Origin of the sequence: Eubacterium barkeri (assembly GCF_900107125.1) — a bacterium.
In the GTDB taxonomy this organism is placed as follows: domain Bacteria; phylum Bacillota; class Clostridia; order Eubacteriales; family Eubacteriaceae; genus Eubacterium_O; species Eubacterium_O barkeri.
Genome location: NZ_FNOU01000016.1, coordinates 1 through 57,671 on the forward strand (window position 1 = coordinate 1; position 57,671 = coordinate 57,671).

48 protein-coding genes, 4 tRNA genes and 1 rRNA gene (1 of these 53 running past the window's edge) are annotated in these 57,671 nt (G+C 49.2%); 42 read left to right on the forward strand and 11 right to left on the reverse strand.

What is annotated here, in order from left to right:
• Positions 1 to 23 precede the first annotated feature (23 nt).
• From rrf to BLU30_RS09605, 4 genes are all read left to right on the forward strand, one after another.
• Positions 24 to 140 (forward strand): 5S ribosomal RNA (rrf, locus tag BLU30_RS09590).
• A 240-nt stretch (positions 141 to 380) separates the two neighbouring features.
• Positions 381 to 704 carry a thioredoxin family protein gene (locus tag BLU30_RS09595; protein ID WP_090245871.1) on the forward strand — a complete coding sequence of 108 codons (324 nt, stop codon included), beginning with the start codon at positions 381 to 383 and terminating at the stop codon, positions 702 to 704.
• Positions 705 to 713: 9 nt separating this feature from the next.
• Entirely contained in the window at positions 714 to 1,640 is a 927-nt protein-coding gene (gene trxB / locus BLU30_RS09600; RefSeq protein ID WP_090245873.1) for a thioredoxin-disulfide reductase, read from the forward strand.
• A 311-nt stretch (positions 1,641 to 1,951) separates the two neighbouring features.
• Positions 1,952 to 2,152 carry a cold-shock protein gene (locus BLU30_RS09605; protein WP_090245875.1) on the forward strand — a complete coding sequence of 67 codons (201 nt, stop codon included), beginning with the start codon at positions 1,952 to 1,954 and terminating at the stop codon, positions 2,150 to 2,152.
• 163 nt (positions 2,153 to 2,315) lie between these two features.
• On the opposite strand, the gene BLU30_RS09610 is transcribed toward BLU30_RS09605, so the two are convergent.
• Positions 2,316 to 3,314 (reverse strand): GGGtGRT protein, encoded by a 999-nt coding sequence (locus BLU30_RS09610; protein ID WP_090245876.1) that lies wholly within the window; start codon positions 3,312 to 3,314, stop codon positions 2,316 to 2,318.
• 11 nt (positions 3,315 to 3,325) lie between these two features.
• Positions 3,326 to 4,018, reverse strand: a complete 693-nt coding sequence (locus BLU30_RS09615; protein WP_090245877.1) for an iron-sulfur cluster assembly scaffold protein — start codon at positions 4,016 to 4,018, stop codon at positions 3,326 to 3,328.
• A gap of 270 nt (positions 4,019 to 4,288) precedes the next feature.
• Between BLU30_RS09615 and BLU30_RS09620 the strand changes: the two genes are divergently transcribed.
• From BLU30_RS09620 to BLU30_RS14535, 5 genes are read left to right on the forward strand one after another with little or no spacing between them, the layout of a single operon-like run.
• The gene (locus tag BLU30_RS09620; protein ID WP_176770894.1) at positions 4,289 to 6,046 is read left to right on the forward strand and encodes a DUF2284 domain-containing protein; all 1,758 of its coding nucleotides are present in this window, start codon (positions 4,289 to 4,291) and stop codon (positions 6,044 to 6,046) included.
• Complete coding sequence (locus BLU30_RS09625) at positions 6,047 to 6,613, forward strand: cysteine hydrolase family protein (protein ID WP_090245881.1); 567 nt, start codon at positions 6,047 to 6,049, stop codon at positions 6,611 to 6,613. It abuts the gene before it with no gap.
• Positions 6,613 to 7,371 (forward strand): MTAP family purine nucleoside phosphorylase, encoded by a 759-nt coding sequence (locus BLU30_RS09630; RefSeq protein ID WP_090245883.1) that lies wholly within the window; start codon positions 6,613 to 6,615, stop codon positions 7,369 to 7,371. Before BLU30_RS09625 ends, BLU30_RS09630 begins: the two co-directional genes overlap by 1 nt.
• Positions 7,372 to 8,409, forward strand: a complete 1,038-nt coding sequence (gene mtnA / locus BLU30_RS09635; RefSeq protein ID WP_090245885.1) for an S-methyl-5-thioribose-1-phosphate isomerase — start codon at positions 7,372 to 7,374, stop codon at positions 8,407 to 8,409.
• Positions 8,399 to 9,577, forward strand: a complete 1,179-nt coding sequence (locus tag BLU30_RS14535) for an NUDIX domain-containing protein (protein ID WP_242873560.1) — start codon at positions 8,399 to 8,401, stop codon at positions 9,575 to 9,577. The genes mtnA and BLU30_RS14535 overlap by 11 nt, the downstream gene beginning before the upstream one ends.
• 760 nt (positions 9,578 to 10,337) lie before the next feature.
• Here BLU30_RS14535 and BLU30_RS09645 read toward each other — a convergent pair.
• From BLU30_RS09645 to BLU30_RS09655, 3 genes are all read right to left on the reverse strand, one after another.
• Positions 10,338 to 11,438 carry a glycerol dehydrogenase gene (locus BLU30_RS09645; protein WP_090245887.1) on the reverse strand — a complete coding sequence of 367 codons (1,101 nt, stop codon included), beginning with the start codon at positions 11,436 to 11,438 and terminating at the stop codon, positions 10,338 to 10,340.
• Positions 11,439 to 11,523: 85 nt separating this feature from the next.
• Positions 11,524 to 12,408 (reverse strand): LysR family transcriptional regulator, encoded by an 885-nt coding sequence (locus BLU30_RS09650; RefSeq protein ID WP_090245889.1) that lies wholly within the window; start codon positions 12,406 to 12,408, stop codon positions 11,524 to 11,526.
• 145 nt (positions 12,409 to 12,553) lie between these two features.
• Positions 12,554 to 13,303 (reverse strand): MIP/aquaporin family protein, encoded by a 750-nt coding sequence (locus tag BLU30_RS09655; RefSeq protein WP_090245890.1) that lies wholly within the window; start codon positions 13,301 to 13,303, stop codon positions 12,554 to 12,556.
• Between the two features lie 211 nt (positions 13,304 to 13,514).
• Here BLU30_RS09655 and BLU30_RS09660 point away from each other — a divergent pair, with 211 nt between their 5' ends.
• From BLU30_RS09660 to addA, 3 genes are all read left to right on the forward strand, one after another.
• Complete coding sequence (locus BLU30_RS09660) at positions 13,515 to 14,249, forward strand: HAD family hydrolase (protein WP_242873561.1); 735 nt, start codon at positions 13,515 to 13,517, stop codon at positions 14,247 to 14,249.
• An 80-nt stretch (positions 14,250 to 14,329) separates the two neighbouring features.
• The gene (locus tag BLU30_RS09665; protein WP_090245893.1) at positions 14,330 to 17,659 is read left to right on the forward strand and encodes a PD-(D/E)XK nuclease family protein; all 3,330 of its coding nucleotides are present in this window, start codon (positions 14,330 to 14,332) and stop codon (positions 17,657 to 17,659) included.
• Positions 17,646 to 21,188 (forward strand): helicase-exonuclease AddAB subunit AddA, encoded by a 3,543-nt coding sequence (gene addA / locus BLU30_RS09670; protein WP_090245895.1) that lies wholly within the window; start codon positions 17,646 to 17,648, stop codon positions 21,186 to 21,188. Before BLU30_RS09665 ends, addA begins: the two co-directional genes overlap by 14 nt.
• 12 nt (positions 21,189 to 21,200) lie before the next feature.
• On the opposite strand, the gene BLU30_RS09675 is transcribed toward addA, so the two are convergent.
• From BLU30_RS09675 to murC, 4 genes are read right to left on the reverse strand one after another with little or no spacing between them, the layout of a single operon-like run.
• Positions 21,201 to 22,541, reverse strand: a complete 1,341-nt coding sequence (locus BLU30_RS09675) for a patatin-like phospholipase family protein (protein ID WP_090245896.1) — start codon at positions 22,539 to 22,541, stop codon at positions 21,201 to 21,203.
• An 11-nt stretch (positions 22,542 to 22,552) separates the two neighbouring features.
• Positions 22,553 to 23,440 (reverse strand): hypothetical protein, encoded by an 888-nt coding sequence (locus tag BLU30_RS09680; protein ID WP_090245898.1) that lies wholly within the window; start codon positions 23,438 to 23,440, stop codon positions 22,553 to 22,555.
• Positions 23,441 to 23,452: 12 nt separating this feature from the next.
• Complete coding sequence (locus tag BLU30_RS09685; protein WP_090245899.1) at positions 23,453 to 23,938, reverse strand: hypothetical protein; 486 nt, start codon at positions 23,936 to 23,938, stop codon at positions 23,453 to 23,455.
• Between the two features lie 19 nt (positions 23,939 to 23,957).
• Positions 23,958 to 25,382, reverse strand: a complete 1,425-nt coding sequence (gene murC / locus BLU30_RS09690; RefSeq protein WP_090245901.1) for a UDP-N-acetylmuramate--L-alanine ligase — start codon at positions 25,380 to 25,382, stop codon at positions 23,958 to 23,960.
• A 419-nt stretch (positions 25,383 to 25,801) separates the two neighbouring features.
• Between murC and spoVG the strand changes: the two genes are divergently transcribed.
• The 26 genes from spoVG to BLU30_RS09820 all read left to right on the forward strand — a co-directional run bounded on the left by spoVG (position 25,802) and on the right by BLU30_RS09820 (position 48,938).
• A complete protein-coding gene (gene spoVG / locus BLU30_RS09695) occupies positions 25,802 to 26,122 on the forward strand; it encodes a septation regulator SpoVG (protein ID WP_090245903.1) in 321 nt (106 codons plus the stop codon).
• 149 nt (positions 26,123 to 26,271) lie between these two features.
• On the forward strand, positions 26,272 to 27,657 hold the full coding sequence (glmU, locus tag BLU30_RS09700) for a bifunctional UDP-N-acetylglucosamine diphosphorylase/glucosamine-1-phosphate N-acetyltransferase GlmU (protein ID WP_090245904.1): 1,386 nt from the start codon (positions 26,272 to 26,274) through the stop codon (positions 27,655 to 27,657).
• Between the two features lie 23 nt (positions 27,658 to 27,680).
• Positions 27,681 to 28,643 carry a ribose-phosphate diphosphokinase gene (locus BLU30_RS09705; RefSeq protein ID WP_090245906.1) on the forward strand — a complete coding sequence of 321 codons (963 nt, stop codon included), beginning with the start codon at positions 27,681 to 27,683 and terminating at the stop codon, positions 28,641 to 28,643.
• Positions 28,643 to 29,272 carry an aminoacyl-tRNA hydrolase gene (gene pth / locus BLU30_RS09710; protein ID WP_090245907.1) on the forward strand — a complete coding sequence of 210 codons (630 nt, stop codon included), beginning with the start codon at positions 28,643 to 28,645 and terminating at the stop codon, positions 29,270 to 29,272. The genes BLU30_RS09705 and pth overlap by 1 nt, the downstream gene beginning before the upstream one ends.
• Positions 29,262 to 32,684 (forward strand): transcription-repair coupling factor, encoded by a 3,423-nt coding sequence (gene mfd / locus BLU30_RS09715; protein WP_242873562.1) that lies wholly within the window; start codon positions 29,262 to 29,264, stop codon positions 32,682 to 32,684. The genes pth and mfd overlap by 11 nt, the downstream gene beginning before the upstream one ends.
• 66 nt (positions 32,685 to 32,750) lie before the next feature.
• Complete coding sequence (locus tag BLU30_RS09720; protein ID WP_090245909.1) at positions 32,751 to 34,241, forward strand: SurA N-terminal domain-containing protein; 1,491 nt, start codon at positions 32,751 to 32,753, stop codon at positions 34,239 to 34,241.
• 107 nt (positions 34,242 to 34,348) lie between these two features.
• Positions 34,349 to 35,977, forward strand: coding sequence for a putative polysaccharide biosynthesis protein (locus tag BLU30_RS09725; RefSeq protein ID WP_090245910.1), 1,629 nt, complete (start codon positions 34,349 to 34,351; stop codon positions 35,975 to 35,977).
• 68 nt (positions 35,978 to 36,045) lie between these two features.
• Positions 36,046 to 37,494, forward strand: a complete 1,449-nt coding sequence (gene yabN, locus BLU30_RS09730) for a bifunctional methyltransferase/pyrophosphohydrolase YabN (protein ID WP_090245912.1) — start codon at positions 36,046 to 36,048, stop codon at positions 37,492 to 37,494.
• A 106-nt stretch (positions 37,495 to 37,600) separates the two neighbouring features.
• Positions 37,601 to 37,873: an HU family DNA-binding protein gene (locus tag BLU30_RS09735; protein ID WP_090245914.1), complete on the forward strand. Its 273-nt coding sequence runs from the start codon at positions 37,601 to 37,603 to the stop codon at positions 37,871 to 37,873.
• 73 nt (positions 37,874 to 37,946) lie between these two features.
• Positions 37,947 to 38,186, forward strand: a complete 240-nt coding sequence (locus BLU30_RS09740; RefSeq protein ID WP_090245915.1) for an RNA-binding S4 domain-containing protein — start codon at positions 37,947 to 37,949, stop codon at positions 38,184 to 38,186.
• A gap of 3 nt (positions 38,187 to 38,189) precedes the next feature.
• Positions 38,190 to 38,564 (forward strand): FtsB family cell division protein, encoded by a 375-nt coding sequence (locus BLU30_RS09745; RefSeq protein WP_090245918.1) that lies wholly within the window; start codon positions 38,190 to 38,192, stop codon positions 38,562 to 38,564.
• Positions 38,561 to 39,511 (forward strand): Ppx/GppA phosphatase family protein, encoded by a 951-nt coding sequence (locus BLU30_RS09750; RefSeq protein ID WP_090245919.1) that lies wholly within the window; start codon positions 38,561 to 38,563, stop codon positions 39,509 to 39,511. The genes BLU30_RS09745 and BLU30_RS09750 overlap by 4 nt, the downstream gene beginning before the upstream one ends.
• A 155-nt stretch (positions 39,512 to 39,666) precedes the next feature.
• Positions 39,667 to 39,755: transfer RNA gene (locus tag BLU30_RS09755), tRNA-Leu, on the forward strand.
• 23 nt (positions 39,756 to 39,778) lie between these two features.
• A tRNA-Met gene (locus BLU30_RS09760) sits at positions 39,779 to 39,855 on the forward strand.
• A gap of 11 nt (positions 39,856 to 39,866) precedes the next feature.
• Positions 39,867 to 39,943: transfer RNA gene (locus BLU30_RS09765), tRNA-Met, on the forward strand.
• 13 nt (positions 39,944 to 39,956) lie between these two features.
• A tRNA-Glu gene (locus tag BLU30_RS09770) sits at positions 39,957 to 40,031 on the forward strand.
• Between the two features lie 101 nt (positions 40,032 to 40,132).
• Positions 40,133 to 41,527: a tRNA lysidine(34) synthetase TilS gene (gene tilS, locus BLU30_RS09775; protein WP_176770895.1), complete on the forward strand. Its 1,395-nt coding sequence runs from the start codon at positions 40,133 to 40,135 to the stop codon at positions 41,525 to 41,527.
• Entirely contained in the window at positions 41,527 to 42,063 is a 537-nt protein-coding gene (gene hpt, locus BLU30_RS09780) for a hypoxanthine phosphoribosyltransferase (RefSeq protein WP_090245923.1), read from the forward strand. The genes tilS and hpt overlap by 1 nt, the downstream gene beginning before the upstream one ends.
• A gap of 60 nt (positions 42,064 to 42,123) precedes the next feature.
• Positions 42,124 to 43,977, forward strand: coding sequence for an ATP-dependent zinc metalloprotease FtsH (gene ftsH / locus BLU30_RS09785; RefSeq protein ID WP_207648001.1), 1,854 nt, complete (start codon positions 42,124 to 42,126; stop codon positions 43,975 to 43,977).
• A gap of 21 nt (positions 43,978 to 43,998) precedes the next feature.
• Complete coding sequence (locus BLU30_RS09790; RefSeq protein WP_090245924.1) at positions 43,999 to 44,430, forward strand: thioesterase family protein; 432 nt, start codon at positions 43,999 to 44,001, stop codon at positions 44,428 to 44,430.
• Positions 44,431 to 44,450: 20 nt separating this feature from the next.
• The gene (locus BLU30_RS09795) at positions 44,451 to 45,236 is read left to right on the forward strand and encodes a type III pantothenate kinase (RefSeq protein ID WP_090245926.1); all 786 of its coding nucleotides are present in this window, start codon (positions 44,451 to 44,453) and stop codon (positions 45,234 to 45,236) included.
• The gene (dusB, locus tag BLU30_RS09800) at positions 45,233 to 46,213 is read left to right on the forward strand and encodes a tRNA dihydrouridine synthase DusB (RefSeq protein WP_090245928.1); all 981 of its coding nucleotides are present in this window, start codon (positions 45,233 to 45,235) and stop codon (positions 46,211 to 46,213) included. Before BLU30_RS09795 ends, dusB begins: the two co-directional genes overlap by 4 nt.
• On the forward strand, positions 46,206 to 46,934 hold the full coding sequence (locus BLU30_RS09805) for a UPF0489 family protein (RefSeq protein WP_090245929.1): 729 nt from the start codon (positions 46,206 to 46,208) through the stop codon (positions 46,932 to 46,934). Before dusB ends, BLU30_RS09805 begins: the two co-directional genes overlap by 8 nt.
• 134 nt (positions 46,935 to 47,068) lie before the next feature.
• Positions 47,069 to 47,434, forward strand: coding sequence for a GntR family transcriptional regulator (locus tag BLU30_RS09810; protein ID WP_090245931.1), 366 nt, complete (start codon positions 47,069 to 47,071; stop codon positions 47,432 to 47,434).
• Positions 47,434 to 48,135 (forward strand): ABC transporter ATP-binding protein, encoded by a 702-nt coding sequence (locus BLU30_RS09815; protein WP_090245933.1) that lies wholly within the window; start codon positions 47,434 to 47,436, stop codon positions 48,133 to 48,135. Before BLU30_RS09810 ends, BLU30_RS09815 begins: the two co-directional genes overlap by 1 nt.
• Positions 48,129 to 48,938: a hypothetical protein gene (locus tag BLU30_RS09820; RefSeq protein WP_090245935.1), complete on the forward strand. Its 810-nt coding sequence runs from the start codon at positions 48,129 to 48,131 to the stop codon at positions 48,936 to 48,938. The genes BLU30_RS09815 and BLU30_RS09820 overlap by 7 nt, the downstream gene beginning before the upstream one ends.
• Positions 48,939 to 49,132: 194 nt before the next feature.
• Here BLU30_RS09820 and BLU30_RS09825 read toward each other — a convergent pair whose 3' ends face one another.
• The gene (locus BLU30_RS09825) at positions 49,133 to 49,579 is read right to left on the reverse strand and encodes an RrF2 family transcriptional regulator (protein ID WP_090245937.1); all 447 of its coding nucleotides are present in this window, start codon (positions 49,577 to 49,579) and stop codon (positions 49,133 to 49,135) included.
• A gap of 141 nt (positions 49,580 to 49,720) precedes the next feature.
• On the opposite strand from BLU30_RS09825, the gene BLU30_RS09830 reads away from it, so the two are divergent.
• Positions 49,721 to 52,969, forward strand: coding sequence for an FtsX-like permease family protein (locus tag BLU30_RS09830; RefSeq protein ID WP_176770896.1), 3,249 nt, complete (start codon positions 49,721 to 49,723; stop codon positions 52,967 to 52,969).
• A gap of 43 nt (positions 52,970 to 53,012) precedes the next feature.
• On the opposite strand, the gene BLU30_RS09835 is transcribed toward BLU30_RS09830, so the two are convergent.
• Complete coding sequence (locus tag BLU30_RS09835; RefSeq protein ID WP_090245941.1) at positions 53,013 to 53,906, reverse strand: DegV family protein; 894 nt, start codon at positions 53,904 to 53,906, stop codon at positions 53,013 to 53,015.
• A 145-nt stretch (positions 53,907 to 54,051) separates the two neighbouring features.
• On the opposite strand from BLU30_RS09835, the gene BLU30_RS09840 reads away from it, so the two are divergent.
• From BLU30_RS09840 to BLU30_RS09850, 3 genes are all read left to right on the forward strand, one after another.
• Entirely contained in the window at positions 54,052 to 56,202 is a 2,151-nt protein-coding gene (locus BLU30_RS09840; protein ID WP_090245989.1) for a Tex family protein, read from the forward strand.
• A 124-nt stretch (positions 56,203 to 56,326) separates the two neighbouring features.
• Positions 56,327 to 56,806 carry a CarD family transcriptional regulator gene (locus BLU30_RS09845; protein WP_090245943.1) on the forward strand — a complete coding sequence of 160 codons (480 nt, stop codon included), beginning with the start codon at positions 56,327 to 56,329 and terminating at the stop codon, positions 56,804 to 56,806.
• A 116-nt stretch (positions 56,807 to 56,922) separates the two neighbouring features.
• Positions 56,923 to 57,671, forward strand: the 5' portion of a protein-coding gene (locus BLU30_RS09850) for a PIN/TRAM domain-containing protein (protein ID WP_090245945.1). It continues 358 nt past the right edge of the window; only the first 749 of its 1,107 coding nucleotides appear in the window; its start codon is at positions 56,923 to 56,925; the stop codon falls past the right edge of the window.

The window sequence follows — 57,671 nt, forward strand, 5'->3', positions numbered from 1 at the left end:
GAAGCGAATAAAGAGCACTTAGATTGCGTGACGATAGCAAGAGGGGTACACCTGTTCCCATACCGAACACAGAAGTTAAGCCTTTTAGCGTCGAAAGTACTTGGTGGGTGACTGCCTGGGAGGATAGAACGTCGCGCAATCTAATGGCTTTTTTTTATTTTTTGGAAAAATAAGGGAAGGGATAAAAAGGGAAACCGCTCATTCGTCAGTGCGCAAAACTTTCGGTTTTGATAAGGTTTAAGGCGGGTTTACTTCCTTTCCTTGAATTGTACTTTAAAAAAATACAATTAGGTTGACAAAATCCCTGGAGGGTTTATAATGGAAGTAATCAGAATACGTTGTTTTTTTTGAACAGTACAGCAGTAGAAAGGAAGCTTATTATGGAAATTATTGAAGTGCGAGGCGATAGTTTTGAGGCCGCAGTATTGGAATCCGGTATTCCTGTTTTAGTAGATTTTTGGGCCCCTTGGTGCGGCTATTGTCGACGCTTAAGTCCCGTCATTGATGTTGTGGCCAAACAGCTGGGAGAAAAGGTTCAGGTGGTAAAGGTCAATATCGATGATGCTCCAGAGTTGAAGGCGGAATATGGTGTTAAGATGATTCCTTCCCTGATTTTATTCGTGGATGGAAGGCCCGGACCAGTATCAGAAGCTCCGAAATCGAAAGCTGATGTGGATGCCTGGCTTGCGTCCCAGGGAATTTAGGAGGCTGTTATGGTAGAAAAAATTTATGATGTCATCATCATCGGAGGTGGCCCTGGCGGCTATACCGCCGCTTTATATTGTGCAAGAGCCTGTATGTCAACCTTAGTCCTTGAAAAGCTTTCGGCAGGTGGACAGATGGCAACAACAAGTCAGGTGGATAATTATCCTGGATTCGAAGACGGGGTAGATGGCTTTGATCTAGGTGAGAAAATGAAATTATCCGCCGAACGCTTTGGGGCCGAAACCGTTTTGGGTGAAGTCCGATCCCTTGACTTAGAAGGAAATATCAAAACGGTGGTCAGTAGTGAAGGGAACTTTAAGAGCAAAACCGTCATCATTGCCACTGGGGCATCTCCCAGACAGATGGGGGTGGAAGGCGAAGAAGGCCTCATTGGTCGGGGGGTTGCTTATTGTGCTACCTGTGATGGGATGTTTTATAAGGATCGTAATGTACTCGTAGTAGGTGGGGGGAACTCCGCTGTCGCCGATGCATTATTCCTCTCTAAAATTTGTAAGAGTGTTACCATCGTCCATCGTCGGGATACCCTTCGGGCGACGAAAACCTACTTAAAACCCTTAGAGAGAGCAGAAAACATTAAAATTTTGTGGGATTCTAAAATTTCCCATATCGATTATGGTGATGTGGTCAATGGTGCAGAAATTGAAAATATAAAAACCGGGATTAAAAGTTATTTACCCTGTGATGGGATCTTCGTTGCGGTGGGACGCATCCCCAATACCGATTTGGTCAAAGGTCAGATCGATTTGGACCCCCAGGGTTACATTGTAGCAGACGAGTCCACAAAGACCAATTTGTCTGGCGTCTATGCGGTGGGGGATGTCCGAACCAAGGCCCTTAGACAGATTATTACGGCTGCTGCTGACGGCGCAACCGCATCAAAATATATTGAAGATTATTTGGTTACCTTTGAGTAAAGGATAAAACTTCTTCACGGGGATAAATAGTCTTACTGTTTTAAAAAAGCTTTGTACCTGGGGGTACAGAGCTTTTTTAATGAATGAAAAAGCGGGAATTTTCAGGAGAGCTCTTAAAAATAAAAAGCTTGACAACGACGCAAAATCGGGCTATAATAAGAATGTATTTAAGAGAGTATCAATTGATTTCACATATTTTTGTAAATCTTTTTATTTGCTTAAGTCAACCAACTAAGCAGAGAAGCTTTACAAAAATATGTGTTTTTTATTTTACGATTGAGGATATAAATTTTTTATAGGAGGTACCAACAATGAATAATGGTACAGTAAAATGGTTTAATGGCGACAAGGGTTTTGGTTTTATTTCTAGAGAAGATGGCGAAGATGTATTCGTACATTTTTCCGCAATCACTGGTAGTGGCTTTAAGACCCTGAACGAAGGGGAAGCTGTTACCTTCGATATCGAAAAGGGACCACGTGGTCTGCAGGCGACTAACGTTTCCCGCGCATAGTCTATCGAGAAATGGGAAAGGTCAGAGAAATCTGGCCTTTTTTTTATGGAGACCGTTTTATCTAAGATTATTCACGAATAAAAAATAGAAGTAGCGAAAAGTTATCCGCTACTTCTATTTTCTTTGTTAAAAGATTGTTGAAGATAAAATTTATGGAAGGCTCTTACTTACCAGCTTCTTCCACAGCAACGGCGACCGAAACAGTGGCGCCAACCATAGGGTTGTTCCCCATGCCGATGAGTCCCATCATTTCAACATGGGCGGGCACAGAGGAGGAACCGGCAAATTGAGCGTCGGAGTGCATCCGGCCCATGGTATCGGTCATTCCGTAGGAAGCCGGACCGGCAGCCATGTTATCGGGATGGAGGGTGCGGCCGGTACCACCGCCAGAAGCAACTGAGAAATACTTCTTATCCTGTTCGATACATTCCTTCTTATAGGTACCGGCAACAGGGTGCTGGAAGCGGGTGGGATTGGTGGAATTCCCGGTGATGGAGACATTGACCCCTTCCTTATGCATGATGGCGACACCTTCACGCACATCGTTGGCACCGTAGCAGTTAACCGCAGCACGTTCACCATCAGAATAAGCGGTACGGCTGACTTCCTTTAATTCTCCGGTGTAGTAGTCATAGTCTGTTTTCACATAGGTAAAGCCATTGATCCGGGAGATAATTAAAGCGGCATCTTTGCCCAGGCCATTTAAGATAACCCGAAGGGGCTTTTGACGGACCTTGTTGGCAGAACGGGCGATTCCGATGGCTCCTTCAGCGGCGGCAAAGGATTCGTGACCTGCCAGGAAGGCGAAACATTCGGTTTCTTCAGACAGCAGCATTGACCCAAGGTTCCCGTGGCCTAAGCCGACCTTCCGTTGTTCTGCAACGGAGCCAGGGATGGTGAAGGCCTGTAAGCCCTCCCCGATGATGGCAGCAGCTTCAGCGGCACTTTTAGCGCCTCTTTTGAAGGCTAGGGCTGCACCCAAGGTGTAAGCCCAACAGGCGTTTTCGAAGCAGATGGGCTGGATGCTCTTGACAATTTCAGCCACATCGACACCCTTATCATCACAAATCTGCTTCGCTTCTTCCAGGGAAGCAATGCCGTTTTCGGCAAGGACCGTGTTAATTTTATCGATTCTTCTTTCGTAACTTTCAAATAATGCCATTGGTTAACCTCCTATTGTTCCCGTGGATCGATGTACTTGGCAGCACCATCGAATTGTCCGTATTGGCCAGAAGCGGCTTCGTAGGCTTCCTTGGGATCAACGCCCTTTTTGATGTTTTCCATCATTTTGCCCAGATGGACGAAGGAGTAACCGACGATTTCGTCATGGTCATTGAGGGCCAGCTGTTTGATATAGCCTTCTGCCACTTCCAGGTAACGGGGTCCCTTATCCAGGGTTCCATAGGTGGTCCCGGTTTGGCTTCTTAAGCCCTTGCCCAGATCCTCTAAGCCAGCGCCGACGGGCAGGCCATTTTCGGAGAAGGCAGTCTGAGTACGGCCATAGGCAATCTGCAGGAATAATTCACGCATAGCACCATTGATGGCATCACAGACTAAGTCTGTATTTAAAGCTTCTAAAATGGTTTTACCCGGCAGGATTTCAGCGGCCATGGCAGCTGAGTGGGTCATACCGGAGCAGCCGATGGTTTCAATCAGCGCTTCCTGGATGATGCCTTCTTTGACATTCAAGGTCAGCTTACAGGTTCCCTGCTGTGGTGCACAGCCGCAGGTACCATGGGTAAGACCAGAGATATCGGATACTTCCTTCGACTGAACCCACTGACCCTCTTCGGGGATTGGGGCGGCACCGTGATTCGCATTACTGGCGACACAGCACATGTTTTTTACTTCCTGAGAATATTCCATTCACAAAACTCCCTTCAAAATTTAACGATTATTGGTTGAATTTTTCTTCGCCCTCATTATAATATGAATCAAAGGAAAATAGAATGGTAATTTTTTGTGATTTCGAGTTTTTTGTCCCGCTGGGACAAAAATGAAGCAAGGCAAAGGGAAACCCATGCTGAAATCTTATCTGTGCAGGTCAAAAACTTCGGTTGATGTCCCTGAAAAGATAGAGTAAAATATAGAATATATTAGTATGCAATCAATCAATGAATGATGAGTCGAGGTGTTATGATGGAGTATACCCATAAATTCAGTTCCGGTGCCGTCCCCATGGAAAAGATGCTGGACGAATACCATACCTTAAGAAAAACCCGGGGGTATTGCAAGCGCTGCCCCAATTATGGGCAGTATTGGTCCTGCCCGGAATATGGCTTTAGTGAAACAATTTTTTTGAATGAGTTTAAATATATGATGCTCATTGGCCGGGAATATACCATTCCCAAAAGCGATCGTCAGAAAATCATTGGCATCAAAGCCTGTGGGGATTATTGCACGGAAGTCAATCATGTTATGAAGGTGGAATCCTGGAAGAGTCTGCTGGAGTTGGAAGAAAAAATCCCGGGGACCCTGACCCTGATGCCGGGGAACTGCCATATCTGTGATTTGTCGGGAGAAGGCTGTGCCCGTCCCAAGGGCCAAAAATGCCGACATCCGGAGTTAATGCGTTTTTCCCTGGAATCCCTGGGCTTTGATGTCGATGCCATTTGCAAATTTGAAATTGGCTTACTGCTCCAATGGCCCAGAGAAGGACATTTGCCGGAAAAACTCTCCACGGTCATGGCGGTGCTGACCAACAATAAGATTCCCCTGGATGTCATAAAAAGTCACTTTCCCGATGCCAAGCGTAGCTATTTAAAAGCTGGGGAGACCATCCTGGGTGGGGAAGATAAGCCCAAAGCCAAGCGGCTGGAAAGCTGGCTGGATAATCAGGCCAATGAGCTGATGCAGCAGGAAATCCAGTCAGAGGATGCTAAAAAGCAAAGCTGGATTGGTTTTAAAAGTGAAGCCTTAGACAGTGGGGATTATGTGAAGGATCGTCCCTGGGCTGAGGGCGATGATGAATATCCTGATCCGCCAGCAGAGGCGGCACCAGAAACGGAGGTGGCATCGGAAGAGCCGCCCACCCCTAAACGGGAGGTATCCCACCCGGTATTCGATCCTACTGATGGGCCCTTAGTGGCCCCGGATGAAGAGGATGACAGTCAGTTCAAATGGCTGGGATTTAAGCGCTCGGCTGATGAAGCCGATGAGATGATGTATGCCCGGCCCATTCCAAAGTTCAGCCTGTCAGAAGAGGAAAAGGCCGCCCAGGAGGCTGCAGAGCAAGGTGCCGATGCCAATATCCCAGAGGAATTGGTAGGGGGGCCATCAACAACGGAGCAAGCCCAGGTGGAGCAGGCCCTCAAGGATTTTCAGAGTGAGGGGATACAGACAAAGACCCCAGGAGGGGCACCTTCTGGAGCGATGGATAAAAAGGCCCAGATTCGGGATGAATTCGAGCGGGCACTTCGTGCCCAAATGGCAGATATGAGTGAGGCTGAAGCAGAAGCCTTTTTGGCCGCTAAGCTGGGTATTAGCATTGAACCGGAGAAATCGGTCCAAGCTGTCCCGGTACCACCTAAGCCAGCCCCTGATCTGCCGGATGCATCGCCAGCACCAGAGGTAAAAACACCAGTAGTATCACAGCTGCAGCCCGAGCCGGAACCCATCGAGTTTTTAGATGCATCCAGTGTTAAGGATGTCCTGGGGGCGGCTTTAAGCATTGCCCAGGCCGTGGTGGCAGATGAGCCCCCTGCGCCGGAGATCGTAGCCCCGTCAGAGCCAGAAGCCCAAGCCTTGGCGGCTCATCCAGAGCCAGAAGCTCAGGCAGAGGAGGTTGCCCCGGAGGAAGAGGATGATTCGAAATATAAATGGCTGGGCTTTAAGGCAGATTTGCAGGAAGAAAGCGAGTCCCCCGAAAAGGGAGGCTGGAAGAAGGCTTACTAAATGAAAGCGCTCATTATCACTGATTATACCTATGATTTTGTGGCTGAGGATGGGTGTCTGACCGCTGGGGCGCCAGCCCAGGCCATCGATGGTGCCATCGCCCAGGCAGTAAGAGAAACCCTGGCAGAGGGTGGGTTGGTTTTTGTGGTCAATGATCTCCACCTGGAAGGGGATCATACCCATCCGGAATCCCGACTCTTTCCGCCTCACAATATAAAGGGGAGTCCTGGGCGGATGGTCTATGGCCAAACCGGAGCCCTTTTAGAGGCTAATGAAGAGCTTGTGGACCGACAGATTTTCTGGCTGGATAAGTTTCGGTATTCCTGTTTTGAGGGAACGCCTTTAGATCAGCTGCTGCGCCAGTATGGGGTGGATAGCCTGGAAATTACCGGGGTGTGCACAGATATCTGTGTGCTGCACACCGCCATCAGTGCTTATAATCTAGGTTACCCTGTCACTGTACATGACAATCGGGTGGCCAGCTTTAACGCCCTGGGGCACACCTGGGCACTGGCACATTTTAAAGAAACATTGGGATTCAACGTGGTAAACGAGGAGGAAGTGTGATGTATTATTCGGCAGATATTGGTGTCATTGGTGGTTCTGGTTTGTACGAGCTGGGTGGTGATGTCCGCCGCATCGATGTCGATACACCCTACGGGAAGCCTTCGGATGCGGTGAGCCTGGTGAGTGTGGGGGGGAAGACGGTTGCCTTCCTGCCACGCCATGGGAAGGGGCATACCCTAAGCCCCAGTGAGATTAACTATCGGGCTAATATCGATGTCTTTTCACAGCTTGGGGTCAAGGCATTGATTTCACCCTGCTGTGTGGGCTCCCTTCGGGAGGACTTTAAACCTGGCGATTTTGTGGTGACGGATCAATACATCAATATGACCTCTGGCCGGAAGGATACCTTTTTCCAAAGCCCTAAGGTGGTCCATCTCAGCTCGGCGGACCCCTACGATCAAAGACTTCGGAGCTATGCCATTGAGGAGGCCCAGAAGTTGGGAATCACTGTCCACGATGGCGGAACCACCGTGGTGGTGAACGGCCCTCGGTTTTCGACTCGGGCAGAAAGCCGGATGTACGCCGGCTTTGGGGCGGATATTATTAATATGACCCAGTATCCCGAGGCTTATCTTTGCATGGAAAAGGCAATTCCAGTGGTCAATGTGGCCCTTGTTACCGATTATGATGCGGGCTTAAAGGACAAGCCCGGAATTCCTCCTGTGACGGAGGAACAGGTCCTTAAGGTACTGGCGGAGAACAATGAAAGGGTGAAAGCCCTCATCTTCCGTATGATTGAACGAATCGGGAGGAAGTAAATGCGGCCCGTTTATTTTGAAGATGGTGCACTTAAACTGATTGATCAAACCCTTCTGCCAACGGAGGAGGTCATCCGAAGCTACACCGATTATCGGGCGGTGGGGGAGGCTATTGTCACCATGGTCGTTCGTGGGGCGCCAGCCATTGGCGTCACCGCTGGATACGCCGTTGCCCTGGCGGCTAGGGAGTTCGCTCCCCGGTCCATGGACGTATTTTTATCCAAAATGGATGGCGCCATGGCTTATCTCCGGGGGACCCGTCCAACGGCAGTCAATCTCTTTTGGGCCATTGATCGGATGGATGCAGCTTTAAAGGCTTGTGGGGATGGGACAACAGAGGCGATGGCAAAAGCCCTTATGGCAGAGGCTGACGCCATCTGCGCCGAAGACATTGCCATGTGTCGGGCCATGGGAGCCCATGGTGCTAAGCTGATCCATCGGGGAGATACCATTTTGACCCATTGCAATGCGGGTGCTTTGGCCACCGCCGATTATGGAACCGCTCTGGGTGTCATTCGGGCGGCCTGGGAAGACGGAAAGAACATCTCCGTTTATGCTGATGAGACACGTCCTCTGCTCCAGGGGGCCCGGCTCACTGCCTACGAGCTCCATAAGGATGGGATTCCCGTCACCCTGATTACCGATAATATGGCAGGCTGGATGATGAAGCAGGACAAAATCGACTGTGTCATCGTCGGGGCGGACCGTATCGCCCGCAATGGTGATGTGGCTAATAAAATCGGAACTTACTCGGTGTCGGTGCTGGCCAAGGCCCATGGTATTCCTATGTATGTGGCAGCGCCGACCTCCACCATCGATTTTGACATGTGGAGTGGGGAGGACATCGTCATTGAAAATCGAGCCCCCGAGGAAATCAGCGTCATTAAAGGACAACGCATTGCGCCAAAGGGAGTGGTCCGGGAGAATCCTGCCTTCGATGTAACCCCCCATCAAAATGTGACCGCCATTATCACCGAAAAGGGCGTGGTGTATCCCCCCTATGATATCCATATTCCGGAGCTAAACCATGAGGTATAGCATCTTTTCATGGTTCGGATATTTTCAGCCCCTTCAGGAGCGTCTGGATATTATTAAAGCGGCCGGATTTGATGCGGTGATGCTCTCCTGGGAGGATGAATTTGAACCAGTCCATATTCCAAAGGAGGCGATGCCTGATATGGCCAGACGGATGGGATTGGAGATTACTAATTTCCATGCCCCCTTTATGGGATATAATGGGATATGGGAAAAGAATGCCCGTGAATCGAAGCCTCTCTTAGACCGGCTTTGTGGCTTTGTGGCAGACTGCAGGCGTTTTAATGTCCCCGCTTTAGTCGTCCACACCAATGATTTGGATTTAGGTCCCTTTGAAATGGAAAATGGCCTCCGCTTCTTTAGTGTTTTGGCTGAGGCGGGCGAAAAATATGGGGTGGATATTGCAGTAGAAAATGTATCCCGCCAGTATTTGCTCTCCTGGCTGCTGGAGCGCATCCAGTCTGACCATTTTGGCATGTGCTACGACTCCTCCCACGACTATATGCTTCACTGTGGCCGTGGGCATCTGCTGGATACCTTTGGAGAGCGTATGAAGGCTATGCATCTATCGGATAATGATGGACACCTGGATCGTCATTGGATCCCTGGGGAAGGGAATATCCCCTTTCATGAGATTATCCCTAAGATTCAAGACTTGGGGATGGAGACCCTATCCTTCGAAGTGAATGCCGATTGGTATTGGCGGCGTCAAAGCCCCCTTGCCTTTTGTCAACGGGTTCGGCACAGCCTGGACCCCATTGTGGAAGAAAAATCCGGAAGCCTTCAGAATACCGTATCCGTCGCAGCAGCCATCATCCAGGATGGGGATGGACATATTTTAATCTGTCAGCGGGGGCCAGGCGGAAGCTGTGGAAATCTCTGGGAATTTCCAGGAGGGAAAATGGAGCCTGGAGAAACACCCAGAGAATGTCTGGTCCGGGAATGTCAAGAAGAGCTGGACATTAAAATCTGTTGTGAAGAGGTATATGACCATGCCAGTTATACTTATCCCGATCAAAGGGTATTCCTCACTTTTATTACTGCAAAAATTGTCAGTGGAACGCCATGTATGAAGGTTCACCAGGAGATGCGCTGGGTCAGACCCGAGGAAATGCTCAACTACTCCTTTTGCCCAGGAGACGAAGCCGTAATCCGACACATGATATCTTAAAATTCCTTAAAATAAAAGATTTAGCACCAAAAACCTTGCTTTTTGAGCGGGAGGGGTATATCATATAGATGTCAATCGTTTGGGGTTTTTCCCGAACATTTTCATTTCTTTTCCTTATTTTAGCCGGTAGCAGAGATGTTGCCGGCCCTTTTTTTATGCAAAAACGAACAGAAATACAGAAACGGAACCGATGGGTATTTCCCGAATCCAAATAGACTTCTTAATAAAAACTGAAATTATGACAAAGTGAATAAAAATGTCTGAAAGAGCTTGTTTTTTGTCTGAAAGTGTCCTATAATAATAATTGTCAATCGTTTGGGGACAAATTTCCTGAACATTTTCATTTCTTTTCCTTATTTTAGCCGGTAGCAGAGATGTTGCCGGCCCTTTTTTTATGCGGAGGAGAAACAGAACCCTTTAAAAACCAAGGCTTAAAATAAAAAAACCACCGCCCCGTTTTAGGGCGGTGATTAGACTGTCGACAAACCCAGGGAAGGGTGATGATAAAAATACGAGAACCCCGGTTGCCCCTGCGGGCTGGCGTTTTGGACTTTCATCAAATTAAGAGAGCAAACCCGCCTTAAACCTGATCAAAACCGAAGGTTTTGCGCACTGACGATTGAGGACTTTCTCTTCGTTCATCAGCGCCTGGGGTCCGAGGTGAATCTTTTTTATCCTCTCCCTGACCGCGCGACACCACTTTGTCGATGCTTTGACCACCGCCCCGTTTTAGGGCGGTGGTTTTTGAATCTTCAGTTACTTATTCTTCCCCAAGATACCAAGTCCCCAAAGCATCAGCAGCCATAATGGCGGCATAGACGCTGTCGGCGGTTACTTCGGTCGGCATGTTATAGATGGTTTCACCTTCAGCGGTAGAAGCTTCGGCAACAGCCATAATCTTTTCTGGGGTGACATCCGTGCAGCCCAGTTCCTTTAAGGTTACCGGCAGACCCAGGGACACACAGAATTCCAGAACCTCTTCCAGGTCTTCGTCAGAGCGATTTTCCATGATCATCTGAGCTAAGGTCCCAAAGGCAACTTTTTCGCCATGGTACATTTCATGACACTCCGGTAAAACGGTCAAACCATTGTGAATGGCGTGGGCCGCGGCCAGTCCGCCACTTTCAAAACCAACACCGCTTAAGTAGGTATTGGCTTCAATAACATTTTCCACTGCAGCGCTACAAACACCGCGTTCCAGGGCAAGTTTAGCTTTTAGTCCATCAGCGATAAGAATATCATAGCATAGACGGGCCAGTTTAAGGGCTGAATTCGTGACATGGCCACCGGACATTACCAGAGAATTGGAATCATAGGTCGCCTGAGCTTCAAAATAAGTTGCCAGGGCATCCCCCATACCGGCGACAAAGAGACGGGCAGGAGCAGCCTTGATAATATCCGTATCCATAATGACGATTTCTGGATTTTTCGGTAGAACTAAATAGGATTCAAAGACACCATCATCGGTGTAGATCACTGAAAGGGCAGAACAAGGCGCATCAGTGGATGCGATAGACGGGGCAATGATAACGGGGAGACCTTCATAATGAGCAACTGCTTTTGCAGTATCTAAGGTTTTTCCGCCACCGACGCCGACAACGACCTTCAAATCATTTTCTTGTACCAGTTTACGCAGACGATTAATTTCGGTTTGGGAGCATTCGCCACCAAATTTTTCTGAGATGTATTTGACACCAGCTGCCTCGAAATCTGCCTTTAACCCATCGTTACGGGTGCGCATCATCGTGCCGCTGAGAACGACTAGGGCAGCATCACCAAAGTTCTTAACCCGTTGGGGCAGCTTTGCAATTTCGCCAGCACCTTGGATGTACATACCGGGAGATTGAATGATTTTTTCCATGAGAAGCCTCCTAATATTTTATATCTTTATTATATAACTTTTTGAAAAGGAAAGATAGGCTTTAATTGATATTTAACAAACACATTTAACAAAAGAAGGTGTTTAAAAAATCCGTGATCAAAGCGGTGTGTTTTTCGTGCTTGCGTAAAATTATAGCCCGTTCAATGGGAGGGAGCTGGAAGGAGGTCATAAGGGAGATCAGAGACTTCTGTTCCAATTTTTCAGTGACAAGGTGGTGTAAAGTAATCCCGATACCACAGCCATGGAGTACATAGTCCTCCACAAGATCGGTGGTTCCGACTTCCATCAAAGAGCATGGCTCAATATTTTGTTGACCCATCAGTGTATAGAGATAATGAGCGGCAGAGGTGTTATTATAAGAATAAATAATGGGGTGTTCAATCAAATCGGCAAGATCAAAAGTGGTTGAGTTGGGATGAATATATTCCGGACTAGCGATGAAAACGCCGTTGTAGGAGCCAAGGGATACAGTATCGAGATCTGGAAAATACGCCTCAGGGAAAATAGTAAAGCCCAAATCGACGGTTCCCTGGCGGACCATTTCAGTCACTTGGTCAGGTGTTCCTTGCTTAAGGGTCAGGGGGTGCGTGGGGAATTTCCGAATAAAATGATGGATTTCTGGCCCCAAAAGATATCGAATGGCCAAGTCATCTGCAGCAATGCGCAGCATATCCGATTTGGGAAAACGTAAACTTTGCAGCTGGCTTTCTCCTAACGCAATTTCTTCATAAGCAATGGCAATATGGGAGTAAAGTAATTCACCCTCTTGGGTAAGGGTCATACCCGTAGAATGTCGAATAAATAAGGGACAACCCAACTCCTTTTCAAGCTGTGCAATGGATTTGCTGACCGCAGGCTGAGAAATATAGAGCTTATGGGCGGCCATGGTAATACTACCTTGTTTGGCAACATTGTAGAAAACTTTATAATGTTCATAATTAATATTCATTTCAACTGACCTCACTAACTTAATAGAATATACGAAATGAATGAAAAATGCAATATTGAATCAAAAGATAAAAAAGCCGTTGTCCAGTGGACAACGGCTCAAGGATGGAAGGTCGCGGTTTTAAATTATTATAAAAGTTAAATCTCTATCCAAGTAAAGTTGCTAAAGCAGGAAGAGCAGTGGTGTAAGATGCCAGTAATGCACCTATGATCCCACCGATTAAAGAACCAACGATTGGCACCCAGGCATAACCCCAGTCAGCGTCGCCATGGAATAACACAGCATAAGCCAGACGAGGAGAAGTATCACGGGCAGGGTTCATGGCGAAACCTGTAGTTGAACCTAAGGAGAAACCGCAGCTCATGATGATACCATAAACAAAGAAGTAGTTGAGTCCAACATCACCAACTAATTTAGCACCAGTGCCGATGCTGACGATGAAGAAGACCAGAGCGAAGGTTGCAAATGCTTCACCAACAACGTTCATGGGCAGGTTACGAATGGCAGGACCAGTACAGAAGATACCACGAAGGTCTTCTTTGGCTGCGCCATTGTCTAAGGTCAGCTTGAACTGATCGTGGAAGACCACATAGACTAAGCAAGCACCAACGAAGCCACCCAGCATCTGAGCAACGATGTAACCAAGGACGCCGGACCATGGGAATGCACCGATGACGGCCAAGGAAATGGTCAGAGCAGGATTAAAGTGGGCAGCGGATTGAGTGCCGAATGCCATAGCAGGCAGCATAACTGCCAAACCACATCCAAGCATCGTGTAGATTGGACCAGCACCTTTAAATAAGGAACCATCCAAGGATAAACTGGCGCAAACGCCATCCCCTAAAAGAACGAGCAGCATTGTGCCGATAAATTCGGCAATATAAGCAGTAAACATTTTTCATCCCCCTTTGAATGAATAATATTAAGTAGAATTGCATTTAGATTGCGATTCCTTCCATAGTTAATAGTTTACAGCTCAGGAAAGCCTTTGTAAATTGAAAAATTGTGATAGGGCAATAACCAGAGGTTATATCTGAAAATGGATGTTTAGAGGGACTTTTTGTGCTATAATATTATCATTAAAATGAGTAACAGGAGGTCTGAGGATGGCGGAAGAATTATATACACCAAAGTACGATGGCATCATTTTTGATTTGGATGGGACCCTCATCGATTCCCTGGAGGACCTGATTGACGCATGCAATAGCATGCTTGGACATTATGGATTACCGCCGAAGAGCTATGAAGAGGGTAAGGGTCTCATCGGCCGGGGGATACGGAATCTTGTTAAACGAGCTTTGCCAGAGGAAATGGGAAGGGATGAAAGTCTTTTGGATGAGGCTGAGGCTTTTATGAAAGCGGATTATGCCACCCGATACATCCGTAAAACCCGACCCTATGACGGGATTAAGGAATTGATTCGCTATCTCCATGTCAAGCGGATTCCCTTTGGAATTTGTACCAATAAGCCCATTGAGGCTGCCCGGGAAATCGTGGATGGGCTCTTCGATATTAAGGAGTTTGTGGATGTTATCGGCCAGCAGGTGGGACAGCCTCGGAAACCCGATCCTACCCAAACCCTGGCTTTAGCAGAAAAGATGGGGGTTGCTCCGGAACGCTGTATCTACATGGGGGACAGCAAGGTGGATTATGAAACGGCAAAAAACGCCGGGATGCTGCCGGTGCTGTGTACCTGGGGATTTACGGCACCCAGGGAGTTAGAAGTCTTTAAGGACGCCATCTGGATTAAGAAACCCCATCGTGCCATCGATGCCTTTAAATATGGCTTTGATATGTATTCAATCTTTGGAGAGTGTAAAGACGACGAGCTCAAGGGATAAAACAAAGAACCTGTGGCATCACAGGTTCTTTGTTTTATCCAGAGACGAAAGCTGTTTGGTTTTTAAAAAGGAGGCACAAAATGACAATGCGAATCATCCTCGGGCGACCAGGCCTGGATGGTGTGTCCCCCAGGACCCGGGTGTACGATGATATCAAGGAAGCCACCTTGGCTGGGAAGGAGCGGCTGATTCTATTAGTCCCGGAACAATATACCCTGGGGGCGGAACAGACCCTCATGGCACATCTGAACAAGCCGGGCCTGATGGGGTTAGAGGTGCTGAGCTTAGGCCGTCTGGCTACCCGGGTATTTCAGGAGGTTGGGGGCATTACCCGCACGGTGGTGGACGACCATGGGCGGCGAATGCTTTTGGCTAAAAGTCTGGGGAAGGTGAAGTCCGGGTTGACCCTTTATCGGAAAAGTGCCAATCGTCCAGGATTTTTGGGGGAGCTGGCGGCCTTTATCGGAGAGCTTAAGCAAAACCGAATTGATGGAGAAGCCTTGGAACAGGCGGCTTTGGGATTGGCAGAGAATAGTCTGCTCAGACAAAAGTTAAGGGACATGGCGACCCTTTATGAGAGCTATGAAGGTGAGTTGGGAACGGAACGTTGGGATGAAGATACCCGGGCGGCCATGCTCTGTGAGCGGATACCTCAAAGCGACCAGCTCCGGGGGGCGACAGTGTGGATCGATGGTTTTTTCACTTTTTCCACCAGCGATTTCGCCATTGTTGAGGCCTTAGCTGGCCAGGTCGAGGAGCTGACCATGTCCCTGGAGGGGGATATTGATCCCCTGGTACCGGATGCCAGCATTTTTAGCATTTGCCGGGCAACCTGTGATACCATGGCGGCTATTGCTAAACGAAGTGGCCAGGCGTTTCAGGTGATCTCCTTATCAAAGGAAGTGCCCAAAACACCGCTGTCCTATTTAGAGGGACAGCTCTACGCCTATTGTCCCAAACCCTGGACTGGTCCGGTAAGGGGCATTAAAATCCTTCAGGCAGCCAATCCCTGGGAGGAAGCGCGAAGGGCGGCCCAGGAGATTTTGACCCTTGTCCGGGATTGTGGGTATTCTTACAAGGATATTGCCATTCTTTGCGGTGACCCTGGAACCCAGGGGGGGATGATCGCCCGGGCATTGTCGGCCTATGGCATTCCCAGCTTTCGGGATGAGTCTGTGGCGGTTTCGGAGAACCCCCTGATTGAAGGGTTATTGTCTGCCTTGGAGGCAGTGGAACGGCGTTATTACGGCGACAGCCTCATGGCCTATGCAAAATCCGGTTTTGCCGGAGTTGATCCAGTGGCGTGTAACCTTCTGGAAAATTACGCCCTGGCCTGGGGCATAAAGGGCGGAAAATGGTGTGTCCCCTTTACGCAGGGTGGGGAGTCCTGGAATCTGGAGGATCTGAATCGAGGGCGGGAGGCCCTTATGGGACCTCTTAGGAACCTACAGGAAGCTATGGCTGGAGTGGAAACCTACCGCAGCCGTCTGACGGCCACTGTCGCTTTTTTAGAGGAAATACAGGCCCCCCAGACCTTATCGACCCTGGGGGAAGCCCTGGCAGAACGGGGAAATTACGAGGCTCAAAGCCATTTCCATCAGATCTGGAATGTGTTGATGGAGGTTCTTGGGCAGATCGAAGAGGCCATGGGGGATGAGACCGGCAGCCTTCAGGAATACCGCAGGATTCTGGAAAGCGGCCTCTCTACCTATACTATCGGGGTACTGCCCACCAGGCGGGATGTGGTTACCATTACCGATGCCTTCAGAAGCCGGGGCGGGAAGGTAAAGGCTCTTCTGGTCCTGGGGGCTAACGAAGGGATTCTGCCTGCAGAGGATAACCATTATACCCTTCTGACGGAGTCTGACCGCAGACGGCTGGCACAGGCAGGAATTACCCTCCAGGACAACCCCGGTTATCGCAGAAGTCGGGAGGATTATGCCATCTACACCCAGCTGACCCGGGCCACGGAGTCTTTATACCTGTCCTACACCCTGTGCGATGAAGAGGGCCAGAGCCAATTGCCCTCCAGCCTGGTAGTGGGCCTTCGAAGCGTCTTTCCATCCCTGCCGGTTATGAGCGGGACCCAGGGGGAGGATGATCTCCAGTGGCTGGCAGGCAGCCAGGGAACCCTGGAGGAACTAGGGCGTCGTTTGGCAGAAGGTCGAACCCCAGCCCTGTGTGCCCTGGCCAAGGGATATTATCGGGAGGATTCCCACTGGAATGCCGCCTATAAGCAGATGGAGAAGGCTTTAGAATATAGGGGTGTGGGGGATACCCTGCCTCCAGAGCTGGTATCGGCAGTGTATGGCACTCCGGTTAAAACCAGTATTTCCAGACTGGAACAATATCGCTCCTGTCCCTTTGCCCACTTTATCCATTATGGCCTTAAGCCCCGGCCCCGGGAGGAATATATTGTTACACCGCCGGATATTGGGACCCTGCTCCACAGTGTCATTGATGGGGTGTTCAAGCGGGCGGCCGGTGCAGGGATGGCTCTGTCAGAACTGGATGGAGACACAAGAAACCACTGGGTGGAGGAAGAACTGGAAAACCAGATTCCCCAAATGGCGGGCCAGGTATTTGAAAGCACCGGGGCTTACCGATTTCTGGGGAAAAAGCTTAAGCGTGTGGGGGTACAGACCCTTCGGATGTTGGCGGAGCACCTGGGACAGGGGGACTTTACTTTTAAGTATAGCGAGCATCATTTTACCCAGCCCGTAAACGCTCCGGCCCTCCCCAGGGGGACCAGTATCCGGGGGGTGGTGGACCGCATTGATACCTACACCAAGGATGGGGAAACCTTTATCAAGGTAATCGACTATAAAACCGGGGCTAAAGCCATTAATCTGGCGGAGGTGTATTATGGCATCTCCCTCCAGCTTTTGGTCTATATGGACGCCGGCATGGCCCTGGCCTCCAAGGAAGAGGGAGGGACCTTATGTCTGCCCGGGGGCACCTTCTATTTCCATGTGGATGATCCCATGGTCAGTGGTGAGGGCCTGACAGGGGAAGACCTGCAACGGGAGCTGGATAAGAAGTTTAAAATGAAGGGAATCTTTTTGGACGATCCCCGGGTGATTGCCGCTCTGGATGTGGAAAATGCCAAAAGCTCGGCCATTTTTGAGAAGGGCTCGGCCCTTTCACGGTTCAATATCGAAGAATTTGAGGACCTGCTCCGATATGTTGAAGCTATTATTGAAGAAAGTCTGGTCAACATATTAGGGGGAGATATCACCATCGCCCCCTATAAAATGGGGAACCAAACGGCCTGTGATTATTGTGAATATAAAAGTATCTGCCAATTTGACGAAAGCCTGGAGCGCTGTGCCTATCGGGTGCTTCGGGAGAAAATCAGCAAGGAGCTGCTCTTAGAGGAAGTGAGGGAGGATCGCGATGAAGTGGACTGAGGATCAGTCCCGGGCCATTACCACCCGGGATACAAATCTGCTGGTGTCAGCAGCCGCCGGATCGGGAAAGACCGCCCTGCTCATCGAGCGTATTCGGCGGATGATTATGGAGGAGGGAGTCCCGGTTTCAGGGCTTCTGGTCCTCACCTTTACCCGGTCAGCCGCAGCAGAAATGAAGGATCGCCTGAAGCGGACCCTTCAGGAGGCCCTTTTAGAGTCCCAGGCAGATCATGCCGCTATTTTGGAGGCCCTGTCTGCCCTGCCTACGGCCTCCATTTCCACCCTCCATGCCTTTTGCCAGGGAATACTCCGGGAGTATTTCCAGGAGGCGGGCATTGATCCGGAATTCATTCTCGGAGGGGAGGGGGAGCTGACCATTATGCGCAAGGCCGCCATGGAGTCCCTCTTTGAGGAAAAATATCAGGCCATTCCCCCGGGGGAAACCGATGCCTTTGCCCAGCTGGTGGAAATGTACACCGGCAACCGGGATGACCAGGGCTTAAAGGAGCTGGTGGAAAAATTCTATAATTTCCTCATGACCCTCCCCGATGCCCAGAGCTGGTGTATCAGTGCCCTTCAGAATTTTGACATGACCCCCCAGAATTTTTGGGAGAGCTTTTGGGGACAGACCATGCGCCAGGATATGGCCGTGGATTTAAGGGCAGCCGAGGAGATTTTAGAGACGTGCCTGGTGATGGTGGAGGATAGCGAAATCTTTGCCAAAACCCAGGAACAGCTGGTCGGGGATGCCCGGGGTGTGACCCGGGCCCTGGAAGCCTTAGAGGAAGGACCCGAGGTGTATAGTGCCGCCCTCCAGGCCATTGCCTTTCCAAGATACAAGGGCAGCCGGGAGGACAAAGAGACCAGCGATGCCATTAAGGATCAGCGCAATATGGCCAAGGAGATCGTGAAGGCTATCCAGAAAAAAATGGCCGGGGGTCTGGATGCCGCCCTGGAGGCGCTGTCCCAAATGAAAGGACCCATGGAAGCCCTGGTGGCCCTGACCATGGATTTCTGGGGAGCCTTTAGAAAGCTAAAAGAAGAAAAAGCCATGCTGGATTTCAATGATTTGGAGCAGTATACCCTAAAGGTCCTGGAAAACCCAGCCATCGCCTCTGAGCTCCAGGCCAAATATCAGCATGTCTTTTTGGATGAATACCAGGATACCAACGGCATGCAGGAGGCCATCATTCAGTGTATCTTAAGAGGGGATAACTATTTTATGGTGGGGGATGTCAAACAGAGCATTTATCGCTTTCGGTTGGCAGATCCGGGAATCTTCATTGAAAAGTACAACCGATTTAAAGAATCGGATACCCCAGAGGAAACGCTCATCACCCTGAGTCAGAATTTTAGAAGCTGCCAGGGGGTAGTCGATGGTGTCAACGGGGTCTTTGAGAAAATCATGACGCCGGAGCTGGGAGAGGTGGACTACGATGACCGGGCCAGACTGTATAAAGGGATGTCCGGGGACGGGCCCTACACCCGCACCCAGGTCCATATTCTGGAAACGGGACGAGATGAAGAGGATGCCAGTGCCGACAGTTCACCTGTGGTTTGTGAGGCCGCCTTTATTGCAAGGAAAATCCAGGAGATGGTAGGAAAGCCCATTTACATCACCAAATCCGGGGAGACCCGGACCCTGACCTACCGGGATATTGGGGTATTGATGCGGGCGGTGGCAGCCACCGGGGATACTTATGCCCGGGTCTTTTCAGAAGCCGGGATCCCCGTTTATTTTGAAGGGGGACGGACCTATTACGAATCCCTGGAAATTATTCTCGTCCTTAACCTCCTTAAAATTATCGATAATGGGGATCAGGACATTCCCCTGGTATCTGTGATGCTCTCACCCATGGGGGGCTTTACCGTGGAGGAATGCACTAAAATTCGACTGGGGGCAGAGGCACCTTGGTTTCATCAAAGCCTAAGGGTCTATGCCCAAGGCAAGGAGGATGATCTGGCCCGTAAGGCTAGGGCATTCCTGGAGCAGTTAGGGGAATGGGCCCTGGATGCCCAGATTCTCAGTGTCGAGGATTTTCTGTGGAAGCTTTATCAGGATACCGGCTATTACGCCTTTGTGGGAGCCTTACCCGGAGGGGCTCAGCGTCAGAGTAATCTGCGGGTGCTGTTAAAGCGAGCCGGGGATTATAAGCGCTCGACCCTCAAGGGGATTTTTCACTTCATCGGTTTTATCGAAGAGATGAAGAAGCATAAATTTGATACATCCCCGCCGGTTACCCTGGGGGAAAATGAGGATGTGGTGCGGATTATGAGTATCCATAAAAGTAAGGGCCTGGAATTCCCTGTGGTTTTTGTGGCGGGAATGGGCCGACGCTTCAACACTAAGAGTCACAGTGGACGGGTTCTTTTTCACAAGGATCTGGGGATTTGTCCAGATAAGGTGGACCCGGAAAGCCGGTTGATTGAGCCCACCATCGCCAAAGCCCTCTGTGGAGACCGGGTACGGGTGGAGTCCTTATCTGAGGAAATGCGTCTCCTTTATGTGGCCATGACCCGGGCCATGGAATCCCTTATTTTAGTAGGGGGCGTGAAGGATTTTAAAGGGAGCATGGACCGATGGCAGTATCCTGCCAGCCTGTTTTATTTAAAGAAAGCCCAGTGCTTTTTAGATTGGGTCATGCTGTCTGCTGTGGATGGTGGTCCAGTGGTGCCTGCCCTGCCAGAGGATGGGGGGGAGGCCATGACATCCATGGGCTGTTATGATATCACCCTTCATCCCTGGGGAAGTGGGGAAAGTGCCGTCATGGGGAAAGAGGCGGAAACCCTGGCCTTGGAAAAATCGGGAGATCTTGAACTGGCTGATGAAGTCCGGCGGCGGCTGGCCTGGCGATACCCTTTCCAAGGAGCGGTGGAACCTCCCGAGAAAATGACCGTTACCGAAATTGCAAAGGTTCGGGCGGGGAACCTGGAAAACGGGGGAGATGCTCCGGAGCTGGTGATACGGCCGGCCTTTTTGCAACAGAGTGCCGATGGCTTCGCTCCGGCAGAGTTGGGTACCGGTATCCACACCATCCTCCAGGGGTTAGACCTAAAGAAAATTCGAGGCTGTGGCCAGGATTGGAAAGCCCTGGGGGACACCATCGAAAAGCAAGCCGCCGATATGGCCGCCCGGGAACGCATTGCCCCAGCGCTTTTGGCAGCCCTTAACTTAGAGCCCATCCAGCGCTTTTTCACAACAGAAACAGGGCAACGGCTCCTGGCTGCAAAAACCCTCCAGCGGGAATTACCCTTTAACTACCAGGTGGAGGCTGCCCGCATCCGACCCGAATGGGCCGGGAAAGGGCAGACCATCACCGTCCAGGGGATGATTGACTGCTGCTTTTTAGAGGATGGTGCCTGGGTCCTGTTAGATTATAAAACCGACCGCTTTTTTGGTGCCAAAGAAAAAGAACGGCTGGTGGCCCGGTATCAGACCCAGCTGGGTCTGTACGCCGAGGCACTGGCCGCCCTCACCGGCATTCCCGTGAAGGAACAACGGCTATGTTTTTTAATGGAAAATGTATAGGACGGGGACTGCTCACTTTTTGCGCAATAGCTGATGCAGATAAATCAGGAGCAAAATGGAGAGTGCAAACTCCGGAGTAAACTTCTTAATCAAGGTCCTGATGGTGGGAATGGGTAAATCCTTGGAGGATCCTACAAAAAGCACATAAAAGGAAATAAAATCGAAGAGGCTTCCGGGGCGATAATTATTATCGGCATCGAAGGCCTTTTTGATGGTATCATCCCGTTTAATAAAGGCGAGGTTGGTCCGGGTAAGGGTCTCCAGGGCGGTGAGAATCGCCAGTAAAAACCGGTCCGGGGTGTAGGCTGCCATTCGTTCCACCCCAAGGCTGCGCCCAGCCATTTCCAGGAGGACCAGCAAGGGCGCCTCATCCTTGGGGTAGTTCGTCCGCCGCAGAACATTGGCAATGGCCATCACAATGGTGTCCTTTTTAGAATTTTCCGGGATACCAAGAAGCATGGCAACCTCCTGGCGGGCATTGACATCCTCCAGGGGAGAACCCATGAATTCTGCCAGTTTTTCATAAAACTGTGTCCCAGAAGCCGTATTGAAATAATAGTATTTCCCCAAAAGCTGGCCGAAGGTTTTTTTACAGTCCAAATCCCCCATTTCAATATTATTGCGAATGGTTTCCTGGTCAAATTCCAGGGTCATCCCCAGGTATTCAGAATTCTCAACCACCGTTAAATGGATATCATTGTGATCCACTCGTTGTTTAAAGCCAATGGCGGGAAACTCCACAGAAATAATATTTTTGTAGCCGCTGCTGGCCATAAAATTAATGGGGACATTATCATAAAACCCCCCATCTAAATAGGTTTTCCCGTCGATTTCCTGGCGTTGAAAAACCGGGAGGGCAGCACTGGCTAACAAATAATCCAAAAGCTTTCCCTCTGGGATTTCTTCAATCATGAGCTGGGTGGGGCTGAGTGTGTTTAGCTCCACCGTGACAAGCCCCAGACGAATGGATGATTTTCGTATCTTCTCTTCATCAATCAGTCGAGACAAATTTGCCCGCAGAGGGCTAATATCCAGTCCTCCTCGAAACAAATCATTAATAAAGGCAAGGCGAAACAAATCAAAGCTGGCTCCAGACCAGTGGTTGAGATATTTATTGACCATGGTGGTATTGAGATTCAGCACCTGGTTAATGGTTAAATTTGTCCAAAAATCATAGGCTGCATCAAAATCATTCTGGGCGATCAAGGCAGCATTCAGGGCTCCGATGGAGGTCCCAATAACACAGGAAATGGGGGTATCCATCTCCTGAAGGGCCTTCCAAACCCCAATTTCAAAGGCACCCTTAGTACCACCGCCGCTGAGGACTAATCCGTATTCTTTTTTTTCATCCATAAGGAGACCTCCTAAATATAATGCCCATCCATGATGTCAAACAAATCGGAGTGATGGGGCGTGTAATTATCGTACTGATTCAAAAAAGGTGAAAAAACAGTGCTGTCCATAAAAGTCGAAAACAGTGCCGGCAGAATAAAATTCAGCAGAATACCCAGGATTCCAAAGATTAAGCCAAGGAGTGCCAGGGTATGGGGGCGATGGGTCACCCTCAGCTCCTGGAAAGCCAGAATGGCGAAAAGAATGGCCAGGACACCAATCCAAAATGCATTGCCATAGGGAGCGGTAAACAGGGTCAGAATACCGCTGGCCAGGGCCAGAATATCGTAGCTACCCCAGGGCTTTGCCTTGGGCGGATCAACACGTATCTGGGAAAAATCCGCTGGATTGTTCCGAATGGCAAAGAGGAAGAAGGGAGCGGCAATGGCCGTGACCGGAACGATGGACAACACGGTGTAGAGCACGGCATTGTGCCCTGCATAGATTTTATACAAACGGTATAGCCCACAATAATCGTAAACCAATACGGCGATATTCACCAGAATAAGTAAAAACCAGCCCATAGGCGGAATGGCCCCTAAAGCAGAATTTAGAAAAATAAGGGCTAACCCTAAAAGGGGCAGAAATAGACTAGCCCAGGGAATATACCAGGAACCGATAAGGACGCCATCTCCGATCAGACCGCCTTGGATATAGCGCCTTGCCCCAGGAACCCAGGCCAGCCAGGAATGCTTGAAATGGCGATTTTTCGCCATGGTGTAAAGGGAAAGGCTTAAAAAAATGTAGGACAGTATGGCCAATGACAGCAAAAAGAACAGGAAAAAGATGGCTAGAATACTCAGGACCATGAAAAATGGCAGTAGATCATAGACCGAGGAAAAGAAATAATCAGGATACATAGAAGGACCTCCTTATAAATACTCGGTCCATACCCGATGACGCAGGATAAAAGGGTACAGACTCAACAGGAATGGGAGGACGATAGAAAGCAGCAGCAACGTGGTGGCGTGGGCATTATTGTACAGTCGAAGGAGCCGATAGGTCAGGGTGTAGGATACCAGAAGATAGAGTGCGGCCAGGATCGGTCCGATCCATGAAAGGCAAAGGAAAAGAAATGAGACCACTGCCAAAACAGGTGCAATAACCTGAATATAATGGATGGTCCAGCGGATAAAGACCATCTTCTCACCAACGATTTCACCAAGAAGATAGAGCCGCAGAACCGGCAGCCAGGCGAGCCAGGGATATTCAATCCCCCTGGCCTTCGCCATGGTCTGGTAGCCGATGGATGAAAAAACATAGAATACCATGGGTAGGATACCCACTAAAATAACGAAGGAAAGCCCCAAAAATCCGAGGTTTCCCCAAAAGATGGAAGGGGATAAAAATGGGAACATGGGGTATTCCTCCTGTTCTTTATTGGCCCTGGGGATATTTCTCTTTCAGGGCATCCACCAGCAGATAGGCGACCTTATTAATGGTCTGGGAACCGGCCACCAGCACCAAATCGCCGGATTCCAGATTATCCGTGAGATATTTAACAATATCTTCAAAATCAGTCATAACGACCGTTGGGGTTTGATGCTTCAATTTGATAATCTTGGCTAAATCCTCGGAATAAATATCCCAATCATTGTCCTCCCGGTCAGAATAGATATCGTTGAGGATAATTTTGTCCGCACCTTCAAAGGCATCCACAAAATCGTCAAACAAATAATAGGTACGGGAATAGGTGTGGGGCTGGAAAATAACCCATAACCGCTTATGGGCATGATTTAAACAGGCCTGGACCACCACCTTCAGCTCGGTGGGATGATGGGCGTAGTCCTCGTAGACATTAATCCCTTCCACTTCACCCCGGAATTCAAAACGGCGCTTCGCCCCACCGAAGTTCTGAAGGGTACGGGTCAGAACATCCTTTTCAATGTCAAGAAAATCGGCAGCAGCAATGCAGGACATGGCGTTTAAAACATTGTGCTCACCGGGAATCCTTAAGGAAAAATGTCCAACAAAGGTACCATGATGGGTGGCGTCAAAGGATGGATTTCCCTGTTCATTATAGGTAATGTTTTTAGCGACCCAGTCGTTATCCTCTGAAAGGCCATAGGTCACCACCGGGCAGCGCAGGTCCGCCACGGCGTCGAGGACATCCTGGGAATCCCCATAGGCCACCATAAGCCCATCCTTTGGCAGAATTGCGCCAAATTGGTGGAAGGATTCCTTAATCTGGGATAAACCACCTTTGAAATAATCCAGGTGGTCCTCCTCAATGTTGGTGATGATCCCCAGGTAATGCTGGGTTTTTAAAAAGGAATCCACATATTCACAGGATTCGATGACCAAATAGTCACTGTGGCCCAGACAGGCATTCCCGCCGATTTCGTCCAGCTTGCCGCCGATGCTCACACTGGGGTCTCGTCCATCATAATGGAGCAGGGCCGCCATCATGGAGGAGGTGGTGGTTTTTCCATGGGTACCGGCAACACCGATGGTCTTGGGAAAGACGTGGGAGAGGAGGCCGAGATAATCCGAACGCTCCACCTTTGGTAAGCCCAAATCGGTGGCTCTCACCATATCCGGGTTATCGTCATGGATGGCCGCAGAGTATACGACTAAATCTGTGTCCTCGGGAATATTTTGATAATTATGGCCGATATGAATGATGACATCCCGTTCCTTCAGCTTACCAGTATATGAGGATTCCACCATATCCGAGCCTTCGACAGACAGGCCCTGGTCTAAAGCCATGCCCGCCAATCCGCTCATGCTGCTCCCACCAATCCCGATGAAAAAGAGCTTATTAATTGGTTTATGAAATGTTTTTTCGAGTTCTTTTTTCAAAATCTTACTCCTTGCTACTCTAGCATTGCTATAATTATAAGCCATCGCGTCCAGCTTTGCAAGCAACAGCGCAGCAAAGCTGTAGGCTGCTGCTATATGAGCGTGAGCGAATAGCAGCCGGTGACCGATGGTTCGCAAGGGAGACAGGTTTTTTCCGAAGGAAAAATAAGAAAACCTGTTGAGCTTGTGTATCCGATATCGCGTCCAGCTTTGCAAGCAACAGCGCAGCAGTAGCTGGTAGCCAATCGCTTTTTAAGCTCTTGGACCAGCCTTGCATGGTTGCTCACAGTCACCGAGAGTAAAAAATTGTCAACTCCTAAAAAATCATTGAAAAGTATTTCATTTTTGATGGAAATATGATAACATATACAACAACCAGGCTTACATAATTATTTTTCAAAAGGGGGAAGACCTGAACCATGGAAATTACAGACGTAAGAGTAAGGAAATTGTACCCAACCGGTAAAATGAGGGGCATTGTTTCTGTAACCTTTGATGACACCTTCGTAATCCACGATATTAAAGTCATTGAGGGGCAAAGCGGATTCTTTATCGCCATGCCCAGCCGGAAGACGCCGGACGGCGAGTTTAAGGACATTTGTCACCCCATAACCTCCAGTATGCGCAGGGAAATGCAGTCGGTGGTGCTGGAAGCCTATGACAAGGCGGTTTTTGAAAAAGGAGAGGAAGACCAGGGAAATCAGCATATCGAACTCGTCGAAGATTTCGAAGAAGAATGAGGATACAAATCACAAAAAGGAGACGGCGTTCTCCTTTTTTTCGTTTACAGGAATGAATTAGTCATGGACAGGGGAGCGAATTAAAGGTATCATCAATATTGATTGAAAAAAATCAAAAATATTTATAAACCATTGGGAAAAGAGGCAGTATGAAAGCAACAAAAACCATCATCCTGGCAGCCGGACAGGGCACCCGGATGGTTTCTAAGAATCCGAAGGTCCTTCATCGGGCCTGTGGCGAAACCCTTCTGGGGCATGTCATTCGGGCCAACCAGGCAGCGGGGGTATCGGATATCGCCGTTATTGTGGGCTTCCAGGCAGAGGCGGTGAAAAACAGCCTGCCTGAGGGGGTTCAAACCTTTCTCCAGGCCGAACAGCTGGGTACCGGTCATGCCGTCATGCAGGCGTCCGCTTTTTTAGAGGACTTTGAGGGCAATGTACTGGTCTTAGTGGGGGATGCCCCCCTGATCCGGCCAGAAACCTTAATGGAGATGATTGCCGCCCACGAAGCCGGCAGCTATGGGGCAACTGTACTCACCGCGGTGTTCGACGATCCCACGGGTTACGGGCGCATGGTCAAAGAGGGGGATGCTCTCATTAAAATTGTGGAGCATAAGGATGCTACGGCAGAGGAACGAGCCATCCAGGAGATCAACTCCGGGATGTACTGCTTTGATGCCGCCTGTCTGCGGGAAGCCCTGGCAAAGATTGTGCCTGAGAACGTCCAGGGTGAATATTACCTGACGGATACCATTGAAATTCTGCGCACCATGGGTAAAAAGGTGGGAACATATGCCACCCCGGATGTGGAGGATATCGCTGCAGTGAACTCCAAGGGTCAGTTGGCCCAGGTTGAGGCCATTATGCGACGACGGATTAACGCTCGCTTGATGGCACAGGGGGTCATCCTCATCGATCCCACCGCCACTTATATCAGCGCAGACACCACCATTGGCCAGGATACCGTGGTATACCCCGGGGTGATTACCGAGGGGTGTGTGGATATCGGTGCTGACTGCATCATCGGTCAGAATTGCCGGATTGTGGATTCAACCATTGCCGATAATGTTGAGGTCCAGATTTCAACCATATTAAACAGTACGGTGGATAGTGGTTCCCATATTGGACCCTACGCTTACCTGCGGCCGAACAGCCGCATCGGAAAGGATGTGAAGGTTGGGGATTTTGTCGAGGTAAAGAACGCGGTCATGAAGGATGGGGCTAAGGCCTCACACCTGACCTATATTGGGGATGCCGAGGTTGGCCGAAATGTTAATTTGGGCTGCGGCACGGTGTTTGTCAATTACGATGGGGTCAATAAGTTTAAAACCGTGGTTGAAGATAATTGCTTTATCGGATGTAACAGCAATTTGATTTCACCTGTGACGGTGCGGGAGGGCTCCTATGTGGCAGCTGGCTCCACCATTACCCAGGAAGTACCTGAGGATAGCCTGGCTATTGCCAGGGCTCGTCAAGTTAATAAAGTCGGTTATGCGGAAAAAATGACGCAGATGCATGGTAAAAAAGAGAAATAGATTTTAGGAGGCTCACAACACAAATGGATGGAAAATTCGGAGGAATCAAGCTGATTGCCGGGAATTCAAACCGGAAGCTGGCCCAGGATATCGCAGATTATTTAGAGGTCCCCCTGGCCAACGCCGAGGTGGTACATTTCAGCGATGGTGAAATCGCCTTGAATGTGTATGAATCGGTTCGTGGTGCGGATGTCTATGTCATTCAGTCCACGGGCTATCCCTGCAACGATAACCTGATGGAACTGCTGATCATTATCGATGCCATGAAGCGGGCATCGGCAGGTCGGATTAATGCAGTCATTCCCTATTATGGTTATGCCCGTCAGGATCGCAAGGCGAAATCCCGGGATCCCATTACCGCGAAGCTGGTGGCGAATCTGCTGACAACGGCCGGAGCGGATCGGGTTATCTGTATGGACTTACATTCCAACCAGATTCAGGGCTTTTTCGATATCCCCCTGGACCACCTTACCGGCGGTGGGATCATTGCGGATTACTTCTCGCGCTTGAAGCTTGATGATATGTGTGTCGTGGCACCAGATGCCGGCAGCGTGAAACGAACCAGAAAGCTTGCCCGCACCCTGGGTGTTCCCTTTGCCCTGATTGATAAAGAACGTCCCCGCCCCAATGAAACGGCGGTGATGAATGTCATCGGGAATATCGAAGGAAAAAACTGTATCATGGTAGATGATATGATCGATACGGCGGGAACCATTACCAGTGGTGCGGATGCACTCATTAAGCTGGGGGCCAAATCGGTGCGGGCTGGCTGTACCCATGCCGTTCTCTCCGGACCAGCCATCGAGCGCCTTCAGGATTCTGCCTTAACGGAGCTGGTCACCCTGGATACCCTGGTGATTCCGGAGGAAAAGCAGATTGACAAAATCAAGGTTTTGAATACGGGCTATCTTTTTGGCCGGGCCATCGACTATATCCACTTCGGCCGCTCCTTGAGCAAGTTGTTCGATACCCCTGCTTATAACTAATGATTCTCATTATTGGACTGGGCAATCCTGGTATTGAGTACGCCAGAACCCGGCATAACGTCGGGTTTCTGGCCATTGATGCCATTGCAAAAGAAAAGCATGTCCAGCTGACAAAAAATGAACATCATGGACTCACCGGAACTTTTTTTGAAAATGGCCAGAAGGTCATGCTGGTCAAGCCCCAAACCTACATGAATTTAAGCGGTCGCTGTGTTCGGGAATTGGCGGATTATTACGATGTTCCCCTGGAGGATATTCTCGTGATTTACGATGATATCGACCTGGAGCTGGGGCAGCTGCGTATCCGGAAAAAAGGAAGTGCAGGCACCCATAACGGGATGCGCTCCATTTTAGAGGAGCTGGGGGACGGTGGATTTCCCCGGGTCCGGATGGGTATTGGTAAAAAGCCAGCACATTGGGATTTGGCGGATTTCGTCCTGGCAAAGCTTGATGAGGAGGCCATGAAAAGTGTGGAGGATATGTGCGCTAAGGTGGCCCAAGGGGTCAATTTTTACCTGGAGCAGGATATTGATGTGGCCATGAACCGCATCAACCGAAAACCGAAGAAGCCTGCGGTGGAAAAACCGGTGGAAGAGCCCGACGTTGTGGAGGCACCCCGTGAAGCATGAATATGAAAAAATGATAAAGGCTGCCCCAATCCAGGATGCCATGACGGCACTGGAGCAGGAAGGCATCATCAACCTTTCAAACGTTAAAACTGGTTTGAAAGGTTTTTTGGCGTTGGCCATGTGGCAGTCCGGAAGTGGGAACCTGTTGGTGGTGACGGCGACGGAGCGGGAGGCCGCTCGCCAGGAGCAGGTACTGCATCAGTTTTTAGGAGAAGTGGTGGTGGGTTACCCGGTGGAGCCGGTACACACGTATTTTTCCGATGCCCATAGCCAGGAGATTACCCAAAGTCAAATGACCACCATCGCCCGCCTTCTTTCAGGGAAACGGTCCCTGGTGGTGACCTCGGCAGATGCCCTTTTGCGGGAAATGCTGCCTGCCGCTACACAAGCGGCGCGTTTTTTGACCATCCGTCCCGGGGATACGGTGGACCCCATGGACTTAGTAGGAAGGCTGGTGGACCGGGGATATGTCCGGGAGGACGCTGTGGAGGCCCGGGGACAGTTTGCCCTCCGGGGTGGGATTGTTGATATTTACCCCATTACGGCAACGGCCCCCTGCCGCATTGATTTCTTTGACGACGAGGTGGAATCCATCCGGTCCTTTGATCCCGAGACCCAGCGCTCCGAGGGGAATTTGGAAATGGCGGTCATTGCGCCGGCCAGACGGACGACCCTGAGCCCGGAGGAACGGGAAGCCGCATGGAAGGCCTTGGCAAAGGTCCATGGCCAGGATGCGGGGCGCACCTATCTGTTAGCGGATATGAAGGCAGACCTGTCTTCCTTTGACGAAACCCTGTTGGCCTTCATGCCAGAGCGGGTGACCCTCTTAGATTACCTGGGGGAAGGGGCCATCCTTTGGGATGAGCCGGAACGGGCCCAGGAAACCTGCGACATCTTTCTGGGAAGAGCCTGGGCAGATTTAGAGGGACTCATTGAAGCCAATGAAATTTTACCAGAGGAAAAAAACACCTTTTTGACCCTGGACGCCTTTATGGCCAAGGCCGCGGGCAGACCCCAGCTTCGGGCTTCCCTTTTTATGGATGGAACAGCCGATGGCAAGGTGATGGACATTGGGTCCAGGGATCTGGAAAGCTTTGCTGGACGCATTGATGTTTTTGTGGATTACCTGAGCCGTCGGATCAGCCAAGGCTTTACCCTGGGAATTTGCTGCAAAAGTGAGCAGACCAAGAAAAATGTTAAAGCTTTTTTGGTGGAGCAGGGCTTTGAAGGGGAGTTGACCGGGGATAACCCAGGCATTACCCTCCTTACCGGAGAGCTTGTCGAGGGCTTTGAACTGCCTGCTGCAGGATTAGCCTTTATCAATGAATCGGAGCTCTTTAAGGAACGACGTCGGGCTAAGCGCCGGCATCGCCTGAAGGGGCGAAAAATCGATTCCTTTGCCCAGCTGAAGGTTGGGGATTATGTGGTCCACGATATCCATGGCATCGGGATTTACCGAGGGGTGGAGCAGATGACCATCGATGGACTGACCAAGGACCTCATGGTTATTGAGTACCAGGGGGATGCTCGGTTTTATTTATCCATCGAGCAAATGGATGCGGTTCAGGCCTATATTGGCACCGGGGGAGACCGGGTGCCCAAGCTGAATAAACTGGGGCATCCGGAGTGGGCCAGGGCAAAATCCCGGGCCCGTAAAGCCGTGGAGGACATGGCCGAAGAGCTCATCGCCCTGTATGCCAAGCGCCGATCCATAAAGGGCTATGCCTATAGCCCGGATACCACCTGGCAGCAGGAATTTGAAGATGCCTTTCCCTATGAGGAAACGGACGATCAGCTGCGCAGCGCCGAAGAGATTAAGGGGGACATGGAAAAGGCTATCCCCATGGACCGCTTGCTCTGCGGTGATGTGGGCTATGGTAAGACCGAGGTCGCTCTGCGGGCGGCCTTTAAGGCCATCATGGAGGGAAAACAGGTGGCCATTTTAGTGCCCACCACGATCCTGGCCCAGCAGCATTACAACACCATCAAAAAACGGTTCTCCCATTATCCGGTGGCAGTGGACATCATCAGCCGGTTCCGAACGCTAAAGCAGCAAAAAGCAACCCTTCTGGATGTGTCCGAGGGGAAGGTAGACCTCATTGTCGGCACCCATCGGCTGTTATCCAAGGATATTAAATTTAAGGATTTAGGTCTTCTCATTGTGGATGAGGAGCAGCGTTTTGGGGTCCGGGCCAAGGAAAAGCTCAAAACCCTCCGGGAAAATGTGGATGTCCTTACCCTCAGTGCGACCCCTATTCCCAGGACCCTTCATATGTCCATGACCGGGGTGCGGGATATGAGCGTCATTGAGGAGCCGCCCCAGGGAAGACGCCCGGTGCAGACCTATGTGATGCGCTACAACCCCGTGATCCTGGGGGATGCCATGGAGCGGGAGCTGGCCCGGGGAGGCCAGGTTTATTTTGTCCACAATCGGGTCCACGACATTATGGACGTAGCGGGAAAGGTCCAGCAGATGGTTCCGGACGCCCGGATCATCGTGGCCCACGGACAAATGAGTGGCCCGGAGCTGGAGGATGTCATGCTGGCCTTTGAAAATAAGGAGTACGATATTCTAGTGACCACCACCATTGTGGAATCGGGGATGGATGTGAGTAATGCCAATACCATGATTGTGGATAATGGGGATACCTTCGGATTATCCCAGTTGTATCAACTCAGGGGACGGGTGGGCCGCTCAGATGTCCAGGCCTATTGCTATGTGACCCATCACAAGCAGGTCCTCAGCGAAATCGCCCAAAAACGACTTAAGGCCATTAAGGATTTTACGGCCTTTGGCTCAGGCTTCAAGGTCGCCATGCGGGATTTGGAAATCCGGGGGGCGGGGAACCTTTTAGGGGCGGAGCAATCCGGACATCTGTTCAATATAGGGTATGAGATGTATTGCCGGATATTGGAAGAAACCATGGAAAGCCGTCTGGAAGGAAAAGAATCCGCTAAGCTGGAAAATCCGCTGAAAATCAATTTGGATGTAGATGGCTATGTACCGGAAAGCTATATTGACAGTGAGGAGCTGAAGTACGAGGTGTACAAAAAGCTTTCCTATATAAGAAGCGAGAAGGAGTATGCCGATTTGACCGAAGAGCTCATCGATCGCTTTGGGCCAGTGCCCCAGGGGGTACAAAACCTTATGCATATTGCCATTATCAAGCACCTGGCCAAAAGGCTGGGAATGGAGGAAATCCGCCAAAGGGGAACCGTTATCCGCTTTTACTTTGACGCGGAGCGGGAGGTCCCCATTCCTAATCCGGAACGAATTCCCCTTTTATTCAGCCGTTATGGTGTAAAATTTAAGGCACTTCCCAATAAAGATAATGTATGGAGTATTACTCTCAGGCGTGAGGCCGGGCCAGAGCAACTACAGGAAATCATCAATTTTCTAAAGGAATTGTAAATTGGAGCCCATTTTTGCATAATATATGCTAAAATAGTCCATATTTGATAATGACAGGAGAGAAATATGAAAAAAACAACAATACGAAAGATGGTACTGGGAGTGACCGTTACCCTCGGCTTGGGGATGCTTTTTTCCGGGTGTAGCCTGGTATCGGTTAATCCTGAGCGCGATAGCGCCCAGACGATGATGACCATCGACGGCACGGATGTCACAAAATCCAATTATAATAATGCATTGGCTTATGCCGAAATGTATTATGCAGCTAATGGGACCAGCCTTCCCACCGGATCAGATTTAAAGACCATGAAAAAACAGGTTTTTGACGGGGTGGTGCAGACTCAGGTTTTGGCAGCTAAGGCCAAAAAAGATGGCCTGAAGGTAGATGAAGCTGCTGCGAAGAAAACCGGGAAGTCCTCTTACGACAGCATAAAAAAAGAAGTGGATAAAAAATACAACAGTATCTTGAGTAATAATAATACAAATGATGAATCCTTTGGGGCATATATGGAAGATAATGCCGTTACCAGCGCTTATGCGGATAAATGTTTGACGGCTTATACCGACAGTGTGGAAAAAAATCCCGAGGATTATCTTAAAACATCTCTAGGTACGGTGGATGGTACAGAGGTCACCCGGGGTGAATACAATTATCATTACATTGGGCAAACCCTGATGGCTTATTATACCACCGGAGCGGCCCTGCAAACCGATGATGCCACCATGAAGACCACCAATGAGACCATCTTTAAGAATATTGGGACAGCCAATGAGATGATTAAATATTGTGAAGACAATAATATTGAAATCAGCGATGATGCCATTAAAACGGCCCAGAAAACCCTGCAGTCAACGGTGGATATGTTTTTTAGCGATGAAAGTGCTTTATCGGATTTCCTGAAAAACTATGATCTGACGGTCGCCAAGTATAAAGAATATCAAAAGCAGGAAGCCAAGGGGAATGCGGCAGAAACGGCCATTAAGCAAAAGATGATTGACGATATTACCGTTACCGATGCCCAGATCAAAAGCTATTACGAAAAGAATAAAAACACCTACGATACCAGCACGGTATCAGCCTGCCATATCCTCACAAAGAATAAAGATTTGTCCGATGAAATCTATCAAAAGGCCAAGGACTGTAAAACCAAGGACGAATTTAAGAAGGTTATGGATGAGTATAAAAACAACAGCGAGGTCACCGAAGACACGGATTTAGGCAGCTTCAACCGTACAAAGATGGTTGAAGCCTTCTCCAATAAAGCCTTCAGCATGGATGTCAATACCGTGGGGGGACCAGTCAAGACCGATTATGGCTACCATGTTATTTTCGTTTATGACAAGAAGGACGGCACCACTACCTGGGAGGATAACAAGGATGCCATTACCCAGGCCATCAAGGATGAAAAGGGTGGAGCAGCCTTCGATAAGTACAAGAAAAAACTGACCGATGGTCTGAAGGTTGATATCGGTGAGATTAAAACCATTAGCGAAGAATATGTGGATACCCTTAAATCAGAACTGAATGTAAAAGTGAATGAAAAGGTCATGGATTAAGGGCACAAAACAAAAAAATAATCGGGCTGCCGCATTCTGTGTTTCTATGCGGCAGCCCCTTTTAACGGATTTAAGGGAATCGACGTGTCGAATATGGGAGGTATTGAGTGAGTAATAGTAAAAGTAAAGCCAGTGGGTATCTAAAGGGCGCAACGATCCTGGCTGCGGCGGGAATCCTGTCCCGGATGTTGGGGTTGTTTTATAAAGTACCGCTGTACCACCTGGTGGGCAGCTATGGCAACGGGATTTACGGCAATGTTACCAGTATCTACAATACCCTGCTGATGGTCTCCACTGTGGGGCTCCCTGTGGCCATCTCCATTATGATTTCTGAGAGTGTGGCCATTGGTGACTTTCGGGGAGCCCGAAGTATTTTTCGGGTGTCTACCCTGGCACTTTGCCTTCTAGGGGCAGTATCAACGCTGTTTTTATTCATTGGGGCAGATTTCCTCATCGGAGTGTCCCATTGGCCCCAGGAAAGCTATCCGTCCATTATGGCCATTGCCCTGGCGCCTTTTATCATCTCCGTTTGCTCGGCCTTTAGGGGCTATTTCCAGGGGTATCAGATTATGACCCCTACAGCCATCTCCCAGATCATTGAGCAGATCATCCGGGTGGGCCTCGGTGTATTTTTAGCCTGGTTCTGTATCCATAATGGCTACGGCGTGGGCATGGCCGTGGGAGGTGCCGTTATGGGGGCCACCGTTGGAGGGTTTTTTGCCGCCATCTTCCTGGGCTACACCTTCTGGACCTTTACCTCTGCCAATAAGGATAGGTTTTCCCATCAGCTGGTCAAATCCCGGATGGACACCGGGGAGATTTTAAAGCGGCTGCTGGTTATTTCCATTCCCGTTACCCTGACCAGCTCCATTGTCTCCCTTTTTGCAACCGTCGATTCCATGATTTATATTCCGAGGTTGCTGCTGGCTGGCATTGATAGTTATACTGCCACCACTATGTTTGGGGATTATACCAATGTGGATACCCTCATTAATGTTCCCTTGGTCATTTCCGGTAATCTGGCAGTGGCCATGATCCCTGCCATTTCTGAATCCTTCGCCCTGGGGGATAAGAAAACCATGAATGCCAAAATCGATATTGCCATCCGCTTGGTGGTGATGGTCGCCTTACCCTGCTGCATTGGCTTATCGGTATTATCCTATGGCATTTTCGATTTGCTGTTCCCTGGCTCAGAGTACGGCGGTGGGATGATGCAGGTTTTTGCCTATGCCACTATTTTTATGATGCTGTCCAATATTTTCCAGAGTATCCTTCAGTCCATTAACCGAATGCGGGTTCCGCTCATTAACCTGGCCCTGGCCGCCATCATCCGTATTGGGAGCTGCTGGATCTTCCTGGCCATTCCAGCCATCAATATCTACGGTATTGGTCTTTCCTCTTTGATTACCTTTGTGCTTCTCACCGTGGCCAATTACCTCTTTGTCAAGCGTTTTACCGGGGTGCGCATCCATTGGGAGCAAACAGTCATTAAGCCATTGGTGTCCTCGGCGGTTATGGGGTTAGTCACCTGGGGAACCTACACCGCGATCCGTGCCCTCCTGGGCAATGTCGCCGGCCTGCTGGTTTCCATGGTGGCATCCATCGCTGTTTATGCCTTTGTGATGCTGCTCACTGGGGGCATTGGGGCAGAGGAGCTCTCGGCCCTCCCGGGTCAGAAATTCATTAGGCCCGTTTATAAGAAGGTGGAGGGACTGAAACGGCGACTGCGGTCGTAAAGTGAGGGGAGGAATCCCTTCCCCTTTCTATGGCCCCCTGAAAGAGTATTTTTTGAAAGGAACCCATAATGATACATATCCTAGGCCTTGGCCCGGGGAATCCGGACCAATTGACCAATGAAACCATTGACGTATTAGGCAGCGGCCGACCCGTTTATTTGCGCACGGCCATCCATCCCACAGTCGCCTGGTTAGATGCCCGGCAAATCCCATACACGGCCTTTGATGATTTCTACGACACCCTGCCGACCTTTGAGGCGGTGTATGGGGCCATTGTATCCGCCGTAATGGCGGCTGGCACCGAGGATATCGTCTATGCTGTACCCGGCAATCCACTGTGTGGCGAGTCCACCGTAATGATGTTGCTTAAGAAATGTCAGGAAGCAGGTGTGGGGACGCGCCTGTACAGTGGGGTCAGCTTTATCGATGCCTGTATGGTAGCCGTGGCCCATGATCCGGTGGCCGGACTAGCCATTTTGGATGCCTACGCCGTGGTGGCGGGGAGCCAAAAACCGGGCCCCTCTTCTGCTGCCCTGATTACTCAGGTTCACAGTGCTCATATGGCATCGGAAACGAAGCTGGCCTTAATGGATATTTATGGGGATCAGGTTGAGGTAGCCTTGATCCAGTCGGCGGGGACCCCCGATGAAGCCATCCGTTGGATACCCCTTTACCAGATGGATCGGGAGTTTGTGGACCATCTGACAACATTGTATATTCCTGCCCAGACCAAGAGTCTAAGGGATTATACCAAGCTTTTATCCATTATGGAGACGCTGCGTGCCCCTGGTGGGTGTCCCTGGGACCGGGAGCAGACCCATGAATCCCTCAAGCAGTATTTGTTAGAAGAAACCTATGAGGTGATCGATGCCATCGAAGCCGGGGATTTGGACAATTTGGTAGAGGAGCTGGGAGACCTGCTGCTCCAGATCGTTTTCCACGCCCAATTAGGGAAGGAAGATGGTCTCTTCACCATGAATGATGTCATTGAGGGCATCAATGAAAAGATGGTACGGCGTCATGTGCATATCTTTGGGGATGCCCAGGCAGAAACCGGCGAAGATGTGGAGAAGATTTGGGCAGCGGTGAAGCAGCGTGAAAAGGGGTATGACAGCCTTTCCGAGGAAATGTCCAGGATTCCAAGGGCTTTTCCCGCCTTGTTGAGAGCCTATAAAATTCAGTCCAAGGCAGGAAAAGTCGGCTTTGATTGGGGAAATCCCCAGGATGCGCTGCCTAAGGTGGCCGAGGAGATGGCTGAGGTTGAGGAAGCCTTGGCAGCAGGAGAGGAATCTCATATCATCGAAGAAATTGGAGACCTTCTCTTTGCCGCGGTTAATGTCGCCCGTTTAGCTGGCGTTCAGCCCGAACTGGCCCTAAATGCCGCAGGCACAAAATTCATTCATCGCTTTAAAGGCATGGAGAAAATGGCAAAGGCGGAGGGTCAGAATTTGGAAAATTATGATCTGGCTGGCCTGGATATCCTATGGGAACAGGCAAAAGCCTTAAAAAGGGAATAAAAAAGGGCGAGAATGGCCAAAAAACCCAGAAAAAGCTTGTTTTTTGTGTTCTGGTGGGCTTATAATTAGTAGCATAATATTTCTGTGATAATTTGGAGGGATAGTAATGAACAAATCAGAGTTAGTATCAGCAATGTCAGAAAAATCCGGTTTATCGAAAAAAGATTCCGAAAAAGCTTTAGCGGCATTTATGGACTCCGTTATGGAAGCCTTAAAGAAGGATGACAAAGTTGCCTTAGTAGGATTTGGCACCTTTGATGTACGGGAACGCGCAGCAAGAACCGGTTTGAATCCGAGAACAAAAGAACCCATTGAAATCAAAGCTTCCAAAGCACCCGCCTTCAAAGCAGGCAAGGCATTCAAAGATTCATTAAACTAGGAACACATAAGCCGGGGCATCTGCTCCGGCTTTCTATATTATACCAGCAAAATGCAACCAAGGAGGTGACACAATGCGCGTCGATAAGTTTTTAAAAAATGCCCGACTCATCAAGCGCCGGACTGTGGGAAAGGCAGCCTGTGATGGAGGACGAATCACCATCAATGGAAAAGAAGCCAAGCCGGGAAGTAAGCTTAAGGTAGGGGATATCCTTACCATTGCCTACGGTAACGGGGAACAGACCGTGGAGGTCTTACAGCTTTTAGAGCATGCCCCCAAGGATAAGGCAGAGGAAATGTACCGGGAGATATAACCCATGAAAGCTAAATTTCAACATTTCTGTCGATGGATTTATAAGCAGCGGGCGACACTATTGACAATCTTTGTCATCGGTGCAGTCCTTCTGTTTCTTTTCGGTCAGAACTTCTACAAAATCTACCGGTTAGAGAAGCAAAAGGGGGACCTTCAGTCACAGATCACCCAGGAAGAAGAGCGGGCAGCAGAGCTGAATGAGGCCAATAATCAAATTGGTTCCAAATCCTATGTGGAGTACATTGCAAGAAAATATTTGCGCCTGTATTACCCCGAAGAGAAGGTCGTTGTAACAATACCCGAAAATAAAGAGAGTCAGAATGCCCAAGAAGAGCAAAATAAGGGAGAGAATACCACTCAGGAAGGAGAAACCCAATGAGTGAAGGAAATTGTGCAACCCCCCCCGAAAACCGGGGAAATCGAGCCGTCATTGATATTGGAACCAATTCAACCCGACTGCTCATTTTCCGTCAGGATGAAGGGGGGAATCTGGTCCGGGTCAATAAATCGGTACGGTACACCCGAATGGGCCAGGATGTCGGTGCCACTGGCAGTCTTCATCCCGATGCCATGAAACGCAATATGGATGCCCTGGCAGAGTACAAGGCCATTGCTGCGGATTATGGGGTAAAGGAGTATTATATTTTTGGAACCAGCGCCATGCGGGATGCGGACAACACAGGCCAATTCATCGACAGTGCAAAGGAAAAGTTAGGCCTGGATGTCGTGGTGGTATCTGGTGAACAGGAGGCAGCCTATGGGTTTATCGGGGCATCCCAATGCTTCGAGGAGCCAATCCTCATCTTTGATATCGGAGGGGGGAGCACGGAGTTGATCTATGGCGAAGGGAAAACCCTGGACCGGATGGTCAGCCTCAATATGGGGTGTGTCCGCGGAACAGAGGCCTTTATCCATCAGGACCCGCCGACGCAAGGAGAACTGGATGCCCTTAAAAAGGATGTGTCTGGAAAGCTCATGGATGCCCTGGGTGCCTTTAAAGGCACCAGGCCGAAGCATCTTATTGGAATTGGCGGAACAGCAACAACCCTATCAACCATTGAGCAGGGTTTAACGGTGTACGATAGCCAGAAAGTCCACGGCAGTTTGATCACCCGGGAGTCCTTGGGGCGAATCATCAATGAATTAGCCGCCATCCCCTTAGAAGAGCGCCGGAAAATTGCGGGGCTCGAGGCAAAACGTGCCGATATTATTATTGCAGGGGCTTGCATCTTAGAGCAGATTTTAGCCGCAACCCAGGAGGATGCTTTTATTGTATGCGATTATGATAATCTGGAGGGCGCAGCTTACAGTGCTTTTTTAGAATAGTCGAACAGGGCGGATAAGTATTGGTATACACAGAGAATGATGTTTTTGACTGGATTTATTAAAAAAAAAGATATTTTTTTAAAAAACATGTTGACAGATGGGGTTTCACAGTGTATACTAATGCTTGTCCTTCGGGTGAGGGACAGCAGCGGAACGCCGGAGTGGCGGAACTGGCAGACGCACAGGACTTAAAATCCTGCGATCCTTTTCGATCGTATCGGTTCGATTCCGATCTCCGGCACCACTTAATTAAATATTTTTTAACATCGCGGGGTGGAGCAGTTTGGTAGCTCGTCGGGCTCATAACCCGGAGGCCGTAGGTTCAAATCCTGCCCCCGCAACCAATTTTTTTAATGGCGGCGTAGCTCAGTTGGCTAGAGCATACGGTTCATACCCGTAGTGTCAGCGGTTCGACTCCGTTCGCCGCTACCATTAATATTAAAATGGCCCCTTGGTCAAGCGGTCAAGACACCGCCCTTTCACGGCGGTAACGGGGGTTCGATTCCCCCAGGGGTCACCATTGAATTCTTAAAATTACTGGTGGAAGCTTGCTTTCAACCAGTTTTTTTATACGTTCGTTCAGCGTTGCAGAATCCAACCAGGAATGGAAAAGGTATGACGATGAAGGAAAAAGTACACGCTTATATTAAGAAACATCAGATGATAAAGGCTGGTGATTCTGTGCTGGTCGGAGTTTCCGGCGGGGCAGATTCACTGGCCTTGTTGCATTTTTTATCCCAGAGCCGGGAGGGTTTAGGGATCCGTCTGGGCGCAGCCCATCTCCATCATGGCATGCGGGGAAGGGTGGCAGATGGCGATGCTGCTTTTGTGGAGGCCATGTGTCATTCCCTGAATGTTCCCTTTTACGGTGGACTAGCCGATGTCCCAGGCTTGGCTGGGGAGGACAAGGTGGGAGTTGAAGTAGCCGGGCGTCAGGCACGGTATGCTTTTTTTAGAGAAATCATGGATAAAAAAGGTTTTACCCGATTGGCCACTGCGCACCACTTGGATGATCAGGCAGAAACTGTCCTGATGCGCCTCATCCGGGGGACAGGTATGGCCGGAGCTGCGGGGATTCCCGCGGCCGATGGGCAAAAAATTCGTCCCTTTCTATGTGTGACCCGGGAAGAAATCGAAGCTTATTGTAAGGTTTATCGTTTAGACTATCGTCATGACTGTACGAATGATGACCTCACCATGACCCGGAATCGGCTGCGTCATGACATCATTCCCCAGTTAAAGGCCATCAATCCCCAGGTGGCTAAGCACCTGGCTGTCTTTGCCGAGGAGGCGTTAGATTATGAGGCTGTGGTGGAGGATCAGGTCGTACTATGGGGAAGGCAGCACTTTGTTATTGGCGCTGATGGCTGGCTGGACTACGATCTGGAATGTTTTTTACGGGAATCTCCCTTTATACAGAGGAAGATTTTGCGGGCGGCCATCCTGGAAGTAACTGGAACCCTTCTGGACATCGGGCGGGTCCATATCCAGAAGGCTTGTACCTTTTTGTCTGAAAAAATCGGAAATGGTGAGATTCAATTGCCTCGGGGCATCGTGGTACGTAAGGATTATCAACGCGTGCTGGTGGGGATTCCAGAAGCACAGGAAGATACCGTTTCCATAGAGGAAGTGAGGATTTCGACTGAAAGGCCCGGCATCTATGAATTGAATGGCTATCGCTTTACAGTGGATGTGATGCTTTTGCAAGACTTAAAAATGTTACAAAAAAAGAAAATTAGTAGTGAAATTTTCATTGACTATGGTAAAATTAAAGATAATCTTGTGCTAAGAACACGAAAAGCCGGGGATGTTATCGCATTGCCCGGAATGCAGGGAAGAAAAAAAATCAAATCCTTTTATATTGATCGAAAACTGCCCCGGGCAGAACGGGATCGGCTGCCGTTATTAGTCATGGGTGAGGAAATTCTCTGGATCCCTGGTTATGCGGTGAGTCGAAATCTAAGCCTGGATGGTGGGTTGCCAAAAATTTTATGGATGAAGATGGAGAAAGTGTAGTGAACAAAGATGTTGAACGAATACTGTTAACGGAAGAAACGTTAAGCAAGCGCGTTCGGGAGATGGGCCAGCAGATTTCCAGGGATTTCTGTGGTCGGTCCGTTTTGGCCATTTGTATTTTAAAGGGAAGTGTGGTTTTTTTCTCAGACCTGATCCGTCAGATTGAGGGAGATGTACAAATCGCCTTTATCAGTGCCGCCAGCTACGGTGCCGGGGCGGAGAGTTCCGGTGATGTGAAGGTAACAGAGATTATGGAGATCCCCATTGATGGCCGTGATGTCATCATCGTCGAGGATATCGTGGATTCTGGCCATACCCTGGCCCGCATCCGGGATGCCTTTGACAAAAAGGGCGCCTCCAGTGTGACAATCTGTACCTTGCTTGACAAACCGGAGCGGCGTGAGATACCGGTGGCGGTTGATTATTCCGGGTTTACCATTCCCAATGAATTTGTGGTGGGGTATGGCCTGGATTATAACCAATGCTATCGGAATTTGCCCTATGTGGGCATCCTAAAAAGAGAAGTGTATGAATAAGGGCTGAGTTCTTCCTGGTGCAACCAGGTGAGAAACAGCAAATTGAAAGGAGTGTGAATATTGAATAAATATCTGAAGATGATTGGATTTTATCTGATGATCCTGCTTATCATCATTTTGGCGGTTTCATTTTTGAACCCCATGAAATCCGAAGTGAAGGATTTAACCTATAGCCAACTGCTCAATGAGCTGGCGGGTAAACAGGTTGCTGAAATTAAGATTGATGGCTCAAAGGCCACTGGGAAGTTATCCTCAGGAGAGCAGTTCAGCGCAATCGTTCCAGAATACACCATCGATACCGAAGTTAGCCAGTATATTTTGGAAAACCCAAGCATGAAGGTGGAAATTGCGGAAGATCAGAGTTGGTGGGTATCCCTGATTCCCTCGGGAATCCTCATCATTATGCTGGTTGTGTTCCTGGTTATGATGTCCCAACAGACCGGAGGCGGCGGAAAGGTGATGAGTTTTGGGAAAAGTAAAGCCCGAATGCACACCGATGCTGACAAGAAGGTTACCTTTGCCAATGTGGCAGGGGCTGATGAGGAAAAGGAGGAATTGGCTGAAATTGTCGATTTCCTCAAGGCACCAGAGCGTTATAACCGTCTGGGTGCCCGTATTCCAAAGGGGGTATTACTCGTGGGCCCTCCGGGGACCGGTAAAACCCTCCTGGCCCGTGCTGTCGCAGGTGAAGCTGGGGTTCCCTTCTTCATCATTTCGGGCTCAGACTTTGTTGAAATGTTCGTTGGGGTTGGGGCATCCCGGGTCCGGGACTTGTTTGAGAATGCAAAGAAGAATGCACCCTGTATTATTTTCATCGATGAAATCGACGCCGTGGGCCGCCATCGTGGTGCCGGTCTGGGCGGCGGTCACGATGAACGGGAGCAAACCCTGAACCAGCTGCTGGTGGAAATGGATGGCTTCGGCGTGAACGAAGGGATCATTATCATCGCGGCGACCAACCGTCCGGACATCCTGGATCCTGCCCTGCTTCGGCCTGGTCGTTTTGACCGTCAGGTCATGGTAGGGGTTCCGGATGTCAAGGGCCGTAAGGAAATCCTGGACGTCCATAAGAAGGATAAGCCCCTGGATTCTACGGTGAATCTGGAAGTCATTGCCAAGGGGACCCCTGGGTTTACCGGGGCCGATCTGGAAAACCTGATGAATGAGGCCGCACTGCTGACTGCCCGGAAGAAAGGGCATACCATCACCATGACGGAACTGGAAGAGGCCATTAAACGGGTCATTGCCGGTCCGGAAAAGAAGAGCAAAGTTGTGGTGGAATCCGACCAAAAGATTACGGCTTACCATGAAGCGGGTCACGCCATCGTGATGGAGTATCTCCATAACGGCGAAGAGGTCCATGAAATTTCTATTATTCCCCGGGGAATGGCGGCTGGTTATACCATTTCTCTGCCAATGGATGATAGCCAGCATATGTCCAAGGGGATGCTCCTTGACCGTATTGCTGGACTTTTAGGCGGCCGTGCTGCTGAAAAGGTTGCCCTGGATGATATTTGCACCGGGGCCTCCAATGATATTGAGCGGGCCACAGGCATTGCACGGAAGATGGTCACCGAATGGGGCATGAGCGATCACTTAGGACCCATGACCTTCGGCCATGATGACGGCGGTGAGGTATTCTTGGGCAGAGACCTGGGACGCAGCCGTAATTACAGCGAAGAGGTTGCGGCAGTCATTGATAAAGAAATCCGAAACATTGTTGAAACGGCCTTTAATCGCGCCTGTGATATCCTGACTGAGAAAAAAGACAAACTCGTCCAGATTTCTGAGGAATTATTGAGAGTCAACACCATCACCGGAGATGAATTCCGGGCGATGTACCAAACTGAAGAGATATTAGAAGGGGTCGTTGACGGGGCGGCAGCATTTGCCACACCCAATCCCGAAGTTTAAAGAAAAGGGTATATAAATTTAATGGATAAGGCACATGATTTAGTGACGAGCCGGCTGAAGGTCGGTATGGAATTAAAAAAGGATTATACGGTAACCCGTTCTGAAACTGCAAAGACAGTGGGAAGCGGAGGGTTGGAGGTCTTAGCGACCCCCGTCCTGGTTTCCTGGGTTGAAAATGCAGCCTATGAAATGGCTTCCCTCTGCCTCCCCGATGAGGCCACCACTGTCGGCGTCAATGTCAATGTGGATCATATTGCAGCGACACCGGTGGGAATGAAGGTCCGGGTAAAGGTGTTTTTAAAGGAAATTGACAGCCGAAAGCTGACCTTCGAGGTCGAGGCCTGGGACACCACCCAAAAGGTCTGCCAGGGAAGTCACCAGCGCTTCGTGGTGGAGACGACCCGTTTTATGGGGAAGGTTCTTAAAAAACGTGAGCAGGCGGCAAAGGAATAATCAGCTAAGGAAAAGGAACTATGATTTTAGTCGTTGACGTTGGAAATACCAACACAGAAATCGGTGCCTTTCAGGGGGACAAGGTCCTCTGCTCCTGGCGCTTTATGACGAAGACACCACGGACCTCCGATGAATTTGCGGTGGTATTCCGTGGGTTCTTCCAAAATGATGGATTGGACTGCAAAAAGGTAAAAAGCGTCATTGTATCATCGGTGGTGCCGAATGTCATGTATTCCATGGTCAACGGCCTGAAAAAGGTCTTTGGCATTGATCCCATGATGGTGGGTCCCGGTATTAAGACAGGAATGTCCATCCTGACCAGTGATCCCTCAGAGGTGGGGGCTGACCGTATAGTGGATGCAGTAGCTGCTTACACCATCTACGGTGGCCCCTCCCTTGTACTGGACTTTGGAACCGCTACAACCTACGATTATGTGGATCGCAGCGGTGCCTTTGTGGCAGAAGTGACCTCACCGGGGATTCAGATTTCAGCTGAGGCTCTCTTTCGGAACGCCGCCCAATTGCCTAATATCGCCATTACTAAGCCTGGTAGTATTTTGGCCAAGGATACGGTGACCAGTATGCAGGCTGGACTCGTCTATGGCTACATCGGTCAGGTGGATTATATTATCAGTAAGATGATTCAGGAAACTGGAGAGCCGGATATGAAGGTCATTGCCACGGGCGGATATGGCCGGATGTTCTTGGAAGAGGTCAGCCGTATCGATGTGTTTGACCCCCAACTGGCTCTGAAGGGACTTAAAATTATTCACGATAAAAACATAAAGCACAGGAGAATGTCATGAAAATTGGAGACATCGTCCTTAAAAACCAAATATGTTTAGCACCCTTGGCAGGTTATACTAACCTGCCTTTTCGTTTGCTCGCCTGTGAATACGGGGCCGCTGGGGTATTTACTGAAATGATTAGCGCCAAGGGCCTGTACTACAAAGACCCCAAGACCGCCTCCTTAATGGCGACGGACCCCAAGGAGGCTCCGGCTGGTGTCCAGATTTTCGGATCAGACCCTGGAATCCTGGAGGAAGTGGTTGACCGGTATATTAACCCAAGTCCCTTTGCCTTTTTGGATTTCAATGCGGGATGTCCGGCACCTAAAATTGTGAAGAATGGGGATGGCTCTGCACTGATGAAGAACCCCAAGCTCCTGGGGGAAATTGTGGAGCGGATGAAGAGGGTCAGCACCAAGCCTGTTATCATCAAAACCCGGATTGGCTGGGATGATGATTCCATCAATATCCGAGAGGTGGCGGAGGTTATTGAAGCCGCGGGTGCCGATGCCCATACCATTCATGGACGGACCCGGGAAGCCTTCTATCAAGGGAAGGCCAATTGGGAAATCATCGCAGAAGTGAAACGCCATAGTCGGGATATCCCCATTATTTTAAATGGGGATATCAAAAGTGCAGAGGGAGCGAAGATCGCCCTGGAATCCACGGGCTGTGATGGTTTAATGATCGGACGGGGTGCGGTGGGAAACCCCTTTATTTTCAAAGGGATCAATCAGTATTTGGAAACCGGTATCCTGCCGGAGCCACCCACCCCCCGGGAAAAGATTGATGCCGCCCTGGCCCACACAAAATTGCTCTCTGTACTGGGCTTTGAACCCGCAGGGGTAAAGGAAATGCGCAAGCACTTGGTGGCCTATACCAAGGGATTACGCCACGCTACTGAGCTGCGAAATGCCGTCTTTAAAACAGAATCCCAGGCAGATATTATTCATTTGCTAGAGGACTATTGGCAGGAAAACTACCGCGATGAATGAAGCCATTAAAGCGTCACAACATATCGATGTTTACAACATCTTAGGAAAAAGCATATCGGTGATGGACGAGCATCAATATGCCATTCTTTTTTGGGGAGCAGCGGCTTTGGACCTGGGGAAACCCCTGACCTTGATCAGCATCGACTATCACCCCGACACCAACCCACCCTTCTGGATGATGGCCTATCAAAGAGCGGTGGCCATTGATCCAGAACGGGCTGATGCGTTGGTGGCTTCCATGGGAAATACCGTGTTGGCCCGGATTCAAAGGGAAAATCTTGAATCCCTGGAGGCAGTCATGACTCATATGAATAATGATGAGCAGATTAACACGGCCATGGCCCTTGGGTATTTGTCCGATTATCATATGTTAAATGCCATGGAGAAGCATGTTTATCCCACTGGCCATCATTATCTGGTCCCTTGGGATGTGGTGGGGGATCTTTCGGATGGAATGTTCAAGTCTGCCGGATTTGAAGTGGAGGCTGTCGGTCAGCCCTATATTCTGGATATCGATTTGGATTATTTTATGAGACCCGAGGATCTAAAGCTGGGAGGGGAGCATCACCTCTTTAAAACCCTGGTCCAGGGAGCAACGTGTATAACCGTTGCCCGGTCAAAAAAATACTTTCATTATCTGCGTCAGGATAAAACCTACGCTTTAGAGCAATGCGAGGAGGATTTGTTAAAAGTCCTTGAGTCTTTTTTATCCTCTCCCTGACCGCGCTAAGGCACTTTGTCTACGCTTTGACCATCTTCGGATGGTTTTTTTTTTTGAAAAAGGGATTGACAAGGGAGGAGAAAGGCTGTATTATTGTATTAAGTTATTAATACAATAATACAGAGGAGGTTCCCATGGAATGGCATATTGATTCTGATCGGCCGGTTTATCGCCAGCTGATTGATCAGATTAAAATTGGCATTATTGCCGGGGTATTTGCCCCAGGGGAAAAGCTGCCATCAGTGAGGGAGTTGGCCGGACAGGCTGCGGTTAATCCCAATACGATGCAGCGGGCTTTAGCAGAGATGGAGGGAACGGGACTGGTTTATGCCCAGCGCACCAGTGGACGATTCATTACGGAGGATATTGGAATGATTAAAGAAGTAAAATATGGGGTTGCGTTAAAGGAAATTGAGGAATTTTTAGAAAAGATGTCTCAGCTTGGCTTTACAAAGAAAGATGTTGTGCAGCTAATCGGGGAAATGGAAGGGGTACACTAATGAATGATCATCTACTCAGTTGTATCGGGCTGGCCAAGCGATTTGGCCATCAGACAGCACTAAATGATTTAACCTTGAATATCGGAAAGGGGCGAATCGTCGGCCTGTTGGGGCCCAATGGATCGGGGAAAACAACCTTAATCAAGTTGGCAACGGGGCTGCTGACGCCCACGGAAGGAACCATCCTCATCGGTGGTGAGGTTCCCTCCGTGGAGACAAAGGCCCAGGTATCCTATTTGCCCGAGCGCACCTACTTCCATGAATCCATGACAGTGCCTCAGATTATCACCTTCTTCTCCGATTTTTATAAAGATTTTGAAGCGGCCCGGGCCATGGAAATGGTCAAGGACCTTGACATCGATATGACAGCATCCCTTAAAAATATGTCCAAGGGAACCAAGGAAAAGGTACAGCTCATTATGGTGATGAGCCGCCGGGCGAAGCTGTATTTGCTGGATGAACCCATCGGTGGTGTGGATCCCGCAGCCCGGGATTATATCCTCAATACCATTATTGGGAATTATGATCCCGAGGCCACAGTGGTCATTTCAACGCACCTGATTGCAGATGTGGAAAAGGTGCTGGACGAAGTTATCTTCATTCGCAATGGAAAATTCGTTCTGCAGGAAAGTGTTGATGATATCCGTGAAAAACGCGGATGCTCGGTGGATACATTGTTTAGGGAGGAATTCAGATGCTAAAGAAGTTACTGAAATACGAAGTAAAGGATACGGCACGGTATATGCTGCCCCTTTATGGTCTGCTTGTTGTGCTGGCTGTACTTAATCGGATATTTATTGCCATTAATCTTGACCCCAATACCCTGGCAATGGGGTTGACCCAAGGCCTGGTGATGACTTTATACATCGTCGTGGCGGTCGCCGTGTTCGTCATTACCTTTGTTCTGATTATCTACCGTTTTTATAAAAATTTACTCACCGATGAAGGTTATCTGATGTTCACACTGCCAGTGTCAACCTGGCAGCATATTCTATCAAAGATGCTTGTCGCAATGATGTGGATTGTGGCTTCCACCATTGTGTTTACACTATCCATCTTTATTATGGTTTTAAATGGAAGTGCACTAATGGTTATGGCCAGTACTATAGGGGAAATATTCCAGGCAGTAGGCTCTGAATTCGGCATTGCTGGCTATTTCCTTGGCTTTGAACTTCTATTGGTCTTTGTAGTGAATATATTAGCAGAAGTTTTACACCTATATTTTGCCATTACCCTGGGCCAGCTGTTTAATAAAAATCGAATTTTAGCAGCCATTGGAGCTTATGTTCTGATTAATATTGTTCTGCAGATTCTTGGAACGATTGCAGTGTTTGTGATGTCCTTTAATATTGAAGGGTTAGCCTGGCAATTTTCCAACCCGGTGGACGCTATGCCGGCGATGATTGGTGTGTTGGGGTTGTTCTTTTTCATCGGAGCAGCATTGTCAGCAGGTTGCTTCTTTGGATCAAATTATATTTTAAAAAACCGTCTCAATCTGGAGTGAATTTGGCGTAAAAACTGCACAATTTTGCGAAGAAAATGCTTCACAAGGAAAAGGGAATATGTTAGAATACAAGTATTGATAAGATCTCACTTGATTCAAGTGATTCCATAAAAATTTTCATTTCTTTTCCTTATTTTATGAAAAACACCATCGGATTCCGATGGTGTTTTTCATATGTCAGCGTAGAAAAACCTTTAGATAAAAAACATAAAAGGACCGTCTAAGGAACGCTGTTCCAGGGATTTAACCAATTGAGCCAGGGTAACACTTTCAAGGGCACTGCGCAATTGGGCATCAAGAAAATCGAAAACACATTCCCGCATGGTGGCTTCCACCAGGGGGGCCGCTTCTGAAACGCTGTCCTCAGTGGGCTCAAAGAGAACCTGCTCCACCGCTGTTAAAATTTCATAGGCATTAATCTGGGGAGCAGGACGACTGAGACGGTATCCGCCCTGGGCACCCTTGATAGAGGTTACCAATTTTCCCCGTTTAAGGAGGGCAAAAACTTGTTCCAGATAGATTTTAGAGAGGCCCAGCTTTTCTGCAATGACAATAACCGGCGTACAAAGATCTTGGGTCGATTCCTGGGCGAGGGTGATCATGGCTGCAAGACCATAACGTCCCTTGGCAGAGATACGCATAATGATCCTCCATTTCATAGTAATATTATATGTTTTATTATGCCTTATTATATAGAAAGATTCCTTAAGGGTCAAGAGGGGATACCGGGGAGATTAGGAATATGGTATAATTAAAAAATATTAATGAAAAGGAACACTGTCATGAAAGCTCTATATAAAGATACCTATAAAGAGATTTGGAAATCTAAAAGCCGCTTTTTGTCCATCGCCATTATCATCGCACTAGGGGTTTGCTTCTTTTCTGGGATTAAGGCCACCAGTCCCAGTGAGTTGACCACGGCGAATACTTATTTTAAAAATCAGAACTTGATGGATATCCATTTGGTGTCCACCTGGGGGTTTACAGATGCAGATGTTAAGGCATTAGAGGATACTGCAGGGGTATCCCAGGTGACGGCGTCCTATTCCACGGATGTCATTGTGGATAAGGGAGAAAAACGTCCGGTGTTCAAGGTGATGGCAGTCCCTGGAGAGGGTCAGCAAAATCAGCCACTGCTCATTGAGGGACGGATGCCTGAGACGGATTCAGAATGTGTGGTGGAGAAGAGTAAACACAGTGAATATACAGGTTCCAATTATGCCATTGGGGACACCATTACCATGCCCGAGGATCAAGGGGAGGGGAAAAAACTATCCGATACCCTGTCTCACAACACCTATACCATTGTAGGCTTTGTTCAAAGCCCCCTCTACGTCTCCATTGAACGGGGGAGTACATCCATTGGCAGTGGGGATATTTCCATGTATATGATGGTGTTGCCCCAGGTGTTTAAAACCGAGCGGTTTACGGATGCCTATATTAAATCTCAACAAGCCTCCCAGGAGCTGGGATATTCTAAGGCCTACGACGATGCGGTGGAGGCACTGGAGGATTCTCTGAAAGAGGTGGGGGATCAACGTTTAAAGGATAATTACAACCAGATTAAAAACGATGGGACTCTGGAAATCAATAAAGGGAAGCGGGAGCTGGCTGAGGCCCGCCAGACCTTCGAGAACGAAATTGCCAAAGCCCAGGCAACCATTGCGGATTCAGAAGCCAAAATTGCGGACAGTGAGGCAGAGCTGGCAAAGGGATGGGAACAATATCGTACAAAAATGGCAGAGGGAGAGGCAGCTCTGACGGCCAGTAAAGCTGAGCTGGAGTCTGGAGAGACGAAGTACGGCCAGGGCCTGGCGGCCTTTGAAGCCGGTCGGGAGGCCTATGATGCGGGAATGGCCCAGTACGAGTCCCTTAAAGCCAATGAGAAGCAGCTGGCCGATGGTTTAACGGTCTTAGAGAATACCCTTGAGGGACTAAAAGCCCAGCTTCAAACCCTAACGCCGGGGACGCCGGAATATATCCAGCTGGAATCCCAGATTACGGCGCTGAACGAACAGCAGAAAACCCTGGCGGCCCAATTATCGGAGGTCCAAAAAGCCATTGAGACACTGGACGCAGGAACCGCAGCCTTGAAGCAATTGGCGGCGAGCCGTGCCCAGCTGGATGCCGGGTGGGCAGCCTATAATCAGGGGGTGACCCAGCTTGAGGAAGGCCGCCAAAGCGGTATGGCCACCCTGGAAGCGGGGGAAACTGCCCTGGCCCAGGGAAAGCAGCAATTAGCCCAGGGAAAGGCCGAGTTTGAAACCAAGCGGGCCGAAGGGGAGCAGCAGCTGGCCGATGCCCAGACAAAGATCGATGATGCCCAAAAACAGCTGGATGATTTAACCCTTGGGAAATGGTATATCTTTAATCGAAACGATAATCCGGGATACACCAGCTATGGGGACGATGCCCAGAGAATTGATAATCTGGCCAATGTTTTCCCCCTCTTCTTCCTGCTGGTTGCAGTGTTAGTTTCCTTTACCACCATGACCCGGATGGTTGAGGAGCAGCGCCTTGAAATTGGAACGTTAAAGGGACTGGGGTATTCCCGGAGTCAGATTGCCTTTAAATATGTGATTTATGCGGCCACAGCGGCAGGCATTGGGAGCGTCATCGGTGCAATCTTTGGGGTGAATGTACTGCCACGGCTTATTGTGTCGGCCTACAGCCTGTTGTATCAGGTGCCCAATCTGATAATCGACATTCCCTGGGGGATGGTTATTGCCAGCATATTAGGGGCCATTGCCTTTACCGTTGGGGCGGCGGAACTGGTTACCAATATGGAGCTGCGTCATGCCCCGGCCCAGCTGATGCGCCCAAAGGCCCCCCGGGTGGGGAAACGGATATTATTGGAGCGAATCAAGTTCCTTTGGAATTCGATGGGCTTTATTTCCAAGGTGACCGCCCGGAATATCTTTCGCTATAAGGCCCGGTTCCTCATGACGGTGATTGGTATTGCCGGATGTACCGCCTTGATTTTAGCGGGCTTTGGTCTCCAGGATTCCATCTTTTCCATTGTGCCCCGGCAATTTGAGGAGATTTCCATTTTTGATGGGACCCTTGGGCTGAAGGAGGAGGGGACGGTTGCAGATAAGGCTGCCTTTATGGATCGTCTCAAAAAAGATGACAATATGCAAGATGCCATGCTGGTTAAGGTTTCGAAAATGAATGTGGAACCCGTTGGCGGAAAATACGCCAAGGGAGCCTACGTGAGTGTACCCTCCAATCCCAAGGCCCTTGGTGACTTTGTGGTACTTCGCCATCGCCAGGGGCAGGCCCCGGTATCCCTGCCAGAGACAGGGGCCGTCATTACAGAAAAAATGGCTGGGGACCTTGGAATAAAGACCGGGGACGAAATCCGGATTTATGCCGATGATACGGAATATACGACGACTGTGTCGGATATTGTGGAAAATTATATTGAAAACTATGTGTATCTTTCACCAGAGGCCTATGAAAAAGCCACTGGGAAGGCACCGGACTATAATGCGGTGTACTTTAATTTAAAATCCACTGAGACGGCAGATGAGGAAGCCTTTGCATCCCGCTGGCTGTCAGGGGAGGATGTGGCGACGATTTCCAATACGACGAATATTGTGAAAAATTCCAACGATACCATGAGCAGTCTGAATGTGGTGGTTATTGTTATGCTGGTATCCGCAGGGGCCCTGGCTTTTGTGGTGCTGTATAATCTGACCAATATTAACGTATCTGAACGGGTACGGGAAATTGCGACGATTCGTGTTTTGGGTTTTTATGATCGGGAGGTGGATAATTATATCTTTCGGGAGAATATTGTGCTTTCCCTCATTGGAATGGTCTTTGGGCTGGGCCTGGGGGTGGTGCTCAATGGCTATATTCTCAATACGGTGGAAACCGATGTGGTGATGTTCCCCCGGGGCATCGACCCCACCTCCTATCTCTATGCCTGTCTCTTTACCATGGGCTTTACCCTCATTGTTAACTTTGTCATGCGACCGGTAATTCGCCGGGTGGATATGGTTGAATCCTTGAAGAGTATTGAGTAGATGGAAAAGGAAAAGGACCGGCATGTGCCGGCCCTCTGATTTCTTAAGGCAGAACATTGACGTAATTGTCGGGGAGCTCGGTAAAGAACATGATGCCCAGGCAGTCCTTACCGATGTGGACGGTCAGGGCGGATCCCGCTCCGGCCTCGGGGATCATAAAGTTTTTAACCCCCATTTCCTTGGAGAGGATTTTCTGGGCCTTTTCCTGGAGCTCTGGTGCGGTGCTGTTAATCAGTCCGATGATCTGATCCCCATCTGCACGTTGATCGTAGACTAATTCAAAGAGCCGCTTGAAGGCTTTTTTCTTTCCCCGGACTTTTTCATAGGCCAGAATTCGCCCATCTTCAAAATAGAGGATCGGGACGATTTTGAGCATATCGCCAATGAGGGCGACGCTCTTACTAATCCGGCCACCTTTGGCCAGCCATTTAATGTCCCCAACCATAAAGAAAATCTGGATATGATCGGCCAAAAAGGTCATCGAGGAGACAATCTCATCAAAGGGCTTGCCCAAACGGTTTAGCTTCAGGCCCTGGTGGAGGATGAGCATGGCGCCGGTGGTGGCACATTTGGAGTCCACCACGGCAATGCGGCGGTCGGGATAATTGGACAAAAGATGGGAAGCTATTAGGTTTGCCGTTTGGAAGGTACCTGATAAGCCAGAGGATAAGGCTAAATAGATGATATCATCACCATTTTTCAGATGGGCTTCAAAGCATTGCTGATAGGTAATGGCTTGGACCTGGGCAGTTTTGGGAAAGGTTTCACCATTATTGCCATCCACGTACTTTATGACCATTTCCGGCGTAATATCAACGCCGTCTAAATAAGTTTTATCTCCCATGGTAATGGGAATCGGTAAAATTTCAAAGGGATAACGGGTAAGGATTTCCGCGCTGACATCGCACATAGAGTCCACAACGAATCGGATGGCCATAGCGTCTCCTCCTTTTTCTAAATTTAGGTATTAAAATATTCTATCATGCCCGTTCTCTTTTGACAAGAATCTTGCTGAATTAGAATTTACAGATTTCGAGAGGAATGATAGAATGAAAGAGGAAATTTTACTAAAAGGAGCAAAAATGGAAGCATTGATCACACGACTCGCAGAAGAATTTAATATAAAGCCGAAACAAGTAGAGGATACCATCGGCCTCATTGATGGGGGAAATACCATTCCTTTTATTGCCAGATATCGGAAGGAAGTAACTGGCAATCTGGACGATGTGCTGCTCCGGGATCTGAACAACCGATTAGAATATCTAAGGAAGCTGGATAAGCGTAAGGAAGAGGTCTCAGCCAGCATTGTAGAGCAGGAAAAAATGACCCCAGAGCTTTCATCTGCCATTGCTAAGGCGGTCACGCTCCAAGAGGTGGAGGATATCTATCTGCCCTATAAAAAGAAAAAAAAGACCCGGGCATCCCTGGCGAGGGAGCGGGGACTGACACCCCTGGCCGATATTATTTTAGAGCAGAAGCATACAGAGTCCCAAATTAAGGGGATAGCCCAGGATTATGCTGGTCCAGGGGGAGAAGTGCCCGATGTTGACACAGCATTGCAGGGGGCCATGGACATCATCGCGGAGACTCTTTCCGATACGGCCCAATATCGTCAGGCCATTCGACGTCAGATTCATGAAGGCGGGAAGCTGACCTCGACGGTAACCAGGGATTTTGCCAAAGAAAAAACAGAGTTTCAGGATTATTATGATCATAGCGAGGCGATTAAAAGTATTGCCGATCATCGGGTGTTGGCCATAAACCGGGGGGAAAAGAAAAAGGTTCTTTCCGTTCATATTGATGATGGGGGGGACGGGGTACTTGCCAGCTTTAAAAAGGCCGTTCTTCGGCCATCTGCCAGCTCTTATCTCGTTGAGGCGGTGGAGGACAGCTATAAGCGTCTGATTTTTCCATCGGTGGAACGGGAGATTCGCAGTGAACTAAAGGATAAGGCCGAGGAAGCGGCTATTCATAATTTTGGCCTTAACCTTAAGAAACTGCTCCTCCAACCTCCCTTTAAGGATAAAGTGACTATGGGGTACGACCCTGGGTACCGGACGGGCTGTAAGATTGCCGTGCTGGACGCCCTGGGAACGGTGAAGGCCACGGCCACCATCTATCCCACGAAACCCCATAATAAAACCATTCAGTCGGAAAAGGTCATTCTGGATCTGATTGATCGCTTTGGGGTGGATATCATCGCCATTGGCAACGGAACGGCTTCCCGGGAATCGGAACAATTTATTGCAGCGTGTTTAAAAAAATGTAATCGGCGGGTTCAGTATATTGTGGTTAACGAGGCTGGGGCCTCGGTGTATTCCGCCTCAGAGCTGGGGGCTGAGGAATACCCGGATTTGGATGTTTCCATTCGCGGGGCCATCTCCATTGGCGGGCGGCTCCAGGATCCCTTGGCTGAGCTCGTGAAAATCGACCCCAAGCACATCGGTGTGGGGCAGTATCAGCACGATGTCAACCAAAAGGCCCTGGAAAAGGTGGTGGATGAAACCATTGAGGATGCGGTGAATAATGTGGGGGTGGATATTAACCGGGCCTCCATCGCCTTATTAAAACACGTCTCCGGGGTTAATAAAACCATCGCTCGAAACATCATTGATTATCGGGAGGCCAACGGGCGTTTTGAAAGCCGGAAGGAAATTAAGAAGGTGAAGGGGCTGGGGGCCAAGGCTTTTGAGCAATGTGCTGGGTTTTTGCGTATTGTGGATGGGGCCAATCTTTTGGATAATACCGGGGTTCATCCCGAGTCCTATAAAGCCGCAGAGCAGCTTCTTAAGTCCCTCTCGGTGACCCCTGCGGATTTGGCTCCCCAAAACCTGCCGGAAACGGTGAAGGTGCTGAGTCGGGTGGATGTTTCGGCCATGGCAGATGAACTGGAAATCGGTGTGCCGACGTTAAAGGATATTATTAAAGAATTAAAGAAGCCTGGGCGGGATCCCCGGGACTCAGCACCGAAGCCCCATTTAAAGTCCGATGTCCTCACCATGGATGATTTAGAGGAGGACATGGAACTGGTGGGCACGGTGCGCAACGTCATCGATTTTGGGGCCTTTGTGGATATTGGAGTCCATCAGGATGGATTGGTGCATATCTCCCAGATCAGCGATCGCTATATTAAGCATCCTTCGGAGGTGCTGTCCATTGGGGATGTGGTCACGGTTCGGGTGATTGCCATTGATAAGGCCCGAAAACGTATTGGCCTAACCATGATTATTTAAAATAATTTCAATAAATTAGACAAAAAAGGGCTTTAGCCATTGACAAAAAAAGATTATTTTTATATAATTTAAAATTCATCTTTTTTATGCTATAATATAAGAGTGTAAAGGGGTGAGGTTATAAATGTATGATATTGGGGATAAAATCGTGTATCCCATGCACGGAGCTGGCGTCGTAAAGGCTATTGAAGAAAAAGAGCTTTTTGATGAGTGCCAATGGTATTATTTAATGGAAATCGTATCGGAGGGGATGGAAATCCTGATTCCGGTGGATAAAGCGGACGAAATCGGGGTGCGGCCCATCGTTTCCCTGGAGAGAATTAACATCATGCTGTCTGCCTTAGAAGGCCCCATGGATGAGATGCTCTCCAATTGGACCAAGCGTTATCAGAACAACTTGGAACTACTCAAAAAAGGTGATTTGATCGATGTTGCCCATGTGGTCAGGAACCTGACCTTGATGGATCGGAAAAAGGGCCTGTCCAGCGGTGAAAAGAAGATGCTGGTGACGGCTAAGAACTTCCTGGTCAGTGAAATGGTTGTTGTTTGTGGAAAAACAAAAAAAGAAGCCGACAGCGTCATCGAAGATCGGATAAATGCGTAAAAGGACTGTCACCTGCGGGTGGCAGTTTTTTGAATCTGAAATTAATAAAAAATTAGGTATAGCATGGCTATAAATGATATAATATTATGAATTATATTTTGAAAGGAGGTGAGATGATGTTAAAGAAGGTAATTCGTTGGTTTGTAACACTGCTGGGTTTCATCGCAGGATTAGCCACAGCCAATATATTGGTCAATAGCTCTTTGCTGACGAATCTATTGGGAATTGGCATGACCCAGAAAATCGAGCTGGGGTTGTATATCTTCCTGATTCTTTTATTTGGTATTATTTTTTATTTTTTATTTCCCTTGATTTTAAGCGGTGTCCAACGGTTGTCCACATTGGTTGAAAAAAGCATGGAGGATGTCCGTCTGGCCGACGTGGCTTTAGGATGTCTGGGGCTTATTATCGGACTGGTCATCGCCATGCTCATTAGCTTTGCTTTTTCCCAGATCCCCATTCCCTGGGTGAGCAGCCTGCTCTCTGCCATTATTTACATTGCTTTAGGCTATATTGGATTTACCATTCCCATTAAAAAGCGGGATGAGATTTTAAATGCCATCCAGGCTGGAAAACGCGATCGGGAGATGGTGGCTTCTAATAAAAAGATGTCAAAGAAAAAAGTGCAGACCGGTTTAAAAATATTGGATACCAGTGTCATCATCGATGGTCGGATTTACGATATCTGCAAAACCGGATTTTTAGAGGGAACCCTTATCGTTCCGGTGTTCGTCCTCAATGAGCTTCAGCTGATTGCGGATTCCGGGGACGATTTAAAACGGACTCGGGGCCGTCGGGGCTTGGATATCATCAAAAAAATGCAAACGGATTTGGATGGGATTATCGCTATTTCCGAAGAAGATTA

Bases quoted from the DNA above. Each gene is read 5' to 3' on its own strand.
- glmU (WP_090245904.1), top strand. From the start codon at position 26,272: ATGAAAGCAACAAAAACCATCATCCTGGCAGCCGGACAGGGCACCCGG.
- yabN (WP_090245912.1), top strand. From the start codon at position 36,046: ATGATACATATCCTAGGCCTTGGCCCGGGGAATCCGGACCAATTGACC.
- BLU30_RS09840 (WP_090245989.1), top strand. From the start codon at position 54,052: ATGGAAGCATTGATCACACGACTCGCAGAAGAATTTAATATAAAGCCG.
- tilS (WP_176770895.1), top strand. From the start codon at position 40,133: ATGAAGGAAAAAGTACACGCTTATATTAAGAAACATCAGATGATAAAG.
- BLU30_RS09795 (WP_090245926.1), top strand. From the start codon at position 44,451: ATGATTTTAGTCGTTGACGTTGGAAATACCAACACAGAAATCGGTGCC.
- BLU30_RS14535 (WP_242873560.1), top strand. From the start codon at position 8,399: ATGAGGTATAGCATCTTTTCATGGTTCGGATATTTTCAGCCCCTTCAG.
- BLU30_RS09675 (WP_090245896.1), bottom strand. From the start codon at position 22,541: ATGGATGAAAAAAAAGAATACGGATTAGTCCTCAGCGGCGGTGGTACT.
- BLU30_RS09815 (WP_090245933.1), top strand. From the start codon at position 47,434: ATGAATGATCATCTACTCAGTTGTATCGGGCTGGCCAAGCGATTTGGC.
- BLU30_RS09810 (WP_090245931.1), top strand. From the start codon at position 47,069: ATGGAATGGCATATTGATTCTGATCGGCCGGTTTATCGCCAGCTGATT.
- BLU30_RS09595 (WP_090245871.1), top strand. From the start codon at position 381: ATGGAAATTATTGAAGTGCGAGGCGATAGTTTTGAGGCCGCAGTATTG.
- addA (WP_090245895.1), top strand. From the start codon at position 17,646: ATGAAGTGGACTGAGGATCAGTCCCGGGCCATTACCACCCGGGATACA.
- BLU30_RS09790 (WP_090245924.1), top strand. From the start codon at position 43,999: ATGGATAAGGCACATGATTTAGTGACGAGCCGGCTGAAGGTCGGTATG.
- mtnA (WP_090245885.1), top strand. From the start codon at position 7,372: ATGCGGCCCGTTTATTTTGAAGATGGTGCACTTAAACTGATTGATCAA.
- BLU30_RS09720 (WP_090245909.1), top strand. From the start codon at position 32,751: ATGAAAAAAACAACAATACGAAAGATGGTACTGGGAGTGACCGTTACC.
- BLU30_RS09605 (WP_090245875.1), top strand. From the start codon at position 1,952: ATGAATAATGGTACAGTAAAATGGTTTAATGGCGACAAGGGTTTTGGT.
- BLU30_RS09620 (WP_176770894.1), top strand. From the start codon at position 4,289: ATGATGGAGTATACCCATAAATTCAGTTCCGGTGCCGTCCCCATGGAA.
- dusB (WP_090245928.1), top strand. From the start codon at position 45,233: ATGAAAATTGGAGACATCGTCCTTAAAAACCAAATATGTTTAGCACCC.
- BLU30_RS09830 (WP_176770896.1), top strand. From the start codon at position 49,721: ATGAAAGCTCTATATAAAGATACCTATAAAGAGATTTGGAAATCTAAA.
- BLU30_RS09825 (WP_090245937.1), bottom strand. From the start codon at position 49,579: ATGCGTATCTCTGCCAAGGGACGTTATGGTCTTGCAGCCATGATCACC.
- trxB (WP_090245873.1), top strand. From the start codon at position 714: ATGGTAGAAAAAATTTATGATGTCATCATCATCGGAGGTGGCCCTGGC.
- BLU30_RS09680 (WP_090245898.1), bottom strand. From the start codon at position 23,440: ATGTATCCTGATTATTTCTTTTCCTCGGTCTATGATCTACTGCCATTT.
- BLU30_RS09630 (WP_090245883.1), top strand. From the start codon at position 6,613: ATGTATTATTCGGCAGATATTGGTGTCATTGGTGGTTCTGGTTTGTAC.
- BLU30_RS09665 (WP_090245893.1), top strand. From the start codon at position 14,330: ATGACAATGCGAATCATCCTCGGGCGACCAGGCCTGGATGGTGTGTCC.
- BLU30_RS09735 (WP_090245914.1), top strand. From the start codon at position 37,601: ATGAACAAATCAGAGTTAGTATCAGCAATGTCAGAAAAATCCGGTTTA.
- BLU30_RS09745 (WP_090245918.1), top strand. From the start codon at position 38,190: ATGAAAGCTAAATTTCAACATTTCTGTCGATGGATTTATAAGCAGCGG.
- spoVG (WP_090245903.1), top strand. From the start codon at position 25,802: ATGGAAATTACAGACGTAAGAGTAAGGAAATTGTACCCAACCGGTAAA.
- BLU30_RS09615 (WP_090245877.1), bottom strand. From the start codon at position 4,018: ATGGAATATTCTCAGGAAGTAAAAAACATGTGCTGTGTCGCCAGTAAT.
- BLU30_RS09685 (WP_090245899.1), bottom strand. From the start codon at position 23,938: ATGTTCCCATTTTTATCCCCTTCCATCTTTTGGGGAAACCTCGGATTT.
- BLU30_RS09805 (WP_090245929.1), top strand. From the start codon at position 46,206: ATGAATGAAGCCATTAAAGCGTCACAACATATCGATGTTTACAACATC.
- BLU30_RS09655 (WP_090245890.1), bottom strand. From the start codon at position 13,303: ATGTTTACTGCTTATATTGCCGAATTTATCGGCACAATGCTGCTCGTT.
- BLU30_RS09625 (WP_090245881.1), top strand. From the start codon at position 6,047: ATGAAAGCGCTCATTATCACTGATTATACCTATGATTTTGTGGCTGAG.
- BLU30_RS09750 (WP_090245919.1), top strand. From the start codon at position 38,561: ATGAGTGAAGGAAATTGTGCAACCCCCCCCGAAAACCGGGGAAATCGA.
- BLU30_RS09705 (WP_090245906.1), top strand. From the start codon at position 27,681: ATGGATGGAAAATTCGGAGGAATCAAGCTGATTGCCGGGAATTCAAAC.
- BLU30_RS09660 (WP_242873561.1), top strand. From the start codon at position 13,515: ATGGCGGAAGAATTATATACACCAAAGTACGATGGCATCATTTTTGAT.
- BLU30_RS09845 (WP_090245943.1), top strand. From the start codon at position 56,327: ATGTATGATATTGGGGATAAAATCGTGTATCCCATGCACGGAGCTGGC.
- BLU30_RS09740 (WP_090245915.1), top strand. From the start codon at position 37,947: ATGCGCGTCGATAAGTTTTTAAAAAATGCCCGACTCATCAAGCGCCGG.
- BLU30_RS09645 (WP_090245887.1), bottom strand. From the start codon at position 11,438: ATGGAAAAAATCATTCAATCTCCCGGTATGTACATCCAAGGTGCTGGC.
- pth (WP_090245907.1), top strand. From the start codon at position 28,643: ATGATTCTCATTATTGGACTGGGCAATCCTGGTATTGAGTACGCCAGA.
- BLU30_RS09835 (WP_090245941.1), bottom strand. From the start codon at position 53,906: ATGGCCATCCGATTCGTTGTGGACTCTATGTGCGATGTCAGCGCGGAA.
- BLU30_RS09650 (WP_090245889.1), bottom strand. From the start codon at position 12,408: ATGAATATTAATTATGAACATTATAAAGTTTTCTACAATGTTGCCAAA.
- BLU30_RS09610 (WP_090245876.1), bottom strand. From the start codon at position 3,314: ATGGCATTATTTGAAAGTTACGAAAGAAGAATCGATAAAATTAACACG.
- BLU30_RS09820 (WP_090245935.1), top strand. From the start codon at position 48,129: ATGCTAAAGAAGTTACTGAAATACGAAGTAAAGGATACGGCACGGTAT.